Here is a 56,657-nt window from a genome sequence, read left to right on the forward strand (position 1 = left end):
GCTTAGTCGGACCCCAATAGCAGTGGCCTCCGGCGGGATCAACCGGAATTAAAATGGAGTACGATCGCCACCGGTCGTTACCAGGTATCACTTGGTTGCAGGCTTACATCCAACCTAAGTCTTTGACTTAGGTTATCATTCCATTGCATAATATTTGCCATGTATAGAGTATTGTATTGTTTTTAGGTTTAGAACGATAGGGATATAAATGTTGTAGAAGTATATATAAATATATAAAACACACATCTTTTAAAACTTCTGAAAATTCTTTTATAACTAAAATAATAATTTAAGGAATTTCTTTTTGGAATTTACCACCATATATTTTTAATTCCCAGTAAATAGGCCACAATATTACTTGATAGATGTATCACAGGTGTAATGATCAATATTGTAACTATCATGTCTAAGGTTAGAGGTGCAAAAGGATAGGCAAATAACATTGCAAATACAACGAAGTCAAGTTGATCGAGTAGAGGTGCAGGTTTTCCCCGCTCTATTCCTAACCTTCTCTTGATAAAACTACCTACCATGTCCCCAAAGAGGGCTCCCAAGGATAGGAAAAAACCAACATATATCCATTTAAAGAGGTTATAGTAGAACTCAGAAGTTCCTACTATATCCAGATTTAGAAGGATACTCTCAAAAGCAGCAGCGATACATCCACAAAGTAAACCAAAGAAAAATCCTCTATATGTAACTCCATCGCCTAGTAATCTTCTTCCATCTAAGAAGCACTTCCCTAAATCCACTGGGGCTCCTCCACCAAATACACAGGCGGCAGCATTTGCAACATAGGCTGGTAAAATATATATTAAAGAGTTAAAAAGTATTCGGACAGGATTCATAAGACCCCTCAATCTCCTATAAAATTTTTATATAGACCACTTTTTTAAGAGACTAAGTATATAGATACAACTCTAATCTCATAAGCGGGTTATTATATTGTTTTATTATTATTTTATTATTCATATTGGTTATTATAATTAAATTTTTTTATAACAATTATGCTATAATTCAACCAAGGATATAGGGAAACTATGGATCTGGATAGATACGATGTCGTTATTGTTGGAGGAGGGCCAATAGGTTGTATCACTGGAGAGAGTATAAAACATCATAAGGTGTTAATTGTTGAAGAGCATAGTGCGGTAGGAGTTCCTCTACAGTGTGGAGGACTTGTTAGTAAAAAGGGGGTGAAGGAGTTAGGATACCCAAAAGGCGTGGTAAACAAAGTTAAGGGGGCTTATATATTTTCAAAAAATAGAAGTATAAAAATTGAAGATAGGGACATTAGGGCTTATGTGTTTGAAAGGAAAATCATGGACAAAGATATAGCAAAGAGAGTATCTAAGAAGGTTGATTTCCTACTTAAAGCCTACGGTAGATTGGTTAAAACTCCCTACCATCAGAAGGAGAATAGATCGGAAAATATTCTCAATTTCAAAAATCAGATTAAGAAGAAAGGATACACCCTCTCTGTAAGTTTTATGGGGGATAACTACCGTCTAAATCCCAAGGTTATAGTTGGTGCAGATGGAGTAAGATCCAGTATTGGAAGATCTGCAGGAATACCTATGATTAGAGAGGTACTCTCTGGGGCCCAGCTTGAGATGGTTAATGTGAATGTTGACAGTGATTTTGTCTATATATTTTTAGATAAATCTTACTCTAAAGACTTCTTTGCATGGATAATTCCTATGGGAGAGGATAGAGTAAGGGTTGGCCTATGTGATACGTCAGATGGATACAACAAACTTATTAATCTTATAGAGAATCACCCTGTAGTCTCCCAGATGCTGAAGGGCGGCATTCCTGTAGAGTTCTCTGTAGGAGCCCTTCCTATAGGGTATGCAAAGGAGACAGTTAAAAATAATCTCCTCCTTGTTGGAGATGCTGCAGGACATGTGAAACCTTTAAGTGGAGGGGGACTATACTACGGAGCAAAATGCGCCAAGATCTGTGGAAATGTTATAGAAGAATACCTCAGGGAAGAGCATGATATTGGGTACTTGAAAAAATACCATAAACTCTGGAAAAGGGAAATATGGAGAGAGATTGATTTTGGACTCAAGTTTAGACGTATCTTAAAGAAGATGGACAACAACAAAATAGACAAGCTTCTAGAGTTCATCGAGAAGAACGAGCTTATAGACTATATTGTAGAAAAAGGAGATATGGACAATCCCTCCAAAGTACTAGAAGGAATATTTAAAAAATTTTTAGGAAATTGTATAAAAAGTTTATTAAATTAAATCTTAAAATTTAATAATTATTATTAAAATTAATAATTAAGAGAAAAGATAATGGAAAAGAACCTTTAAAAATGACCTCTATCTATCATGTATCCTACCTCTATTTTCGAAGACTATAAATTGCATACTCTTATGGAGAAGGTACCTTCCTATGTAAATTTAAGGAAAAAAATCAAGTGTAATGAGGATAAAAAATCAAGTGTGATTAAGTATATAATAGAAAGTGGAGAAAAAATATATGATGGTGTAGTCCCTGAAACTGTAGATGGTGCCAGGTTTAATTTAGAAGATGGATGGGTACTTATAAGGCCCTCTGGAACTGAACCCTATACAAGAATAAGGGTTGAAGGGAGGGATAATAATATAGCAAAGGGTCTTTTAGAAAGGGGCCTTAAATTAATTAAAGAGGCCCTAAAAACCTAAATTTTTAATTATATTTTTACTCTACTCTTTTATAGGATATGAATAACATAACTATAATAGATACAATTACTGCACCAATGGGTATGGGAGCCCTAATTGATAAACCTCCACCTGGAGTTACGAAAAAGTTAGTAGGTGGGGCATACTGTAAAGTCTGGCCTGCATATGGTGTATCGCCAGATATATTGTATATAATAGCTTCGGATCCATTAAATGGAATTATTCCGCTATAATATTCATTACCGCTATTTTTATAAGGCATTTGTACTTCCCAGGTAATGTTTCTATTTAAGTTTTGGAGTACAAAGGAGAGGTTGTGGTAATAACTACCACCTTGGTGGGCTCCACTAAAGTTTATTCCATCTTCTGATATATATATGTCCCAATATCCATCTGCATAGTTGTCATCATTATAATTATCATTCATTATTATTTTGATCTGGGATCCTACTGGTATCTCTGTAGTATATGGAAGAGAAGTTACGTTATAAGTGTTCCCTCCACTCTGTTCAAATATTGTATGTGTATTACCATCTGGATCTGTCCAGGATAATACTGCGGTAGGTGCTGGGTCTGTAGTTCCGTCATCATCATTTAATTTTATCACCTGTCTTATTATATCTCCGTTGTCCAACTGATAATCTATAACTGTATATATATAATCTGGACCATTATATGAATTATCTCCATCAAATGTATTCCCTAAGGGATCGTAGTAAGTACCGTTATACTCATATACTCCCAACCAGGCTTTCACAATCTTAGGCTCTTCTCCATATACTTGTAATGGCATTAGGATTATCGTTATTAACAATAATAATTTTAATAGATTGTTTCTCATATATTATCGCCTTTGTGGTGTTTATATTATATAACACATATATATGAAGGTTGTATCTTCTCCCTTATAAACCTTCCGAGAAATAAATATATTATAAAAATTATATAATAATTATTTTAATTAATTATAGGTAATAAAATATGAAAAATAAAACTAACATGGGAGATTACAATGTTGGGGATTAAATATCTCTAAAAACGAAAAATACTCAATACACAGGTACTGTTATGCCCTCCCTGTATATGGTATATTGGTTATTAAAATGAAAAATGGATACAACATAGGTATTTCAAAGGATAATATCCTATCCATAGAAAAAATAGAGATTGGAAAACCCCCGACCTACAAAAAAACCAAAGATAAATATTGAAAAAAGAGAAAAACCTAAAAAACATATCCATCCTATCCACTGGGGGCACTGTAGCCTCTAGAGTGGATTACAACACAGGAGCAGTTCATCCAGCATTTAAGGCAGTGGACCTGATATTGGTAGTGCCAGAATTACTTGAGATCGCAAATATATCTGGTAGGCCCCTAATGAATATATTAAGTGAAAATATATTGCCCAATCATTGAAAGATTATTACTAAGGAGATTAAGAAAGAAGTAGAGAACGGGGCCAATGGGATTGTTATTAACCCATGGTACAGATACCATGCACTACATAGCCAGTGCCCTGTCCTTTATGATAGATACAAACATACCCATTGTGCTTGTGGGAGCCCAGAGAAGTAGTGATAGACCCTCCTCAGATGCAGCATTAAATCTCATAATAATAATAATCAGGAATATTTTCTAATGGAAATTAGAACTAATAATAAAAATATCGAAAAATCTCCATTAATAGAGGTTCTATGCTATTAAAGAGAAGGAATTAACAAAGTTTATACTCTTCTCTCCCTGTATCTTAATAAATAAAGATTAACAGAAATCTAGTTATCTTTACCAATTCTTACAATTATGACTACTGTATCTTTATACTCTTCTTCCCCTTGGAAGGAATATTTAAAAAATTTTAATTTAATAATTATTATAAAATTAATAATAAGAGAAAAGATAATGGAAAAGAACTTAAAAATAAAGACCTCTATCTATCATGTTACCCCGGTAACTATGGTATAGTTTCTCCTTTGTATCTCAGTGTTTATTCGAGATATTTTCTGAGTAGTAAGGGGATTTGGCTCATAACTTTTTATTATAATGGTTTAGGAATAATGTTGATGAATACCCTACATTAAAATTAAAAATCCTATTATAAATATATCCAAGAGTAAAGTAATGGCACCATTTATCATAACTATTTTTGTCCCAAGTTTCGGTCCAAAGAGAGTTATATGTAAAGGTAAGGAGTGTTTTACGTATCGAGATGAGAAGGTTATTATATTTCCAATGGTAAGACCTATCAACACCTCCTTTGGATTTAGTATACCCTCTCTCAAAAATCCTCCAGCCATTACTACAGCTCCGTAAACATTTATTACTTCAGTTAAGGCCAGTAAACCAATATTCGGATTTAAATTGAATGTTTTAGTTACAGGCATAATTAAACTGTTCAAGTATTGAAAAACTCCTAATTTAGATAAAAGTATAACTAAAAACATGGTAGTATACATTACTAGTACTAATCTCTTCGAAAATTTCAATGTACTGTACAGGGAAGTCTTTATACTTTTCTTTTTATAACCTTCTACCACTATATCTTTCTCTATATTTCCATTCTTCGATAATCTCTTTAGATAGAACATTCCTAATACAGTCTTTATAAGTGCTACACCTAACCTAATGAGTAAGAACAACACTCCAGTTAAACCTAATATAGGTATTACAACAGGTAGGAAAAAAGTAAATGTATGGGATAGAAGAGAAGGAAAAGAGTTGGCAAGGGATGTTGCAATTACCTCTTCCTCACTTATTTTATTACTTTTTAAACCTTCTGCTAAAATGGAATATCCGACTGTAGGACTAAATAAACATGCTAGTATAGAAGAAAGAGCAAGAGAATTTATATTTAGATGTTTCGTAATAGGTAATATATTTTTTGAGATCTTCTCCAGGATACCTGAGTTAATTAGATAATTCATGATAAAGATTGTAGGGATAACTATAGATATCAATTTTAAAGTATAGATTAGGGATGTTTTAAATGATATGATTAAGATATCAATAGAAGGATGCATATAACCCCTCTTAATATTTTAAAACACTGTTAGAAATCGTTAAAACATTAAAGGAGTATCTAATCATTCTTTAACTTTCTCCACAACTAAGAACACCCCTTCAATTCCAACTATTCTAACCTTATCACCTTTTTTTAAAGGTTCCCTCCCTTTAATATGCCATTTTTCATTATCTATGGTAATCAGCCCCTGTCCATTCTTATCTAAGTCTACAGATAGAATTATCACTTTTCCTATGAATTTTTCGGGGCCTATCTTTATATCCTCCCCTACTTTATATACCAAACTCTGTAAAATAACAACTGTAACTATCCCTGCAACTAGGGCGAGGGGTAGTGCCAAAGATGGAGCATAGAGTAGCATTACACCGTATATAGTCAAGGATATTCCAACTGCTGGAAAATAAAGACCAGGTATAATAGATTCTAGGAGTATAAATGATAATCCCATCAAAATTAATAGGTACCCTATATTCAATATCATAACATCACCTTAACCTCTAAAACTTCCGCCCTTTCAGAGGAAAAATCATGATAACTCCAACGGTGTAATAATTTTCTCAATATTTTTACTACTATTTTTGTATGGTTTCCCTGCAAGACTTTTGTTCTTTAGGGTAGAGAGGAATCATAATTTTTCAAATCCTCGAAGGTATTTATATTTATAAATACCCTTTTACTTCTATCTATATCCTTTGAAGATACATATAGAGGGTTCAACCTCTGAATTAACTCCCTTATAGGGATTCCTTTATTTCTGACTGTTATCTCCTTTACTAACTTTTCTAGAGTATTCAAGGAAGATCTTTTATATAGAGAAAAAAGGGGCTCAATGTATCCATTCTCGTGTTTAGGTACTATACAGTTGTAGCCTTTAGATTCTGCAGTATCTATATACTTCAGTAGGTTCTCCAAGGATTCTCTATTTATAAAGGGAGTGTCACAGGGAAGTACAAGAATCCAATCTCCCTCAGTTATCCTCATGCCTGAGAGTATTCCTACTGTAGGCCCTCTGTTGTATATCACATCCCATGTTACAGTCTGTCTGTATTTCTTCAACAGATACACTATTTTATCAATGTGATCACTATCCAAATATCTAATATTTTTAAACACTAAAACAAAGGGGATCTTCATCTCCACAAGTACTCTGATAGTACTCTCTATTAGATAACTTTCTTTCCATCTCCTAAATGGTTTCTCACCACCTAATCTCTCTGCATTACCTCCCGAGAGTACAATCGCTGAAATCTTCATAATATCACAGTATATAAAAAAATATATATTAAACAAGAATTTTAATTTTATATATTAATTATAATAAAAATATTAAACAAACGGTGATACTGTGAAAACAAAAGTTATAGTCCTATCTGAAGATGCCAGGACATCTCCTTCAAGACTTTTTAGATTTTTGAATTCTCTGAATTACAATATCAGAGTAAAGGAGACATGTTTTGGAGCGTATATTGAAGGAGAAGATGAAGTTGTTGACGAAGTTGCCAAAATAGTCAGAAACTTAGAGAAAAATAAGATCTTCTGTAAGGATAGAGGGTATCCAATATGGGATAAGAGAGTATGTAGGGCCTACAGGGGTGGAGGTCCTAGGTTTGGATTTCACCAGTTGGAGGCTGAACAGAGGACCTTGGAGTTAATATCTAAGGGATTGGAGGAATTAGATAAGGGTAATTTAGAAGACGAAGAAATAGATAAGAAATATAAGGAGATTACTCATAGGTATAAGAAGTTAGATATTAAGAAATTTAAGGAGATATTAGAAACACAGATAGATTGATAGGAAAAATATTCTATCGTTGGAGGGCTCTGTCTTTTATTTCTGTCCATATTCTATTGTGAGGATGTCCTTTTAACTACGTATTTCTTATAATTCCTCACAAATTTTCTTATTTTCTCTAATTCAACCTCAGAGATATTTAATATTTCACATGTCCTTCTTGCGATATAAGATTTACCAAAGAACAGAGAAACTGCACTGCTAAAGTTACGAGGAGTCCTCCCAATTTTGGCACTGCCGAAATCTATAATATACACCTTAGAAGATTCATTTATTATGATATGCTTTCCCCCCTGTATCTCACCATGATCTATTCCATGGATGTCGAGATGAATACACTGTTTTAAAACCTCCTCTATAATTTTAATATATTCCTTTCTATCTATGTTTTCAGTGGAAACATAATTCTTCAAGTTGATCCCTTCGATATACTCCATTATAAGGTAATCCTTGGAAAAAGTATACAACTTAGGACCTATATTTAGAGTATTGACTTCTTTTAATATACAACCTTCTTCATAGATTGTGTTTTTAGCATCCACCCTTGGTACCTTTATGGCAACTTTTTTGTCGTTATACAAACCTTTAAATACCACACCTCTGTGTCCCTTACCAAGGATATCTAAGAGTATTATATTGTAGTTGTTCAACATATTCTCTAATCTCTTCCAATCTACCAATTTACCTATGATTTTATACTCCTTAAATCTATGTAAGTTATGACTCATAACCTTCCCTTGTGCAATATTATAAAATAATCACAATTATATTATAAATTTATTGTAAATTAAAAATCTATTATATCTAAACCAGTCATTTTTATTTTATACACTGAAGATACAAAACAACTTAATCCTTATGGACCCAGATGGAATATTCTTTTAATCTATAAAAAGAGCAGGACTCTATTAAACATTGAGGGATAACATGATAACAACAGTATTCAAAGATAAAAAAATCTACGAGAAATACAGAAAAACTGTGAATGAAATTGCTGAGAAGATAAAGAATCATCAGGGGTTGATAAGGATAATTACTCACTACGATACAGATGGACTGGCTTCAGGCACTATACTCATAAAGATGTTATACAGATTAAACAAGAACTTCCACCTCTCTATTGTGGAGCATCTAAATGAGAAGGTTATAAACAGAATATATAACAACGAGTACAACAACACCCTCTATATTTTCTGTGATATGGGTAGTGCCTACATCGACACAATTGCAGGGAAGGACATGAATGCCATCATCTTAGATCACCATCCTCCAAAGTTGAGATATACCAAAGTTGAAGAAGTGCATCAACTTAACCCTCACCTATTCAACCTCAATGGGGTACGGGAGGTATCTGCAAGTGGTGTCTGTTATCTAGTGGCGAGGGAATATGAGTTTTACGACCTAAGTATATTCGCCATTGTAGGTGCTATTGGAGACGTGCAACATGAACCTTTCATAGGTATGAACAAGTTTATAGTAAACGAGGCGAGGGAACACAGGTATCTAAGGAACATAGTAAAGGATATTATATACAATGCCTATGATCTCCCTATCTGGCAGTCTATATTGTATTCCACAAAACCCTATATTAAGGAGTTAAGTGATGAAGAGAGTGTAATGAACCTACTCAAGGAAGTAGATATAGATCCTAACAAAACCTACTTAGAAGAAGAGGAGAAGAATAGATTAGTTTCTGCTCTTAAGAGGTATGTAGATGAGTCCCAGATTGTTGTAGATAGGTACATTATAAACCATAAGATAGAAGATGCCTACTATCTATCGGAGATTCTTAACGCCTGTGGTAAGAAAGGCATGGGTTCTGTGGGCATAGGTGTCGCCTTAGAAGATGACGAGTGTATCAAGATAGGAAAAAAGATCTATATTAAGTACAAGAATGATATAATAGAACAACTTAAGAATATAGAACTTCATAAATTGAACAATATAGAGTATTTCTTTGGAAAGAAAGGTACTATTGGACATATGGCCTCTCTACTTGTAAGGGATAAACCAGTTATTGGTATCTACGAGGAGGAAGGGTACTATAAGATGTCTTCCAGGGGTAACAGGTTGTTGGTGGAGAAGGGATTAGACCTCTCAAAGGTTATGAGTATCGCTTCCCAATTTGGAGGTAGTGGTGGAGGTCATAACATAGCCTCTGGAGCGAGAATACCTAAGATATACCTCAACGCTTTCCTACAGAAGGTAGATGAGATCGTAGGGAATCAATTGAAGAGAAGGGAGAGAGAAATGGAGAACAGAGAAGAAGTAGATAATAAAGGTACTGATTAAAGAATATATGGAACTAATAACCTGTCGAAAATCGTAAATAAAATAAATAAAAATAATAATCGTAAATAAAATAACAAAAAGTAAATAAAGTATAATTTAAACTCTGGTTAATACCTAATATATCCTTCTATCCCTCTAGACTATATATTATATACTATGAAAAGTGAGATAAAATTTCCGTTAATCTCCTTTCTTAGAAGTTTTTACTCCTTTTCTGTTATTTCTCTTTATGTTTTTTATAAATATTATTATTTTTTTGATCATGAAAATTCTTATTATTTTATCGAGGTCTCCATAGTAGTTGTTGTTCGATATAATATTTTTGTTGCTATATTATAAAAAATAAAAACCTACAATTAGTTATCCATGATATAGAAGTTCCTACAACCTTTAGACATGAATTAAGAAGCTATAATCATTAAACATTTAGAGAATATTTCTAACAGTGATAAAATATAAAAGATTTCTATAAACAGTTAAATTTTTATCTTTTTAACTATCACTTTATGAGAAAAGAGTCTATAATTGTTTAAAAATCCCATCTCTTAAGCACATTGTAAATAGGACCACTCCTTGTTAAGGTACTCTTCATCAACACTATACTATCTACATAGAGAGTTCCTATATCTACATCTCTGTATTTCTTTATTCTCTCTTTAAGAATTTTTTTATCCTTAAGAAACTTCACCCTTCCTATGGTTATGTGTGGTACATACTCCCTCTCCTTTTTAAAGTTCAACCCTTGAAGCTTCATATCCACCTCTTCAAAAAGAGGCACGAGATTGGAGGCTCCCACCCAGATAACCCTTATATAGTTCTCATTGGGAAATACTCCCAAACCCCCTATATGACTCTCAACAGGTTCTATGGATAGATCCATATTCTTAATATCTTCAACAGTTTTTTCCTCGATTTCCCCAAGAAATTTAACTGTAATATGGAGGTTCTCCCTTTCGACTAATTTGATCCCCTCTATTTTGAAGTTACTCTTTAGATTCTCCAGTTCCTCAACTATCTCATCACTTAACTCAATTGCTAAAAAGCACCTCATATTTTCACTTCTTTAACAATATAGGAATATCATTTATTATAGGGTATTCTTCCTTACATCTTTTACATAGAAGTTTATATCTTCTATACTTTTCTTCCACAAGTTCCAACTCCCCTCTACAGGATGGACACTGAAGTATATCTAAGTATTCCCTTATCCACGTCATCTTCTCAACTCTTTTATAACGTTATCTACTATCTTTGGAGCGAGTCCTATATAGGTGGAATAATCAAACAGCTCCTCTAGCTCCTCTTCACGGAGATACTTCATAATCTCATCATCTTCTCTTAGAACTTCCTTAAGATGCCTACTTTCTTCGTAGGCTCTCATGGTACATCTTCTCACTACTTCATGGGCTCTCTGTCTTCCCATCCCCTTCTTAGCAAGGGTCATCATCACCCTCTCAGCCATTATAAGTCCCTTTGTCAATTCCAAGTTTCTCTTTACATTCTCCTTATTTACCCTCAATTTTCTAATACCCTTTATACTCAGATTTAATATATGGTCTAAGAGTACACAGGATTCAGAGAAGAGACACCTCTCTGCAGAGGAGTTTGTTAGATCCCTCTCCTCCCATAGGGGAATGTTGTCAAAACCTGCAAGGACATTTGCCTTGATTATCCTCGAGAGACCACAGATCTGTTCAAAAGTTATTGGATTTCTTTTATGAGGCATTGTAGAACTTCCAACCTGTTTCTTAGGATCGAACTCCTCCTCCAATTCTCCAATCTCTGTCCTCTGCATGTTTCTAACTGTTACCCCTATCTTATTTAGGGTCTGGGCAATAAGGGCAAGAGTGGCCAGAAATTCTCCATGTCTATCCCTCTGAATAACCTGGTTGGAGATAAGAACTGGGGTTAATCCTAAAATCTCCCCTACCTTCTTATGTACCTCCATACCTTTATCTCCAAGTGCTGCCATGGTACCTACAGCCCCAGTAACCATGGAGACACAGAGTCTCTTTTTACACTCTTTGAGTCTATCTATATGCCTCTGGATCTCAGAAGCCCAGAGGGCGAACCTCATACCGTAAGTTGTAGGGATGGCATGTTGTCCATGAGTTCTTCCAATACAGACGGTGTATTTATGCTCCTCTGCCTTCTTAAGTAGTTCTTCCTTTAACTCCTCCAACTTCCCAAGTAGAATATCTATGGTCTCCTTAAACTGTAAGGACTGGGCGGTATCTACTATGTCGTTGGATGTTACACCAAAGTGGACATACTCCCCAGCATTTCCTTCACATACCTCTGCAAGAGCTTTTACCATGGCCATAATATCATGTTTTATCTCCCTCTCGATCTCTTTAACCCTCTCTAACTTCACGTATTTTGTAGACGCCTTTCTACAGATCTCCATAGCAGCTTCTTTAGGTACAATACCAAGTTCTCCTTGAGCCTTTGCAATAGCACCTTCTACCTCAAGCATCTTCTGTAGTCTATTCTCTTCATCCCAGATTCTCTTCATCTCCTCTGAACCGTATCTATAGTCTATAGGATGCACTGCCATATTTAATACCCCTAAGCACCGTATTTTTCAGATTTATTTATAAGATCTAAGAGTATAGGCATAATATACTTACCTTTTATCCAGCATAGGCCTCCCTTGTAAGTGGAGAACTCGTCAAATCTATCTACATCGTCTGGCCTAACACTTTTACCCCATATTACTATAGGGACAGGATCTGCAGAGTGGTCTCTCACCTCTATTGGAGAACTGTGATCCCCAGTTACTACAATATAAACCTCCTCCCTATCTATGTTGTTCAGTATATACTCCAACATCCTATCTATATTTTCAAGTACCTTTACCTTCGTCTCGTAGTCTCCGTCATGGGAAGCCTCATCGGCACCTTTTACATTAACCATTATAAAGTCGTAATTTTTAATACTTTCTACAACAGCCCTGGCCTTACCCATGTAGTTTGTAGAAGGAGTGCCTGTAGCACCCTCTACAGGTATAAAGTCCAGCTCTACCATCTTCCCAATACCTTTTATCAGTCCAGTACCTGCAATACAGGCACCCCTTAACTTGTATCTCTCATAAAATGGTTCTATATAAGGTACCATCCCTCCTCCTCTAGGTAGGATGATATTTCCAGGAAGTAATCCTTTCTTCCTTCTATCTTCGTTTACTGGGTGATTATTCAATCTCTCGTAGGAGATTTTTATAAGTTTATTGAGGATATCTGCAGTCCTCTTTGCCTCCGGAGAACTATCTAAGGGCTTAACCTCAGATACCTTAACACCTACTTTATGAGGATCTCCATCTGATACCTTATCACTTAACCCCTCCCCCCTTAGAACAAGGGCTGCCCTATAACCTCCAGACTCCTTAAATATTACCTTAACTCCATCTATCTCCAACCCATCTATAACCTTTTCAAGTTCCTTAGTTTCTTTTATTCTCCCTGCTCTTCTATCCAAAACCTTGAAGTTCTCATCTACAGTGGCGAAGTTACACCTAAATGCAACATCCCCAGGCTTCACCTCTATACCTACACCTGCTGCCTCAAAGGGACCTCTACCAGTGTAATACTTATAAGGATCGTATCCAAGGAGTGCTAAGTGGGCAGTATCACTCCCAGGTCTTACTCCTATATCTACGGCATTCATTATCCCACAGATCCCCTCTTTAGCCATTCCATCTAATGTTGGAGTGTTCGCCTCCTTTAAAGGAGTATTTCCTTTAGAGTTAGGCCTATCTCCCAATCCATCTATAATAAAAAGTATTATCTTCACAGATATCACCAAAGGGTTGTGGATTACAGAACAAATAAAGTTTCACATTTTATTTTTTATAATCTCTTTTATTATTATTTTTATTATTATTGATTAATATATTAAAAGAGTAATTTAAAGGTGAACCATGTATTCTAGAGATACTGTTTATCTAAAATCCCACTTCCTATATGGTGAAGACTTCCAATACAGAAAAGGTGTTCTTGTAATTGAAGATGGTATAATAAAAGGATTTACAAGAGAATATATAAGAGATCCAATTTCTCATAAAGGTGTTGTGATACCTCCCCTTATAAACGCCCATACTCATATAGGAGATAATATTATAAAAGATGTAGGGATAAACAAAACCTTAGATGAACTTGTAAAACCTCCCGATGGACTGAAACATAGATTTTTAAATACCTGTAGTGATGAGGAGTTAATAGATGGGATGTTAGATGGGTTGGAAGAGCTTAAAAATAATGGTGTAACTTACTTCTGTGATTTTAGGGAAGGGGGGTTAAAGGGTGTGTATCTTCTAAAAAGGGCATACAATAAGTATAACAGAGAGTTTCCATACCCTATAATATTAGGGAGACCTACAACTTACAATAAAGAAGATCTAAAAAATGAGATAAGAAAGATTCTGAAGGTGGTAGATGGAATAGGGCTAAGTGGATGTAACGAGTATTCAGATGAAGACCTGAAGGTTATCAGAAAGTTAGACTACAAAATATTCTCCATCCATGCCAATGAACATAAAGGTTCTATAGAGTTCTCTAAAAGTACTTATGGAATGAGTGAGATAGAGAGGATAATAGATCTAAAACTCCATCCCACATTTATCGTACATGCTACCTATACAACTCCTTACGAGGCACAGCTTTTAAGAGAGTGTAACATAGCAGTTGTTGTATGTCCAAGAGCAAATGCCTCCTTTAACGTAGGGTTACCGGATATCAAAAACCTACTGAATAATGACGTACTTGTTGGATTGGGGACTGATAACTTTATGGCTAACTCTCCCTCTATACTTAAGGAGATGGATTTTATATACAAAATATACCATATAGATCCCAAAGAGATACTTAGATTCTCCACGATAAACAACTGTAAAATACTGGGACTTGAAGGGATTGGATTGATAGAGGAAGGTTATAAAGGGATATTTACCTTCATAAGGGACTGTCCTTCTATAAGATATTCAAAGAATATAGTTGCTTCTATAATAACGAGATGTGAAAAGGGAGATATCGTAATTTACGGGGGAAATAATGATAGGGGAGCTTATTAACTCCATAGAAAAGATAGAGGTACCTTCTGCAGATAGAAAATTCGGTATAACTAGGATACTGAAAAAATACGATGGAATTCCCGTGTATATAAAGGATGTAAATGGCTATGAGGTTATAGGAAACCTATGTAATAGGGAAACAATAGCTAAAAGTCTGGGAATTTCTGTAAAGGATCTTACGAGACATATGTTAAGTTGTATGGAGAGGGAAAAAGAGGGAAAATTAGTTATAAACAACAAGTTGAAGAAAGAGTATATAGAAGATGATCCTAGGGAGATAAACAACTATCCAATACCAATATACTACCCTAAGGATGGAGGGCCCTATATTACTTCAGGTGTTGTAATTGTAAAAGATAAAGATTATGGAGTTAATGCCTCTATACATAGGATACTTGTAAAGGAAGATCATTTAGTAATCAGGATGGTAGAACAGAGACATCTCCACTGTATATATACGAAAAATATCCAGGATGGAGAAGTAGACGTCGCCATAGTAATAGGAGTCCACCCTGCTGTACTTCTAGCCGCAGCTACTTCTGGAGATATCACATTCAACGAGTTGAGATACGCTTCTGTCTTAATGGGAGAACCCTTAGAACTTATAAAGTGTGATACTGTAGATCTAGAGGTACCTCCTGGAGAGTTTATCATCGAAGGTAAAATCACTAAGGAGATGGAAGAAGAAGGCCCCTTTGTTGATATCACTGGAACCTACGACAAGGTTAGAAAACAGCCAGTTATAAAGATAACATCCCTAAAGAGAAAAGAAAACCCTATATTTCACGCCCTCCTACCTGGAGGAATAGAGCACAAGGTACTTATGGGATTGCCCCAGGAACCTAGGATATTTAAAGGTGTAAGGAATGTAGTGCCAACTGTAAAGGATGTTGTATTAACAGAAGGAGGATGTTGCTGGCTACATGCTGTAATATCTATTGAAAAGAGAACGGAAGGAGATGGAAAGAATACAATACTTGCAGCCTTAGCTTCCCATCCGAGTTTAAAGCATGTAGTGGTTGTAGATGACGATATAGATATACACAACCCCAAGGATGTGGAATACGCTATAGCGACGAGAGTACAGGCTGATAGGGATGTGGTTATAATAAAAGGTGCTAAAGGATCTTCCCTAGATCCTTCAATAGATGAAGACAAAACAACTGCAAAGATGGGTATAGATGCCACTATAAGTTTAAGAAAAAATAGGGATGATTTTATTAGGGTAGAAATATCTAAAGATAGATTTTAAAAATTTGAAGATGCTAGAACTTAATGAATAAAGAGATTATCCAAGCCAAAGTGTAAGGAATTCTGTCTTCTTCGAAGATCATAATGAAGTCTATCTATCCCGTAAATTGCCTTATCCGGAGAAATGAAAATTGACATTAAATAAATAATTTGTTCATTACCATTATCATAATTTTAATTTACTTTGGATTAAAGATATTTATATCACATTCCCATCTACTAATAAATGTCTTCAAAGTTTCAACGGAGGAGGTATAGTATGAAAGAAGTGTTAGAAAAGATTCACAAATTTTTCAAGAAACATGAACATCTAAAGTTGATTCTTATTCTACTGCTTATAGGTCTTATAAGTTTCCAACTGAGGGCTCAACCTGCAGATATGGGATTTACTAATAGCGAGGTATTAAAAGAGGTGTTCTCCGATGAACATGGAAGGATGTATCTTGTAGGGTTGGATCCTTACTACTATCTGAGACTTACTGAGAACTACTACAACCATGGTTATCTCGGAGAAACGTTGAAGTATATAAATGGGAAGTGGGTACCTTACGACACCTGCCAGTATGCTCCTCCTGGTCATCCAATAACTATACCTGTACCTGCCATAACCTATGCAACTATCATAGTGTATGAAATATGGCATTCCATAGATCCAACAGTAACTCTAATGAACGCAGCCTTCTGGGTACCTCCTCTTCTAAGTACCCTCTTAGGTATACCTATCTTCTTCATAGTTAGGAGAGTTACCAGAAGTAATATTGGTGGGGTTGTAGGGGCATTAACTATAGTCTCCACCCCTACATTGCTCTATAAAACCTCTGCAGGTTTTGCTGATACTCCTATATTTGAGATATTGCCTATACTCTTCATAGTATGGTTTATTATGGAAGCTCTTCACAATCAGAAGAACTTGAAATTATCCCTAGTATATACACTCTTGGCAACACTTACAATGGTACTGGCCCCAAGGATGTGGAAAGGTTGGTGGTATGGATACTACATAGTTGGAGTCTTCTTAGTACTGTATGCAGTATATACTCTCCTTATAAGTATATATAAGGACAAAATATCCCTTCCACTTTTAGTAGATGATATAAAGAGACTTCTACCCATACTAAGTATTTTTATTCTTGGAAGTGCTCTTCTCATATCTCTACTTTATGGTGTAAATGTTTTCATGGGAGGTATCTTCTCACCATTTAAATTTATCAAAATAAAGGAAACTACCATGACCACAGGTTGGCCTAACGTATTTACCACAGTATCTGAACTTCAGACACCAACAATTAAAGAAATTGTAAATGGAGCATTAGGGGATTTTTTATTATTTATATTAGGTGTCTTGGGAATATTAGCATCCTTTATCTCCATGAGGTATGAAAAGGAAAATATTAAGATAGATCTGAAATACGCCCTCCTTCTTACAATATGGCTCGCTGCAACATATTATGCTGCTACAAAAGGAATAAGGTTTATCAGTTTAATGGCGCCTCCTCTCTCCATAGGGGTGGGTATATTCATTGGACAGTTGGTGAATATTATAAACAGAAGGACTGATGAATTGATAAATTGGATAATTTATCCAACAGTTGGAATATTCTTCTTCTATACCTTGTTTAAGACACTCCCCAAGATACCAAAGATTATACTCCCCACAACTTACGTTCCAATCGCCGCCTATGGATTTCTACTTGTCTTAGGAATACTTAGTATATACAAGATAACAGATATAGTAGTTTCTCATAATAACCGAATGAAAAAGATTGCTACTTTACTACTGGCACTGTCCTTAGTCTTACCTCCCTTAGCCAGTGCTGTTCCTTTCTATACTGCACCAACATTTAACAACGGTTGGAAGGAGGGATTAGATTGGATAAAGGAAGATACACCAAATAACACAGTAATTACTTGTTGGTGGGATAACGGACATATATACACCTGGGCTACAAGGAAGATGGTAACTTTCGACGGAGGAAGCCAGAACTCTCCGAGGGCCTATTGGGTAGGTAGAATCTTTGCAACATCCAACGAAAACCTATCAGTAGGTATAATAAGGATGCTCGCCACAAGTGGAGATAAAGCCTTTGAAAGGGGAGGTATCCTTATGAACTATACTCACAACAACGTATCTATGACAGTTAAAATACTCAATGAGATACTCCCGGTAAGTAGAAGTAAGGCCTATAAGATACTTACTGAGAAATATCATCTAAGTGACAAAGATGCCAGAACACTTCTAAACTACACCCATCCAGAAAATCCTAACCCAGATTATCTTATTACCTACAACAGGATGACTGATATAGCTTCTGTCTGGAGTATGTTTGGTTTCTGGAATTTCGATTTACCTCCAGAAACTCCTGTCTATAAGAGAGAAAAAGGATATTATGTAAGGTTACCTGGAGGAAATGGATTTTTAATTAATAACTCTTTCGTAATTGTAACACCTATTCAAAAGATAGTGATAAAAAACAACACACTATACAGTTATGATATAGCTTACGATATGGATAGAAATGCTATAGTAAGTAAAAATATAACAGAATTTCACAAAGTTATTGTGGAGTATGGAGATAAGTTGTATAGTAAAGTATTCAATAAAAATGGTGTCTATAGTTTAATTGTTAGAGTGAAATCTTTAGATAACAAAAGATATGTGATATACGCGTGGATATCAACAAGAAACCTGGAAGACAGTATATACACAAAACTTCACTTCTTAGATGGTGCTGGATTGAAACATATTAAACTGGTTAAGGCTACATGGGATCCTACAAATCCAGGAATACAGCCAGGATTCAAGATATACAGGGTAGATTACGGAAAAGAGTATTTAAATTAAGTTTGTTTTTCTTAATAATTTTTTTATAAAATCTCATTTATTTACGAAGATAATAATAAAAATAAATAAATATATGGTAAAAAATAAAAGTTTGAAGAGAGATACGATTTCAATCCATTAATCAAAGCTCTATTTATTAAAGTATAGTGAAGATAATCTCCTTCAAAGGGGTGTTAACAAGAATTTAATCTTGTATTTTTCAACATCCAGGGGTAACACTCAAAAAGAGATGATATAGGAGATCGCCTCCTTATATTATCTAATTATATCTTATGTATTACAAATATAATTAAAGTTTCAAATTTTACAAACTTATTAACTTATTAACTGTGATACTATGACTAGAAGAGATGAAGATAGAGGATTGGTCACAAGTGCAGGATTGATTAGATACATGGATACAGATATATCAAAGATAAAGATAACACCTGAGAAGGTGTTAGGGATTACAATCTCCATAATTATCTTAGAGATCATCCTAAACTACGGCACCTTTATTTAAAAAGTAAGGTGATAGAGAGATGAAATTTGGTGAGTACGGAGGACAGTACGTCCCAGAGGTACTTAAACCTCCTCTAAAAGAGTTGGAAAGGGCTTACAAAAAATACAAAGATGATCCTGAATTCAGGGAAGAACTTGACTACTATCTAAAGAACTACGCCGGTAGAGAGACGCCTCTCTATTTCGCCAAGAACCTCACAGAGAAGATAGGAGGAGCTAAGATATACCTGAAGAGGGAGGATCTACTACTTGGAGGTGCTCATAAGATAAACAACAGTATAGGACAGGCTCTCTTAGCAAAAAAGATGGGAAAGACGAGATTGATAGCAGAGACTGGTGCCGGAGAGCATGGACTATCTACTGCCATGGCTGGAGCACTTTTCAAGATGAAGACTAGGATATACATGGGTACTATAGATATGGAGAGACAGAGACTAAACGTGTATAAGATGAAACTCCATGGGGCAGAGGTTTATCCAGTAGACTCTGGCTCAAAGACTTTAAAGGATGCTATCAACGAGGCATTAAGAGACTGGGTGGAAACCTTCGAATATACTCATTATCTCATAGGTTCCGTTGTAGGACCTCATCCATATCCTACAATGGTTAGGGATTTTCAATCTGTAATAGGGAGAGAAGCTAAGAGACAGATCTTAGAAATGGAAGGAAGACTACCTGACTGTATTGTCGCCTGTGTTGGAGGAGGGAGTAACTCCATAGGTATCTTCCACGAGTTTATAGATTATAAAGAAGTTAAGCTAATTGGAGTTGAGGCTGCTGGAGAAGGACTAGATACAGATAAACATGCCGCTACCTTACTTAAGGGTAAGAAGGGTATACTCCATGGTATGTACTCCTACTTCCTTCAGGATGAAGACGGACAGATAAAGACCACCCACAGTATCTCTGCAGGGCTGGATTATCCTGGAGTAGGACCTGAACATGCCTATCTCAAGGATATAGGTAGAGTAGAATACGTAGGAATAACAGATAAGGAAGCTCTAAATGCCTTCTTGGAACTCTCAAAAACTGAGGGGATAATTCCTGCCCTTGAATCCTCTCATGCCATCGCCTACGCAATGAAAATAGCGAAGGATATGGATAAGGATGAGATTATTATAGTAAATCTATCAGGTAGGGGGGATAAAGATCTCGATACAGTTATGAAGTATGTAAAATTTAAATAGGGAGTGATTACATGGAAAAGAAGTTAGTTAGTTTTATAGTTGCAGGGGATCCAAACATAGGGGCAACACTAAGGTTTATGAAGGCCCTAAGTAAGTACTCGGATATAATAGAGTTAGGAATACCCTTTAGTGATCCCATGGCAGACGGAGAGACAATCCAGAAGGCAAATATTAGGGCGTTAAAGAGAGGAATGAAGGTTTCCAAGGTTTTTGACATTATAAAAGAGTTTAGGAAATACTCCGATACTCCTGTAGTTGTGATGACATATTATAACCCTGTATTTAACCTGGGAGTGGAGAACTTCGTAAGGAGGTTGAAGGAAGCTGGGGGTAATGGTTTAATAGTGGTAGATTTACCTGTTGAGGAGGCGGAAGATTATCTCTCCATATGTAGGAAGTACAATATTGGTACAGTATTTCTGGCAGCTCCAAATACTTCGGATGAGAGATTGAAGGAAATAGATAAGGCATGTACTATGTTTCTCTACTTAGTTTCACTCTACGGTACTACAGGAGTTAGGGAAGAAATCTCCACCTTGGCACTTAACTTTTTAAAGAAGGCTAAGGATATATGTAAAAATCCTGTCTATGTCGGATTTGGGGTATCAAAGAAGGAACATGCTAAGAGGTTTATTGAGGCTGGAGCAGATGGAGTTGTTGTAGGGAGTGCCTACGTAAGGATAATTGAGAAATATGGTGATTCCGAAGAAACTGTAAAAAAACTTGAGGAGAAGTGTAGAGAGTTGAAATGGGGGATTTTAGAGGGAAGTAGGGATAAATAATTTATAATAATAATTAAAAATAGTTAAGATAAATTTAATTGAGAGAGTTATTAAAAATATAAATTAAAAATATAAAAATAATAAAAAATATATAAAAATAAAAAAATATCAGCACTGGGGAATGGAGGGGATTTACATTAATCATTTTTTAGTTTTATATTTTTATTTTTATTTTATTTCTTTATACTTTGATATCCATTAAGAGCAGAATTCATCGTTTAAACTATTACATCGTTATCAAAGAGATATATTAAAGTAAGTAGATTAAGGGATGAAACTGTTATTTTTTATCGTTCTATTAAATTTATAATTTTCATTATATATTTTTATTATTTTTTGATTTTTGATAAGAACCAAGTTAAGATGGATGTATATTAATATAGATAATCTTATCTAACTCTTATGCTATAAAGATGGATAGAGATAAGATAATATATATCTAAAATCTTGACTGGAGATAACTATGAAACTCTACAGAAAAAAGTTCCACTACGTAGATCCTATAAAGTTATACAGCGTATTAAGGGAGGAGGGAGATTATCCATTTATATTAGAATCTAGGGACAAGCATCCATCGAAGGCGAGATATACCTACATCTCTGCAAATCCAGAGTTTATAGTAAAAATTAAAAGGGACACAAGGATAGACAATACCAGAGTATCCAAGGAGAGTAATCCCTTTAAAGGCCTAAAGGAAGTATATTTCAACGAAATAGGAGATAAGATACCTTCCAATATCGATGCAAATGAGAGATTTATAGGAGGTTTCTTAGGATATATAGCTTACGATGCTGTATATAATTACATAGGAGGAGATATCGAAGAAGCGTCAGTCTTTGGATACTACAGGCATCTCTATGTATACGACCATATACTAAATAGATACTACTACCTTACACTAGATCACTCAGAGGAAGATATAAAGAGAGCTGAAAAGATAGTTGATAGGGCAAAAAATACGAAAATTCCAGATGAATCAGGTAGTTCAGAGATCGTAAGTTGTGATGCAGAGAAGAAGGATTATATTGAGATGGTGAAGAGAGCTAAGGAGTATATATACGATGGAGATGCCTTTCAGATAGTTATATCCAGGGAGTATAAACTAAGGAGTGATCTGTCTCCCTTTAAGATATATAGGAATCTCAGGGAGATAAGTCCAAGTCCCTATATGTTTTTCTTGGAGTTTGAGAAGAAGGTTTTAGGAACTTCTCCAGAAACTATGGCTTCTGTAGAGAGAAATATACTAAGGATAAACCCTATTGCAGGAACTATAAACGTTGGAAGAACTGAGGAGGAGACAAAAAAGTTGGCAGAGAAACTCCTCCAAGATGAGAAGGAGAAGGCCGAACATATGATGCTGGTAGATCTAGCAAGGAATGACGTCAGGAAGGTTTCAAAGCCTGGATCTGTTAGATTGAAGAGGTTCTTTGAGGTGGTTAGATACAGCCATGTGCAACATATAGAGAGTGAAGTTGTTGGAGAGTTAAGAGAAGATATTACAATGTTTGATGCTGTAGAAGCATCCTTTCCAGCAGGTACCTTAACTGGAGCACCTAAGTATAGAGCTATGGAGATAATAGATACTTTAGAGAGATCTAGGAGAAAGGTGTATGGGGGGGCTGTAGGATACTTCTCACTGAACAACTACGGAGATACTGCAATTGCTATAAGGATGGCTGAAGTAGAGAGAAATAACCTTATAAGAGTGAGGGCTGGAGCGGGAATAGTGGCGGACTCCGTGCCAGAGAATGAATACATAGAAACTGAGAGAAAGATGGCAGCAATTATGAGCGCTCTGAATGTTAATAGACAACGGTGAAACTATGATACTTATCATAGATAACAAGGATTCCTTTGTATGGAATTTGGCGGAGTATGCCTCTATATACGACAGTGTAGAAGTGGTATCAAATACTATAACTGTAGAGGAGGTTAAGGAGATAGATCCCTCAGGTATTATAATATCCCCAGGCCCTGGAAGTCCAGAAAAAAAGAGGGATGTTGAGAACTGCCCAGATATTGTAAAAAGTGTAGATGTACCTATATTAGGTGTATGTTTAGGGCATCAGATTATCGCCTATACCTTTGGGGGAAAAGTAGGAAAGGTATCCCCTGTCCATGGCAAGGCATCCCTAATAAAACATGATGGGAAAGGTATATTTAAAGGTGTAAAGAATCCTCTTGTAGGAGGTAGATATCACTCCCTGGCAGTGCTCGAAGTACCTAAAGACTTTGAGATCAGTGCTACTACTGTAGGTGAAGAGAGAATAGTGATGGGCATAAGACACAAATATAAACCCATTGAAGGGGTGCAATTTCACCCTGAGAGTGTGCTTACAGAGTGGGAGAGTAAAGAAGGTTTAAAGATAGTTAAGAATTTTGTGGATATTGCTAAGGGGTGGAGAAAGAAGTAATAAACCTTATAGCATGGTTCAGGAATATAGTCTGGATTTTATTTTTATATGATGTTCTTTATTTTTAATTTTAATTATTTCTAATAATAATATTATTTTTTACTCTTCGATTATTATAATTCTAAAAAGAAGGGTAAAAGGATAAATCTACCATCACCTGTTATAAACCTTTAGGGTTAAAAGACGGCATGGATTTTTTTAAACCTTTTTTTATTCAAAAGTGCCTAATTCTAACGAATACCGTAAGATAGGTGTTTTATCCTTTTGTTTTAATAGCCAAAACATTAACTTTTTGAACTATAACAATAATTAAGAAAAATAATAAATAATTAAAAAAATAAAAAAACAACATAATAAGTAAAAAATAAACAATATGAGATAAAAAATCTTTAAAAAGATAGGTTAACATAAATTTCTTGCTTCTCTACAGGTTTATGGTAGCTCAAAGGGATACCAATTATATTTGCTCCTTTTCTTTTTATTCTTTGTTAGGTTTCTAATTGTTATTTTTAAGATTTAAATCACACATATATAAAATATAAAAATATAAAAACAGCAGGTGAATAAAATGGAGGACGAGAAAATAGAATCATCGAAAAATAATAAAAAAATGGAAGATGAAAAAAGAACAGAACATAAGAGAAAGAGATATTCTCTTGAAGATCTTATATCCTTAGCAGAAGAGATAAAAGATAAAGATCTAAGAGAGAAAGTTATAGAATTTCTGAAAAATCCCTTTCCAACACATAGAGATATTGAAAGTACAAATGTTCCCCTTGAGGACTCGCCTGCCAGTATTAGATGGCATCACAAGTATAAAGGAGGTTTAATTGAACACACCTTAGCTACAACAAAGATAGCGTTGAAGATAGCAGATGCGCTTGAGGAAGTATATAATCTAAACATTAACAAAGATGTGCTGATAGCAGGAGGACTACTTCATGACATTATGAAACCCTTTAATTATGTGGAAGATATTGAAGGTGAGAAGTACGATCACATTCCAAAGTTCCACTTAGATCATCTTACCCTAGTAGTTGCCGAACTTTACAAGAGGAATTTTCCTATAGAAGTTATAAAGGTGGTGGCTTCCCATCATGGAGAGTATGGTTCTATGAAACCAGATTCCATAGAAGGGTGGATCCTTCACTATGCAGATACAATAGACGCTTTTCTAAACGATATCGCTATTAAGATATGTCAGGCGAGGGCTAAGGATATAGGGATAAATGAGATTGAGATATACAACCTATTTACACCCTTGAAGATATACGAAATTAGAACTAGAGAAGGTAGAGAGAAATTAAGGGAAAAGTTAAGTGAAATATTCAATATAGAAGGTGAAAAAGAGTAGAATGATTAGTTCTATCAGAGAGAGAAGTAAAAAATAACAATAATAAAGTGATTTTTCTCTATACCAGGTATATACTAAGAGAGTGGTATTAAGTACAATCGGTTGGGATAGATAAAACTTATAGTCTTTTATATTTTATTAATTTTTATGATCTTACAATTAAAAGCTTCACTCTTTAGGATGGAGAAGAAGCCGGTTATTATTAAAACCTTTATATCTTACTAACCACAACTTCAAGAGCCCTCATAAAGGCATTCTTCTCAGGTATTACAACTGCAACTGGTACCCTTACAACCTTCTCAATACTGGAACTTACAATAGGTGCACATATTATAGCCTTGACACCTTCTCTCTCCGCCTGGATGGCAGCAACTATACAGTCCTCCAGGGAATTTGCAGGGTACTCCTTCAGTAGGTATTCCTTACCTTGAACTTTAAACACCTTAGTTTTTATATTATTTAGAGAAGGCCTGGCAGCAATAACTGCTATCTTGTCCATTTCCTCATCTTTCATTTCAAATTTTTTCACGGTATCAACTATTTTTTTAAGGGTGGATACTCTAAAATCTCCACCCTGTATTATCTTGTATAGGGTGCTGTATGGAATGTCTGATATTTTTGAGAACTCCTTCAGGGAAATGTTAAGTTCCAGTAATACTCTTTTAAATTCCTCTGGAAACCTGTCTGAATCTATGCTCAACAGAAGTCTCTCGTAGGCTCTCATCATCTCTCCCTTAACTCCCTTTCAAACTCCTCCGAGGCTTTAACCATAACTTTCAACTTATCATAGGCTACATCTATAGGTAGAAGCCTCATACCACAGTCTGGATCCACCATGAGGTATTCATTTAACCTCTTCAACAACTCTTCATTACTCTGTACCTCTGAAAATAAAGGATTGTTCCTTAGTATCTCCAGGGCCTCATTCAGTAGATCCTTAACAACCTCAATGGATTCTATCGACTTTACCTTGGTGTTTATACATCCAAAACCTATCTTTTTATTTGTTTCTTCTAATATATCTAAATTTTTTCTATTAGATGCAAACTCATGATCTAGAATATCTACGTTGAAAGTGTTTAACTCCTGGAAGATATCTGAGACATCTCCACATACATGTAGGGCTACAGGGATCTTGATGTTTTCACTTATCCTCTTAATCGCCCTCCTTGCAGTATTTAAATCGTAGAGACCTGTAGATAGTATGGGCTCATCTATCTGTATCATACATACGTAATCCTGGATAGACTCTACCTCCTTCTTCAGTGCATTTGCTAGATCGTATATTAAAGTTTCATCTCTATTGTCTGTGTAGTAATCTTCCACCCTTACAGATCCTGCAATGGTACAGGGGCCTGTTATTATTCCTTTGATTCCTTTCTTTTCATTGGAGTATTTATTTATTATCTTCCTAACGAACTTTATATCCTTTAAGGTAATAGGTTCGAGAAACTCAACTTTTCCCACAACTTTCTTACCCTCAAAACCGTAGAGACCATTTACAAATATTTCCACCATATCTCCCCTTACCTGCCCATCACTTACTATATCTATACCTGCGTTTAACTGGTCCCTAACTGCCCTCTCAATGGCATATTTGTACCTGTCATAGATACCAAAGATGTCTAATACCTTCTCCCATAGATTCTCAGGTTCTTTTGTAATCACTGGATAACTACCAACTACAGTTTTTATCATAACAACCACTAAATTAAACTGTACTAATGATACTAACTAAGGTAACATCATCTTACAACTTCTATATGTCCCACTAGCTAGAGATTTATCCTCCCAATATTCTAATAGATATTTTTATCTATATCCCGGAATGTTTAGAAAGATAGATACTTTCTTCTTTCAAAGATTTAATATTTGACTATGTATAATAATTAAATTTTTAAATTTAACTTTAACTAGAGAAGATTAGACTATCAACTACTTTTTACAATTTCTATAATTTTTATGTAATAAACAAGACTTTTTAAATTAACAATAACTTCAAAGGAATCTCAATAAAAATTAATAATAATAAATTTAAATTAGTAGTTAATAAGAAAATAATAATAAAAAAATAAAAAGAAGATTTAATATAAATCCTGCGTTATTTTCCAGTATACAGTATAGTTCATGAATAAAACTTATTTCATGTTTTTTCATTCTTTATTATTATTTTCTGGTTTTAAGAGAATTTTGTCTTTCTCAGTATTCTTTATTTTTGGTTTAACAGTTTTTTAAGATTTTATTATTTTATTATTAATTTTAATGTTTTATTAATTATTTTTTTATCGGAGATACTGGATAGTTATTGTTAGTTTAATTTGTTTATTACTTTTTAATAAACTTGGACATTGGAGAAAGGGATTCTCTGATTACTACACTATCAGCTTTTTACCAACGTGTCCATATATAAAATTATTCAATTTACTTAAGATTTTCGTAGCGTATAGACCTGTGCAGTGTAGGGGCATTATAAATTCAAAGTTGTGTATAGAGAAATAATCGTATATCATTTTTATATATTTCTTTGAAGCGTGCATTAGATGGAAACCTCCCACAACTCCCCTAACCTTCTTATTTATCTTCTTAGCGTATTCTATGACGTTGATTATTCCACTGTGGGCACATCCTGTAAATACTACATCTTCCACAATTATAAACATATCGTCATTTACGTAGTCTATTTTATGTGTCCCATCCTTTAACACCATATAAAATGGATCGTTCTCGTGGGGAAATAACCTTTCAACTTTTCCAGATACTATCATATCTCTTTCATAGCGAGGTTTATCATTTACAAGTATTAGATTCTCCCTTTTTAGACACTCTTTCAGTTCTTTATCTATCCCTATGTACCTTCCTTCTATATATCTATCTACAAAGGCTTCTGGATGAATATAGATAGGTATCTTAGGTCTACTTTCTCCTTTCTCTATAAAGTATTTCAAACCATCTGCATGGTCGTAATGACCATGACTTATAACTATACAGTCAAAGTTGTCGTCTTCTCCTATTAATTTCAAATTTCTCTTTAACGTACAGGGATCCTGACCCGTATCAAATAGTATTTTTTTATCTTCAGTTTTTATAATTACAGATAAACCATGTTGGGCAATATAGGGTTTACTGGCGATGTTGTCAATAAGAACTACGATTTCCATAAGAGCCACCTATTAAAATCTACGATTTAATTTATAATAATGAAAATTTATTGCTACTAAGTATGTAAATGGAAGCTGATATATCTATAATACCTGAAACTAAAATATTACATAAAACATCAATATAATAATCTGATATATGAATTACCTCTATACACACTTTTATACTTTGATACAAATGGGAATTATAATTATTAAACTCTCATCTTGGGGTAACTATGAAGATATTTGGAATAATAGATCTATCCACGTTAGACTATCCTAAAAAATGTTCTTCCGTTGTATTTATGAGTGGTTGCAATATGAAGTGTGGATACTGTCACAACTACACACAGATGAAGAAAAATACCTACAACATCTCCCCCTACAAGGTTTATAAAAGTATGGATTTAACCTTTTCAGAAGCCATAGTAGTAAGTGGAGGGGAACCTACGGTACAACCTCAGGCTCTCATGGAGTTTTGTAAGATAGTGAAGAGAGAAAGAAATCTTCCAATAAAATTGGATACCAATGGATCCAACGTAGATACTGTAAAGGAGTTGGTCCAGGAAGGACTTATAGATTATTTAGCTGTAGATGTTAAATGTGCCTTCGAAAAATACTGGGATATTGCTCAATATGACGGTAGTAAAATAGAGAGTAACGTAAAAAAACTTATAAAAATCTGTAAGAAAGAAGGTGTTTTCATTGAGTGTAGAACTACATATATACCAGAGAAAATAGATAGAGAAGATATCTACACTGTTGTTAGAACTGTGAAAGGTTGTGATCTCTATGCCCTACAGCAGTTTGACAGAGAGCACTCTTGGAAAGAGGAATACAGGAAGATGAGAGAACCTACCTTGGAAGAACTTGTAGAGTTGGGAAAGATAGCCAAGGAGTATGTTCCCAGTGTCGCTGTGAGATCTAAGGAAGGGATACTGTATCTTTAGTTTTAGTTTATGATAATTATTATTAAAATAAAAAGAATATAATAAAATAGTAAAAATAGTGGCGAAAAATGTTTAAAGAAAATAATGAAGGATCAACCCAGAAGATCTTCTAAATACTGTCGTCTAAGGGAGAGAAGATAGTGTGCCTTTTCGTTGGAATTCTGTACCTCTATCAGTGATGTAACCTATTGCTGTTAAGTTATATTATTATTTTTAATAAATATTTTAAATAAACTACTGGGATAATATGTTAAACTTTGGAACTGCAGGCATACCTTTAAATACAAAACCAAGGACTACTAAAAACGCCTTTTACCTCCTAAGGAAGATGAATTTAAATGCCATGGAATTAGAGTTTGTCCATGGAGTCAATATAAAAGAGAAAGGTGCTAAGGATCTGGTGGAACATTCAAAGAAGATTGTAGTAAGTGCCCATGCACCCTATTATATAAATCTAAATGCAAAAGAAGAAGAAAAGGTTATAAGAAGTATAAACCATATAATAAATACTGGGAAGATTATCAACATCTTTAACAAATACTCTGATGCTAATAGAAATATTATTTTTCATCCAGGATATTATCTTAAGATGGATAAAAAGGAAGTATATAAAATCATGGTGAAGAACATAGAAAAGATAATAAACTACCTGAAGGAGAACAGGATAAATGTGATGTTGAGACCAGAGACTACTGGAAAAATTACTCAGTTTGGGGACTTAGATGAAATACTCTCCCTCTCCCACGAACTTGGAATACTGCCCTGTATAGATTTTGCCCATATATATGCAAGGAGTATGGGAAAGATAAACGACTACAACGCGTTTTACAAGATACTGGAGAAGGTAGAAAATACCTTAGGAAAAAAGGGGATATACGATATGCATATTCATATATCAGGAATTGACTATGGAAAAGGAGGGGAGAAGAATCACCTCCCCCTTAAGGAGTCGAACTTTAATTACAGATCCCTTCTAAAGGCTCTGAAAGATTATGGTGTAAGGGGCACTGTCATCTGTGAGAGTCCAAAGTTGGAATACGATGCCCTTATCTTAAAGAGGGAGTATGAAGAGTTAGAATGATACAAAACTGTGCTTTTCATTTTTTATTACTAAGTATTTCTGTAATTATTCTCATTATGAAGAGGTTTTTTATTTTTAAAACTATCACTTTAAAGGGATGAAATTACTCCACAGTAACACTTTTAGCAAGCCCTCTTGGTTTATCAACATCCCTACCAAGTTCTACAGCCTTATAGTATGCCAACAACTGGCAAACTGGTGCATAGAGGAAAGGACTTACTTCCTCTAACACATCAGGTATCTCTATCAAGTGATCAACAACTTCTATTTCCATAGGGGATATGGCAACTACCTTACCACCTCTAGCCTTTATCTCCTCTATGTTTGATACTACAGATCTGAAGAGATCGCTACTGGAAGGTGGCACGAGAGCTACAGTATCCATGTTATCGTCTATAAGAGATATGGTGCCATGTTTCAGAAATCCACTACTCATGCCTTCAGCATGTAGATACGTGATTTCCTTGAACTTCAGAGCACCCTCCAAGGCATTTGGTAGATTTATGCCCTTGGAGATAAATAGATAGTTTTTAGCCTTTAAACTCTTTGATACCTTCTTTATAGCATCCCTGTTCTCCAATATCCCTTTGATATATTCAGGGATCTTCTCTAGCTCCTTCTCAAATATCCTCATATCTCTACTAATTATTTTACCGTACTCTATAAACAATCTATACAGTATCATAAGTTGAGATACGTAAGTTTTTGTTGCACATACTGCAATCTCAATACCTGCCCCCATCATAACTGTGATATCACTTATCCTTGTTGCTGTAGATCCGAGTATATTTACTATTGTAGCAGTTTTTGCCCCTTTACTTTTTGCATATCTTATAGCCCTTATGGTGTCATAAGTTTCTCCACTTTGAGTGATCCCTATAACTAAGGTATTTTCATCAACTATTCCCTTTACTAGGAACTCAGATGCATCACATGGGATTACTAACTTATTTAACTTTGAAAACCAGTATTCTCCAACCATTCCTGCATGGAGAGAAGTACCCATGGCAACGATATACACCCTATCGTAATCCCTTATACATCTTACCAACTCCTCGATCTCCTCCCTGGATATCCGTGCAGAGTTCTTTATAACTTCGGGCTCCTCCATAATCTCCTTAAGCATGAAGTGCTCATAACCTCCCTTCTCTGCAGTTTCTATATCCCACTCTATAGTAATCCTCTTCCTGTTGTTGCTAACATCTTTATCTTCTTCCAAGTTGTATATACCGCAGGATACTTTGTTCCCATCCTTTTTAAGAATAACCATATCTCCCTCCTCTAAGGGAATAATCTCCTTCGTCCACTTCAAAAAGGCAGATATATCACTACCTAAGAAACATTCTTCTTCCTTTACACCTAAAAGTAAAGGATTCTCATTCCTTACTCCAAGGAGTAAATCTGGGAAGTCCTTATTCAGTATAAGTATTGCATAGGTGCCCTCTAACCTCTTTATTGCCCTCTTTACAGCGTTAATGTAATCCTCCTGGAAGATTTGGGATTTATCTAACCTCTTCAGCTCTTCCTCAATTAGATGTGCTATAACTTCACTATCTGTCTGGGACTTGAATTTATGTCCTTTTTTAATCAATCCCTCTTTTAACTCTCTATAGTTTGAGATTATCCCATTATGAACCACTGCTAACTCTCCTTTACAGTCTGTATGAGGGTGGGCGTTCTCCCTTGTTATACTTCCATGAGTTGCCCATCTAGAGTGTCCAATACCTGCCTTTCCATCTACGTCGAGGAAATTCTCATTTTTAGAAACTTCATCTACCTTACCAACACCTTTTTTTATTATCAATTTATCTCCGTCAACAACTCCAATACCACAACTGTCATATCCTCTATATTCTAACCTCTTCAGTCCCTCCAGTAGGATCTCTGAGGCCTTTCTATCTCCCAGGTATCCTATTATTCCACACATATATTAACACCTTCAAGATTTACCATAAAAAATATATAATACAATATTATAGAATACTATTACAGTATGGGCCCGTAGTTTAGCCTGGATAGAATGCGGGGCTTCGGACCCCGTGGTCGAGGGTTCAAATCCCTCCGGGCTCGCCACTATTTTCTTTTTCCCAGGAGGAGATTATCTTTTTTAACACATTTTCCAAGTTCTTCAAATAGGTATTGTAATCCTCTTCTTCGTTAACGATCATATAATCAGCTAGGGATATCACATTACCGATGGTAAAACCTAACTCTCTCATATCTCTCTCAACAAAGGCCTCCCATTCCGAAGTATCATCTTCCCTTTTTCTCTTTTTCAGCCTCTTAAACCTCGTTTTAGGGGAGGAATGAATTGCGACAATAGTAAGAGGATAGTGTTTTCTAAAGTAATCTACCTCGTACATACTTCTTATACCTTCAATAATAACTATATCCTCATCTTTATACTTCTCTTCTATATACTTAAGACAGAAAACTGCTATAGCTTCCTTTCCATATTCTTTTCTTAACTCTACAGCGGTATTTCCAACATTTTCAGGTGTTAATTCCAAACCTCTTTTTAACGTTTCATGACGAACAATATCCCCCATAGAAACTACCGGAATGTTGAACTTAGGTGCCACCTCGAATATTGCACTCTTACCAGCTCCCGGCATCCCTGCAATACCTATCAACCTCTTCATATTTTCCCTATAACCTTATCTCTCTTATACAGTACTCAATACCCGAAGTATGGTATTGGAAGTGTTATTTATAGTATTTATGGAAGTATCTCTAATACTTAAAGATGTTTCAATCATATAATATCCTACTATCACTGCTGCAAGGACAACAGTTATCATTAGAATACTAAACTCTAAACTTATCTGTCCATTTTTGGAGAGTAACTTTTTCACTGACAACATAAATCACACCATTAAAATTTTATAAATATAATTATATGCGTAATAGTTAATATAGAATTTATAAAATTATATAAAAAAATTATATAAAATTACCTTTACAAAAAAGTTAAGAGGTTTAGAATGGAAGAGAACAGCACAATAATACTGGGATTAGATGAAGCTGGGAGGGGCCCTGTCTTAGGTCCTATGGTAATAGCACTTGTCAAAGCTAGAGAGAAGGATCTGGAGGAGTTTAACAAATGGGGCCTGAAAGATAGTAAAAAATTGAATAAAAACAAGAGAAATGAACTGTACAATTTAATAGTAAATAGGTACGAAGTTAAAACTATTGTTCTTGAAGCTAAAGATATAGATGAAATGATAAAGAGAAGTAATTTGGACAACATAGAAATTGGGATATTCTCAAAACTGATAAATAAAGTATTGAAAGAGGAGTATAAGATAGAAAACAGGGACGATATATGCACTTATTACGATAAGAAGTTTAAGATATACATAGATGCCTGTAGTAACAACGAGAAGGTATTTTTAAATAAGATAAAGTCTAAGTTGATATTCTATAACAGCAATATCGAAATAATTGCTGAACATAAGGCTGATAATAAGTATAAGATAGTTTCTGCCGCATCCATTGTAGCAAAGGTTACCAGGGATAGGATAATAGATAATTACAAGAAGATATACGGGGAGATTGGGAGTGGATATCCAAGTGACAGAGTTACTATAAACTATCTGAGAAACTATATCAAAGAGTATGGCGAACTACCAGAAATCGCCAGAAAATGCTGGAAGACTTCTCGAGAGATGTTGAGAAGTGTATTAAAAGATAGAGGGAGTTCTAAGGATAAAAGGTATGTCCAGAAAAGGTTGATATGAAGTTTTTTATATAATAGTATATTAAAATTTAGCGGAAAATAGATTAAAGAGATAAAATAGGATAAAATCACATAACCAAGGATAAAAGGTATGATACATCATCCAACGTATAAAGTATTTTTTCTAATTATTATATTATAATAAATTATAATTTATAAATTATAATCTCTAATTATTTTTGAACTCATTTATTGGCTATTAAATAACTCTTTTTTATCACAATTAAAAACTTCAACATGGTGAAAACCTTGAGAAAGAAACTTCTTGTAGATGAAAGGGGGAAAAAATATCTACTGAAAAAGGATGTTGAAAGGTTTGGTAATGATTTAGGTGTAGTTGATCTAAAAGGTATAAAAGAGGGAAGTGTATTAAAGTCTCATAAGGGCCACACTTTCTACCTCTTGGAGCCTACTATATACGACGTAGTTAAAAAGATGAAGAGAAGGGTAACTACGTTGTTGCCTAAGGATATAGGCATTATCCTTACTTACTGTGGGATAGCAGATGGAGAAACTGTCGTGGAAGCAGGTACTGGGTCTGGGGCTCTAACCATCTATCTTGCAAATGCAGTTGGAAAGAGAGGTAAAGTTATTACCTACGAGAAGAGGCCTGAATTTGCTAAGGTGGCAAGGGAGAATTTGGCATCTGTTGGATTGGTGAGAAGAGGGCAGAGGATAATAGGACTAGATGAAGACGATATCTTAGATAAAGAAAGAGAGGAAAATGAAGATGGATTGTACAACGTTGTTCAGAAGATTGGGGATGTTACCCAGGGTATAGAGGAGAGAGATATAGATGTTGTGGTGTTAGATCTTCCAGATCCCTGGAACGTTGTAGAACATGCAAAAAAGGCCCTGAATAAGGCTAAAGGTAGGATTGCAATATACGTTCCTTATATTGAACAGGCGAAAAAAAGCGTAGAGGCTTTAAAAAAACATGGGTTTATGGAGATAAGAACTGTTGAATGTTTAGTCAGAGATATAGAAATATCGGAGAAAGGTGCTAGACCTTCTCCCAGGATGATAGGGCATACTGGGTATATAGTAGTAGCGAGGGTAAAACCTGAGAATGATGATAGAGAATAATTCAGGAGTTATAACGTTTTATTAAAGTTAATTTAAAATAATTAGAGTAAAAAAATAGTAAAAAAAGATTAATTAGAATCTAATCACTGAACTATCATTCATACAAGTCGTTGTTTGGTATGTATTAACATTAAGATTGAAACAATTATTTGATAGAACAATTGGATATAAACCCAAGAATAGAGTTAAATGGTGCCGAGGGAGGGATTTGAACCCTCGACCTCTCGGTTTCCCAGGACCCAAGGAGAAACCTTGGGAATATCCGTATGAGCCGAGCGCTATAACCAGACTAAGCCACCTCGGCACATTTCCATACATCTTTTAAGTATCAACATCTTATATATATAATTTTCGGCGAAATGTTTATATATCACTATTTAGTATTAGATAATGCCTATTTTAAGCGGGGGTAGCCGAGCCTGGCCAAAGGCGCTAGGTTGAGGGCCTAGTCCCGTAGGGGTTCAGGGGTTCAAATCCCCTCCCCCGCACTTTTTATATACTCTTTTTAGATATATTGTTATCAAAGTAAAGATGAGGATGGAAGATACAAGAGTCCCGTAGGCACCTCCTATAATACCTATCTTTTTTACAAGTAGATAGTTCAAGATACCGTTTAATGCAATTCCAACTAGGAGGATATAGAGGGGTATCCTTCCATAACCTAAACCTTGAAGTGCCGAGGCACATACAGTATATGAACTCATAAAACCTGCTGAAATCGACAGTATCTTTAAAGAGATAACTGCCCTTTCATCCTCCACTCCAAAGAAGATTCTCAAAACTTTTTCTGGAAAGAGAAACATAATTAGAAGTACTGGAGTTATTAGGACCAAATTTATAAGAAGTGCTTTTTTTATACTCTTGAAATCTCGAGTCTTAGCAACCCTTGGTAGTAAAGGTATTCCCACTGCAGAGGCGAAGAGAAAAACCCCCCGGGAGATTAGAGAAGCGTATCCGTATATACCGTTATCTTGAGCTCCCAGGAGGGACATTATAACTATACTATCTAAGTCGTTCAGGAGACGGTAGGATGCAGTCCCTAAAGCTATAGGTATGGAGTAGAGAATCACCTCTTTAATTAAATCTCTTTTTTCTATAAGAGTATTAATAATATCCAACTTCTCCATACTCACATATCTCCTCAATAGTCTAAATCCAAAAAAACCCCCAAAGATATAGGAGAGGGATATAGAGAGTATAGCCCCTAAGACACCTAAGTAGATGGATAGTATCACTGCCAAAGGTATTTTAAACAGATACTCAACTATCCAGGTTTTTGAAAGATCTTTCATCTTCAGAAATCCCTGAAGTACTCCCCTACTCCAAGATATAAAGGAAGACGATATTACTGTAAAACCTACCACTAAGTAAATTGAGGTATCTATATTTTCATAACCTCCTCCTACGATATACCTGAGAAGGAAGATAGATAAGGCACCAAAGGTAGAAAGTATTATCATTATAAACAAGATAGAGAAGATCCAAGTGTGATCTCTTTCTGAATATTGGGAGATATACCTTGCCATAGATGGAGGTATTCCTGAACAGAAGAGTATGGTAATAGTATCCATTAGAGGCATTAATCCCTTCAAGATACCAAAACCTTCTGTCCCTAGGATAAGAGCAGTTACAAAGTAAAATAGATAAGCCATGCCCTTGGAGTAGATGTTGGAAAGTATCATATAGACACTGTCTCTAACGAGATGATCCTTTTTCAATCTTTTTAGGAGGTTTTTTATCATAATTTCCCGTAATAGTGTTGCTATTAATTAAAAATAAAGAAAAAATGAAAGACTTTTCTCTATATTTTTCATGTATATTCTTTAATGGAGCTGTGTTATAAGGAGTTTATTAGTTAATGAACTAAACTTTTTAAACTGACAACAACCATACAGTGTCTTCAAATGAAAAATATAATAAAAAGAATAATTAGAATAGAAAAATAAAAATTAATACTAAGATGAAAAATAAAATATGTTCTTATCCCTGAACTGAACTGTGTGCCGGGAAAATAATGCAGGATTTATATTAAACCTTCATCTCTTTTTTTATTTTTTTATCTTTATTTTTTTATTTTTATTATAATATTATTCCTCATAATTATACAATTATATGTCTAAAATCCCCATATTTTTTATTAATTATTACTCAAACTCTATAGTCGCAGGAGGTTTATCTGTAATATCGAATACAACCCTTGCAACATTCGGAACCTCTGAAGTAATCCTCTTACTTATCCTCTTTAGAAGACTGAAGGGGATTTCAGGGACACTTGCTGTCATAGCATCTAGGGACTCTATCATCCTAACTGCTACTATCCAGTTGTACTCCCTTATATCTCCCTTAACCCCTGTAGCCTTACTGTCAAGTACTACCGCAAAGTACTGCCAGAGTTTTCTATTCAATCCCTCCCTCTCCACTTCCTCCTCAACTATGGCGTTTGCCTCCCTACATATCTCCAATTTCTCTGGAGTAATTTCTCCTAATACTCTCACTGCTAGACCTGGACCTGGAAAGGGCTGTCTATATACTATTTTATCTGGGAGACCTAATTCCTTTGCAACTAATCGAACTTCATCTTTGTAGAGGTCTCTCAGTGGCTCTACAACCTCTAAAACCATACCACTTGGTAGGGCTATGTTGTGATGGGTTTTAATTTTTCCTTCACTCTCTATCCAATCTGGGGCTATGGTACCTTGGATTAGGACCTCCTCTCCGTTTTCTTTTGCAACTTCCTCAAATACTTCTATAAACAACTTGCCTATAATCTTTCTCTTCTTCTCCGGATCCTTTACGCCTTTCAAAGCATTTAAAAAGAGATCCTTTTTATCCACAATCTTGAGATTTAGTCCTAAACCTTCTTTGAATATCCTGTATATCTCCTCTGCCTCTCCCTTCCTCATAAGTCCTGTATCTACAAATACTGCCAAAAGTCTATCTCCTATAGCCTTGGCTGTAAGTACTGCCGCTACAGAACTATCTACTCCTCCACTGAGAGCTATTATAGCTCTCTTATCTCCTAGTTCTTTCTTTAACTTAGAGACAGTCTCTTCTATAAACCTCTTTGCATCAAACACCTGATCACCCAAGTTTGTTTTGAAGAATAGTTCTGACAAATCCATCGAAGAGTGGATGAGGTCTATTAGGTCTTGATTTAAACTCTGGATGTCCCTGGGTTGCTATGAAGAAGGGATGGTCTTTTAACTCTATAAACTCTGCTAGTTTTCCATCTGGAGATGTTCCAGAAATTGTTAAACCGTTTTTCTCAAGGATGTGATGGTACTCTGGATTCACCTCGTACCTATGTCTATGTCTCTCATAAACTATCTTACTCCCATATAAAGAATATGTTAAGGTATCTTCCCTCAACACTGCGGGGTAGGCACCAAGTCTCATAGTACCTCCTTTCTCCTTCAGATTAACCTGTTCAGGTAGGAGATCTACCACAGGATGAGGAGTGTCCTTGTCAAACTCTGTGGAATTCGCCCCCTCTAGATTACAGACGTTCCTGGAGTACTCTATCACTGCACACTGCATCCCTAAACATATGCCTAGGAAAGGTATCCTATTCTCCCTGGCGTATCTGATCGCATTTATCTTACCATTAATTCCTCTCTCTCCAAATCCACCTGGGACTAATATACCTCCTACCTCTCCATTCTCTCTATAGTTGTTAAGAATATTAATGTAATTTTTCGTCTCCAACTCTTCGGCATTTATCCATTTGATATTAACCCTTGTATCATTCTTCGCTCCTGCATGAACTAGAGCCTCTATTACACTCATATAGGCATCTTTTAGTTTAACGTACTTACCCACTATAGCAACTGTGATCTCGTGAAGTGGATTTATTATCCTATCTACCATAGCCCTCCACTTAGATAGATCAGGCTTAAAAACCCTGTTAATATCTTCACCGTACTTTTTACGATACACCTCTACCAGTTTAAGTTTCTTTACGATGAGATTACCTAAACCCTCCTTCTCAAGGTTTAAAGGTACCTCGTAGATAGTCTTAGCATCCCTTGCCTCAATTACAGCCTCTTTGTCCACATCACAGAAGAGTGCTAACTTCTCCCTGATCTTCTTCCCAATAGATACCTCAGTTCTACATATGAGTATATCAGGTTGGATACCTATACTCCTTAACTCCTTTACACTGTGTTGTGTAGGTTTTGTCTTTACCTCTCCAGAGGTTCGTAGGTAAGGTAGAAGGGATACGTGGATGTAGAGTACGTTATCTTTTCCAACATCCTTCTTAAACTGTCTTATCGCCTCTAAGAATGGTAAACTCTCTATATCTCCAACTGTACCTCCTATCTCCACTATGGTAATATCGTAGCCTTCTCCTAGCTTCTTTATTCTACTCTTTATCTCATCTGTAATATGAGGTATCACTTGGACAGTTTTTCCTAAGTAGTCCCCCCTCCTCTCCTTCTCCAAGACAGTTTTATACACCTTTCCAGCGGTTATGTTGTTATCGGCCTTTAGAGATATATCTATAAACCTCTCGTAGTTTCCAATATCTAAGTCAGTCTCTCCTCCATCATCTGTAACAAAAACTTCTCCATGCTCATATGGAGACATGGTACCTGCATCTATCTGGAGGTAAGGATCTATCTTAACCATATTAACGTTGAAATTACGAGCCTTGAGAAGTCTCCCTATGGAAGATGCAGTGATACCTTTACCTAAGGAGGAAACCACCCCTCCTGTAATAAATATATACTTCATCTAGGAACCTCCAGATATTTGTTAAAAATTGAATAATAATAAATTTAATAAAAATTTAATTAACAAAATAAAAATTAAAAATAGAATAAAAAAAATATTAAAAGTCGATACTTCTTAGGAGACATTAGGGCTTTCCTGGAGTATCTTCTGAAGTGTCTGTTGTAATTCATTCAATCTCTCCTGCATTTTTTTCTCCTGTTTTTCTAAGGTTTTTACCCTTAACTCCAAGGTTTCCAACCTTTCCTTTAACTCCTTTTCAACATCTTTCTTATTCCTCTTTACAAAGATACCACCACACATCTTATAAACTTCTTCTGATGGAGATTTCTCCATTTCCTCTAAAGCCTTTTTTATATCCTTTATTTGAGATTCTATCTGCTGTCTTTGTAAGATTACTATCTGTAACTGCTGCTGTAGTTGTTGAAATTGTAAAACCTGGTTCTGGACATTTGCTGGTAACTCCATAAAATTCACCTTTTTATTTTTATTATTTATATTATTATATCTTGATTATTATCTTGTCAATTTATATATACTTTCCGCAACCTTTATCCATCTTATATAGGAGTAGATAGATGCTTTCAATATACCGAGATCCTTAGCGTAGGTTTTCACCTTCAATGTATTTCCCTTAATAACCATATCACTCCTGGACTTTATCTGTGTATCTAAATGTTCCAATAGAATACTTCTATATACTACCTCCGCCTCCTCCTTAGAGTCAAATTCTATCTCTAGAGAAAAACAGAGATCTCCCATAATATCCCATTTAAGTGGGAGTTTCAATATCTAAAACCCTTAGATCCTTTACAACTATAAGAGGTCCTATTTTTTTATCTCCTTTATAAAATTGAATGTAAAAGAGAGGTCCATTACCTCTTCGATTCTCTTCAAAGCACATCCTGAAGGAGGAATCCTCAGAGATGATACCAAAATCCTTAAAGAAGTTGTAGAAGAGATCTTTATATGCTACAGTATTCCCATAAAATTCCATCTTTATTTTTCCTTCATCGTTTTTAACCTTTCTCCTACATACTTCCCTCTGAAGTTTCACAGATATGAAGAAGAGTATCAACTTCTTATCATTCATATCGTAAAGTTTCAACTTCCCTGGATTTCCTCTGTACTCGTCTATTTTAATTATCTTTGGATGTTTATTGAATATATCTTTTAGTGGAGTTTTACCCCTTGTTAGAGGTTTCCCCGCCAATACCCTCGCCAGATCCTTTACAAAACTCCTAGTCCGTCGGGAGGGCTTCCTAGAGGTAATTATAATTACTCCCATCTCTATCACATTTATCTCGCAATAACCTTTTTGACAACCTTGGGCCTAACCTTTACAAGGATCTTGTTACTACAGTGAGGACATTTGGCCTTTAGATTTAACTCACTTGATGGGATAACCTTACCACAGTTCAGGCATTTGTACTCTGCCATAGTTCCACCGTAAAAAAGAAAAAATAAAATTAGATCTCTCTACTTTTCTTCTCTATAACCCTTCTAATAGCCTTGGTTACAATTTTACCTGCACCAGTTTCTGGGGTATAAGCTCCTCCTGCTATTTTAGCACCACATTTCTTACATACCCATATTGAAGTACTTACTCTTCTTAACTTTTGGAATCCACAGACTGGACATTTATAACTCTTTTTTTGTTTTATCTCTACGTCTCTTACTCTTACTCTGATTTTTCTACCGTATCTTGGTCCAAATCTCCCTGCTGGTCCTACCTTCTTTGTATGACTGAACCTTGCCATATCTCCCACCTTCTATCTTTTACAACTTTCTTAAAAGTTTGGTTTGGACGTTACCCTTTGTAAGTTTGTTTAAATGGGAGTAGAACTCTCCCTCTATCCCACTAGGTATCTCTATTATAAATATGAGGGAGCCGTCCTCCTGCCATTCTTCCTCTTTTACAGTCCCATACTCACGGAGAGAGTAGTATACGGAAGAGGTATATTCAGGAGGGACCTTAACTGCAATTTCCCTCCTCTCAAACTTTATAGGTATTATCTTCTTAAGTTCTTTCATAATAAGGGGGACTTGCTCTTCTGCAGATTTGTAGATGTCTATATTTACCTTCGCCTCCTCTAAGGCTTTCTCAATTCTCTTTGGAGGATGAGGAGTACCTGTTTGTGGATTTATAGCATTTCTAGCAATTATGGAGATTATCTGTTTCTTCTTTTTCTCCTTCATCTCTTTTCTCTGTTGTGCAGTAAGTTGGACAGTACCCTTAGTTATTATCTTCTTAGCAATTTCATATATATCTGTAGTTCCAAAAACTTTTTTTAGAAGTTCCTCTGAGACTTTCTCTCCCTTATTGGCATCCCTGTAAACAGTCTCAGAGGCAAGTATCTCAGACATGTCTACAGGCTGACCTTCCTTTAATTTAGCTGCCAAGTATGGATCTACCAGTATTTCAAACTTCTCTCCATGGGATTGAAACCGTGCAATTACCGCCTTTTCCAACGATACCATACTATCCCCTTTTAATTTATATACCTTTCGATTAACAGTATTAACAATAAGAATGAAAAAATAGAAAATATAGAAAATATAGTATCTAAAAACTCATCTATTTCTCCTTACTGTCCCCCTCTTCTTTATCCTCCTTACTACTCTTCTCCTTCTCCTCTTCTTCTTCAGCCTTAATAAGTTCTTTAGCCTTCCTTACAAGTTCTTCAATCTTTTCATAGTCTATCTTCTCCATAATCTTAGTGTCTGTCCTAATTATTGCCATATCCACATTTTTTGGATTTAACTCTTCCTTGGAAACCTTATAGAGAGTATATATAGCCAACTCCATAGCCTCATCTAACAACATATCTTCTCTATATTTCTCCTCCAAGATATCCATTGCTAAAGACCTGCCTGCACCTATTGCCGAGGCCTTGTACTCTATTAAGGCTCCACTGGGATCTGTTTCAAACAATCTGGAACTATGTCTATCTATACCTGCAATTAGTAGGGATACTCCAAAAGGCCTAACACCTCCATGCTGTGTATAGGCCTGCTTAATATCACTGATTCTCTTTGCAAGGGCTTCAACTGTTATAGGTTCATCGTAGGTTAGCCTGTTTATCTGGGCCTCTAATCTAGCCCTGTCTATCAATACTCTGGCATCTGCCACAAGTCCAGAAGTTGCAGCCATTATATGATCGTCAATTTGGAATATCTTCTCTACAGAACATATCTCTATTAACTTACTTGTAACCTTTCTATCCACTGCCAATATCACTCCTTCTTTACACCTGATACCAATAGCTGTAGTACCCCGTCTAACAGCCTCTCTTGCATACTCTACTTGATACAGCCTACCCTCTGGACTGAATACCGTTATTGCCCTATCGTATCCTGCTGCTGGAACTAGTTGCATCCTTTTCCCTCCAGATGATCTGTATTAATTTAAAAATTATAACGATTAGTTATTTATTTTTATTCTTTTCCATGATGAATATATTACCTCCACTTAGAATTTTAATCTCTTCTTCACTTAGTTTTTCTTCTTTAACACCATCACCAATTATAGCACTATGACCTAGGGGATCTTCTATAATGAGAGTGATATTTTCTTTTCCTCTCTTAACATCTTCAATTTTTTTCAGAATTTCCTCCCCCTTTCTCTTTTCTTCCCCATCTACCCATTTTAAAAGCATCTTTAAAGAATCCTCAAGACGATTTAAAACTCCTTCTACATTAGATATATAGCCCTCAGATGCCGGTCCAGGTCTAACTTCGAACCCCCATTCAGGTATCTTTATATAGCCAGTGGAACTTCTAACAACCCTCTTATTCAGATCCTCTTCCCCACACACTCTTAGGATGTATCTTTTAGGTTCTTTAACTTCAAGAGGAATGATATCACTTTTTCTATACTTACACTTATCACATATCATAGTTGTCTCCATTACCTTACCAAAGTAAGGAATATCTAACTGGTTACTAAATATTTTGAAGGTATTTTTTCCTCCACATATGGGACAATCTATGACGTTAACTGGTTTGATATTTTCCATTTCTATCACACTTCTTAAAAATCTATAAAAGATACTTAATGATATAATAAAATAGTGATATAATATTATTGATATAATAATTATTAATGTTATTATTCTTGATAGGTCGAGTTGTCAGAAAATAACGATTCCTTTTAATCTAATCTTAACTACTAAGGTATATAAGTTTCTATCGTTTGAATTTTTTTATCCTGTTCCCCTACTGTTAAAAAAATTCAGGAAGTAAAATAATATAATATAGAATTCCTTCTCTCTTTTTCACATAGTTTTAAGACCACCTATTTCTATTATTTTGATTATTTTATTAATATAAATATAATAACTATTGTTGTTCCAGTTGAACAAAACCTGATTTAATGTTATGATTAGTGTTATTTAAAATTACTAATGACTACAAATTGTACCTTTAATATCAAAAATTATATATATCTTTCTGATAGAATAATATTATTCCTATGCGATATTTTTTAAGGGGAAAAGATGTATAAAAAACTAGATGTGATAGAACATGCTATTCTTCTAAATCCTAAATATATAAGGATATTCCGCAATAAGTTGAAAATAACCCAGTCTAAATTAGCAAAGGAAAGTGGAGTTAGTCAGTCTCACTTGAGTATGTTAGAAAAGGGGAAGAGAAAGGCTACTAAATCTCATGCCGCTGCAATAACCTTAGGACTTCTAAAATGTAGCGATATCTGGGATAAAAAAGATCCTATAGATTACCTATTAGATGTTCTTTCCTTGACAAAGTTAGAATCTACAGTTGTGAAGTTTGTGAAGGAAATAACAGAGGGAGACAGTATATATAAGAGATACATTGAGGGCTATCCTGTTTATATTGTGGATAGAGATAGCTTTACAGACTATCTGAAGAAAAACATTAATGTAATCTCTATAAAGGATGTGAAGTTTTTCAGAGGTAGGATGGTAGTAGAAGGGCTATATTCTGACAACCAGGAGGTAACTATATCTTTAGACTGCTCAGATATAAGGAGATTGGAAGGTAAGATATCTAAAACCATCGGGAAAAAGATAATAATCCAGATATTCCCAAAGGATGAGATACCACCTATATACTCCCTTAAAAAGGATGGAATGGTTATAAACTGTTGGTAGGTGATGAAGTTGATATTTTATTATATTCTCTCTCTTGCGATATCCTTAGTTGTTGGATTTATTATAAAGTTACCTTTAAAGGTGGATACTAACTCCTTCAAGGGAAATCTATTCTTTCCTACTGTATTTGTTACCTTGGGATTAATAGCTGTTGTTGATCTTTTATTTAGTTTAAACGTAGTTTTTAGTACCATAGTTGGAATATTATCCCCCTTCTTTTCTAAGTACGTCGATGTTATATTTCCAGGTGTAAGTTATGGAAATTAGTTGGGTTGAGTTGTTAAAACTGTTGATAACTACGGGAGTATGTTGGATAAACTTTGTAGTGATAGATACTTACTTTGGACTACCCAAGAAGCCTGGAGTATCGGGGGCAGAGGTAATTGGAAAAACTTTGGAGAAGTTAGGGGGAAATATAAACGGAGGGTACTTTATGGGAAATATCGTATGTTCTCCAGATGCCTCTGCAGGTACCTTGATGGCAAGTATATTTTACTATCTAATGGGGTTTAAAGGAGGTCTTATTGCGGCACTTCTCATATTCTTGGGTAATAGGTTGTGTAACGATCCTGGTTATGCAGGTACCGTTGGGGCCTTTAGTGCAACGGTAATTATACATCTCTTCAGTGGTTTTATCGAGCCTAAGTACTTTCTCGGAGGAATGGTGATAGCAATATTTACGATTCAGGGACTCTACCATGTTGGGGCTTCTAAGGTTTTAGGATACATTGGAAAGAAATTGGGGATGATATAGATGGATATTGTAATGTTGTTGATAGGTGCTATATCATTTGTAGTTGGGTTTAGAGTATTCTTAACGAAGAATAAAGTGCAAAAACTACTCTATATGTGCTGTTTAAATTTCGCCATTGCTGCACTTATTGCACTTTATGTTAAAAGTCCAATGGGTGGGGTTGTAGCAGCAGTCTATTTCCTAGGATCTACTCTATCCAGTAATGCCATAGCCCATACTCTTGGGAAGATCCAAAGAATTGAAGGTGAAGGATAATGGTGATAATGTGGAATTACTTCCCTTAGTGTCGATCTTCTGCGTTGTTATGGGATGTATCGGTGTTATCCTAAATACAGATTACTTAGATAAGATAATCATGTTGGAGTTTTTGACAGGTGGTTTAATCGGTCTTATAGTATCCTTTTACTACTTGGATGTAGCAACCCTAACTTCTATAATGGAGCCTGTAAGCACTATAATACTCCTGTTGGGATCTCTTAAGTACATCTACATTAAGAGATCCAAGAAGAAATACAGTTCAAAACTGCCAATACTTGTAAAGTAGGGATAGAATGGATGTGGTGGTGCCAACCCTTTATCTAGGATACTTTCTACTTATATTAGGAACCCTAGGTGTTATAATAGGCCCAAAAACTGAGGATCCCCTTGTTAGATTCTTAAATGTGGAGGTACCTACAGTAGGTGTAATGTTGATATTTCTAGCGTATAATCTAACTTTGGCACTTATGACATACATCACCATAAACGTCCTAATTACCTTAGTGTTTATAAGAACTATAATTAAAAGGGAAGAGTTGGAGGCATAATTATGGATATTGGAAAGGTGTGGAATTATATCTCACGTCCAGAAGTTGTGCCTAGGTTATTTGCACTATTTCTCTGTTTGATAATGATTGTTGAGTTTTTCATACCTACAACTTATAACGAGAATCAGCTGTATCCAAAGTGTCCTCCTCAGAGCCAGATATTTAAATCACCTCTTGCACCTTATGACAGGGGAGGAGAACCTCTCAAGAAACCCGCAGATATTAAAACCCAGTATCCTCAATTTGAACCTATAAAGGGAAAAATAACTGCCTATCTTACCCCTCCTGCTATATGGATCTCTAAGATGACTCCCTACTTTGGAACAACCATAGTATCAACTCCAGGAGGAATACTGGACGAGATACTCTACTATACGAGGGGGCTGGATACTGTACTGGAGTCCTTAACACTCCTAATATCTTTCATAATCTTCAGTTGGGTGTACCTCCATAGAGAGAAGGTGGAATAATGGATATTGTCCAAAGTATGTTTAATCATTCCGTCTTTGCAGGTTTTGTTGTAGGGATGCTCTCCCTTATTGCAATAAGTTATCAGAGATCTGATATACATACACTTATTTTAACCGATGTTGTAGAATGTGCTATGTTGGTTATTATTGCTGCTGTTGGAACCGATCTTGCCGAGGCCCTTATTCTACCTGGGTTAGTTGTAGGACTGGCGGAATTTTTAGTAGTCTCTGAGATTCTGATACAGAAAAGTAAATTGAGGGAGAAGAAAAAGGATAAAAAGATATCAAAGTTATTTGAAGAGTTCTTAGCTGTGAAAGAACCTGAAATAGTTGGGAAAATAGAGCACCCGAAGATGGAAGTACTTTACAGTGCTCCAAGGTTTATAGGTATTATACTGGTTATCTACGGAGCATTTTTAACAGGTTTTACAGGAGGGGCTGTAATGTCTGTTGGTTTACTGTTCTACCTCCTCTCTCAGGGAATGATTGATAAGAAAATATCTTCAGAGAACATAAGAAATTTTTGGGAGGCTATTTCAGGATTTTCAGGGGTTATGTGGGCATTCTGGATACTCTTTGGATTTATAGGTTTTTACCTCTTCCCGCATCACTATGTAACTTTCCTTCTGATAGCAGGAGGTGCCTTGGCACTTAAGGTAGGTTCTAAACTTGGATTAATAGGAGATCTGAAGTTCTAGGTGGTGATATGCCCTTTAATATTATCTCTATATCGGGGGATTTTTATGGGTATATTCCCTTTGGAGACATAGTATTCTACATTACAGAGTTCTCTGCGATATTCTTCATAGTTGTCATGTTCTTTACCTTAGTTGTCTACTTTACAAAACCTGAGAAACAGTTGGAGTCACAAATAGGGAGTTTTGATAAACTCAACTATGTCTCCCTTGAGGAGCTGAAGGTAAGGAGGCTGATGGCTATTATCTGTGGCATCTGCACTGCATTTGCCATGCTTACGGGAGATCTGTTTAACTATGCGCTCTTCCTCGCAGTAATAGGTATAGCTAACATAGGTATCGTCTCGGCAGTTAAAAAGGAGTGGGTACTAAATGCAGCTTACCACTACGGTATAATAGCTATGATATCATCCCTCCCCCTCTTCGGAGGAGCTGCCCTAATACTGGCTAAAACTGGCACCCTCTCAATATTGGAGTTGGCAAAAGGACATTACGATCTACTATTCCAGAAAATTCTCTATGCAGTAGGTATGGTTGGAGAGACAGGAGTTGCTCCCTTTTACGCCGCAAAGGCTGAAATGTTCAGGGCTCCTGGAGCACCATATATCCTGATGATACATCTATCTTCCCTACTTATAGTAATAAAGACTGCAGAAATACTACTAACCATTTAAAGGGGATCTTATGACACCTGAAAGAAAAAGCGGAATACTGTCTCTTATAGTTGGAATCTTAGGGTTTCTCTATATTATACTCTATCCAAGAAATGTACTGATTGTTTACTTAGGTACTGCTCTATTTACTCCCTTCATCCTCTACGGTGTAGGAATAACGTTTATTCCAAAAACTAGGAGGAAAAAGGAAGGACTCCTTCCATTTAGGGGGTGGTAATTATGGAGTTGTACAATATAAAGTATGTAATAGATGCACTTGCCTACAGTTTATACGCCTTCTTAGTGGGAGGTCTACTGTTGGGACTACATAGAAAGATAGTAGCCAGGATCCAGGGAAGACCAGGTCCTCCTATTATCCAGTATATTCTCCACACCTTTAAATTCTACTTTAAGGAGATAACGTTTCCTATAACCGCAGGAAATCCCCTATATATATTTGTAGCACTAATGAGTATTACGGTATGGATATCTACACTCTACCTTGGAGTTGTATTTAACTCTTCTTTACTAATACTTATGGGTCTATACATCCTCCAGAAGATAGTGGAGCATGGTTGTGGTCTCAGTAGTGGATCCCCGTATGGGAAGTTGGGAGGTGTAAGAAGTGTATTCTCCGCCGCTGCAGAAGTGCCACTCTTTGCAGTAATAGGTACTATATATCTCCTAACCAAATCTCTGATAATAGGAGATATTATAAGATATCAAGAAGTACATGGACCCATAATCTTCCAACTACCCTTTGCAGCATTTGCCTTCTTTGTACTTCTTCTTTCAAAAGCTCCCAATAGCCCCTTTGCCATAGTGAAGGATAAGAGTATAGTAAGTGGATACATTACAGAACATTTCGGTATCTTAGAATCTCTGATAATGATAGCCGATGGAATAGCGTGGTTTGTTCTCCTCTGGATATTTATAGGAGTATTTATCGGTCCTTTATTAATATCCAACCCGCTGTTAACATTACTTGGAATGGTAGCTTTAACTTTTATAGTATCTCTCATCTGTGCCTTAACTCCTCTCTTAACACCAAATCACTCAGTTATGATTCAGATACTTATAAGTGCTCTTGCTATTGTGGATCTACTACGTAGGGCTATTATGGGATAGTTGGGTGAAATTGTGATAGAGGTAAGGTATATAGACTATTTACTGATCTCCGTCTTTGTTCTCCTGATGATGGCAGTATCTGTAACTCTTGTACAAATCAACGTACTTCACCTTGTAATACTTATAATAGGGATACTTTTTACAGTGCTTCTACTTAGATATAAATACAAATCCTTGGGGAAGTTGATGGAAACCTTGGAGTTGTTATTTATGATGTTGGTACTCGTAGGCATAATTTACTTGGGATACAGGATGTACAGTATCCATTCTACAGGGATATTTTAGGGTGATACTCTTATGGAGGAAGTACCATATAACCTACTCTGGTGTGTACTTTCCTTAACTTTCGGGGGGTTTATAGGGTTATCTTACAGTTATAATCAGTATGTAAAACCCTACGTAGAGAAGAGTATAGATAAGCTAGCATTAGTTTGTGCTGTACTTGGAGGTATACTGTTCTCAACACCTCTACCTTACAGTGCAAACTATCCCATTTCTTCATTCCTTCTAGGTATTCCCTTTGGTATGAGGCCAGGTTATGGTAGAGTTGAGTTAATTATTGGCGTATCTATTGCAGTCTTAGGTTATCTAATTAGAGGTTCAATAGGTTAGAGAGTATGGAGTTGGATATGGAGATGATAGATAAGGTACAGTGTAAAGGTACCTTGGAACAGAAGTACAACATAATAAAAAATAGATACATTATGGAGGAAGTTATTGTACCTATTGCTAAGGCATTGGGATTATCCTTAGATGAAGTTATAGAGTTGTTTGTGAGGGAGTACGACGGTGCTGCACTCTATGAAACCCATGCATTTGCAGAGCAGGCGAGGATGGCATGTTTGGGGAGGAAGGTGGATATAGATCTAGGATTATGTTGGATATGTGACTTTTATGGGTTGATATCAAAGAGAGAGGGAGATCTAATAAGAAAAAAAGTAGTCGAAGATGTATTGGTAAATAACATCCCGTATAAGGAAGCTTTGAAGAGGGGAAGAGAACTACTTGTAAAACTACTAAAAAGTAATAAGGAGATAGAATGATTAAAGAGTTTTTCAGAAAGAGATCTATACATGTATGTGTGGTGAATACGGGGGGATGTAACGGATGTGATATAGAGTTAGTGTCTTTATTATCTTCAAGGTACGATATTGAACAGTATGGTATATACATCCACAATAACCCAAGAGAGGCGGATGTATTAATAGTAACTGGACCTGTTACTCTCCCCTGGAAGAATAGATTAAAAGAGCTGTACGAAAAAACTCCAGAGCCTAAGATAGTTATAGCTGTCGGAGCCTGTGCTCTAAGTTGTGGTATATTCAAAGAGGGACATGTATGTGGCCCAGTGAGTAAAATCATTCCAGTTGATGGAGTAATACCAGGATGCCCCCCAAGACCTTCCCAGATAATAGAAACTATATTGAAGGTAGTTCCAATTTCTGTAGCGGAGAGGGAAAGGGTAATTAAAGAAGTAGATACTTCTCAGCAATCTTAGTTAAGAATCAGTTAGGAGTATAATTATTATGTTAATAATTATTATAATTAATAATTATTATAATTGGGATATTATGAATGTAATACCTGTAGGACCTATAAATCCTATTTTCAAAGAACCTATACGTATAAAACTCATCGTAGAGGGGGAAATAGTAATTGGAGCTGAAATTGAAATGGGTTATGTGCATCGAGGGATTGAGAGGATAATGGAGGGGAAACACTATCTAAAGGGAATTCATCTCGCTGAGAGAGTATGTGGTATATGTTCGTATATCCATACCCAGACATTTGTGGAATGTATAGAGAAAGTGTCCAATATAGAGGTACCAGATAAGGCTAAATATCTCAGGATTATCGCTACAGAACTTGAGAGGATTCACAGCCACCTCATTGCTGTTGCAGTTTATGGGATGGCTATTGAGCATGAGACTTTCGGTATCTGGTGTTTGAATATAAGGGAGAAGGTGATGGATCTACTGGAGACTATCGCTGGAAATAGGATAAATATGGGTTTTAACGTCGTTGGTGGGGTTAGACAGGACATAACCAGGGAGATATTGGAGAGTATCTACAACACATTAGATACCTTGGAAGAAGATGTGGAAGATATATTGGAGATCTTCAGGAAGGGGCCCTTAATAAGTTTAAGAAGTAAAGGGATAGGAGTCATCGGTTATAAGGAAGTAATGAAAACCAGGGCTGTTGGACCTGTGGCACGAGCTTCTGCACTACCTGAGAGTGATTGGAGACTGAGACATCCTACATATAAAGAGTTAGGTTTTAAACCTGTATGGGCTGAAGAAGGAGACAACTACGCCAGGACATTAGTTAGATTGAAGGAGATACTTACAAGTATAGAGTTGTTAAGGAGAGCTCTTGAATTCTACGAGGAAAGTACTGGGATGGTGAGAAAGAAGGTAGATATAAAGGGAGGATCTGGAGAGTGGAGAAACGAAGCTCACAGAGGAGAAGTTACCTACAAGATATCTATAACAGATGGAGGAATTATAAAGAGAATACTAATTAGGACACCTACAGTGATGAACCTTTCAGCGTACAAGTATATGTTAAAAACCTGTCCTACAGTTTCAGATGCCGTTGCAACTTACATCTCTATAGATCCCTGTATTTCTTGTACAGAGAGAAGTATATACTTAGTAGATAGGAGAACGGGAGACGTAAAACCGTACTCCAAATAGGATGTGAAAGTATGGCGTCCTCACTGTGGTATCTCTATGTACTTACAAAGAAGAAGTTTATTAAAAGGTTTCTCCAGGCAAAGACGGAGAAGAAATACATCTTACCTCCAAAGAGGTTTAGGAAGATTCCTCCCACTGTAGAGTATCCTGAAAGATGTATTAGTTGTGGAGCCTGTGAAAGTTCCTGTCCATCCTTTGCCATAAAGATGATATTCTTCCAGGATCACAATAAGAAACTGCCTAAGATAGATGTTGGTGCCTGTATAGGTTGTGGAAACTGTGTAGAATCCTGTCCATCTAAGGTGCTGGAGATTGGAAACTTGAAGGAAGAAACCTTAAGTCTTCCCTGGAATGTTCCTAAGTACAAGAATTACATAATAGACGAGGAGTTATGTGTGAACTGTGGTTCTTGTAGAACGGTATGTCCAGTGCATGCTATAGATTACGATAAAAACACCCATAAAATAGATACTAACAAATGTATCGGATGTGAGAGGTGTGTAGAGGCATGTCCTGTAGTAGATGCTATTAGGATCTACGACGAGAAAGTGTTGAAGGAGAAGTTCGATCTATGTTTTAGGATAAAATTTAGCAGGGTATTGAAGGAGGAAGAAAGGAGTGAGGTAATCTCTGAGACCCCAAGGATTGTAAAAAGTTTATGTATAAACTGTGAAAACTGTGTAGATGTGTGTCTAGGGAGTATAAACTTGGAGAATTACAAGGTTGTCAGTTGCGTCAAGTGTGGTAGTTGTATAGAGGTTTGTCCTACAGGTGCAATGAGAATAGGAGAAGTTTCAAGAGTGCCCAAGATAAGGGATAAATGCTACATTATAGAGGAAGATAAATGTATAGGTTGTAGGATATGCTACAGGGCATGTAATGTAAATGCAATAGATATCTGTTGTGACACAAGGTTACCTTATATAAACCCAGAGAAGTGTGTAAGATGTGGAGTATGCTACAAGGAGTGTCCAGTTGAAGCTATATCCCTGACTGACATGGAGAACTCCCTGAAACTCTACAGGGTTAGGAAGGCACGGGATAATTTTGAGGCCATGGTTATCAAAGACTTAGATGAAATCTCCAAAAAGTATGCTCAGTTGAAAGGTGATCTGTTGGAGTTCTCCCAGAAGGAGGTTGAAAAAACCCTTAGTAAGATAGTTAATGAAAAAATAATAAAACAGGATGATTCCGATGCTACTAGAGATGATACCTGTTAAAGATATTATCCGTAAGTATTTTGAGGAGGACTCTGTAGAGATAAGTTTAGAGAATAAGGTGATGAGAAAGAGTATAGTAATAGATCCCAAGAAATGTATATCTTGTGGTATCTGTGTAGAAGTCTGTCCCTTAAAGGTTATCAGGCCCAAAACTCCACATCCAAAAATAGATGTTAAGAGGTGTGTCTTCTGTGACCACTGTGTGGAAGCCTGTCCAGTCGGTGCTGTAGAGATAATATACCTTGTTGGAAAGGTTATAAATAACTATCTTCTGATATACAGAGTAAGTAGGAATAAAAAACTTGTGTATAATCCCAAGAGATGTATAATGTGTCTAGTGTGTAAGAAAAACTGCCCCTTTGGAGTTATTGATGTAGGGGATGGGGAGATTAAGTTCGATATGAATAAGTGCACACTCTGTGGCCACTGTGGGTATCTATGCCCCTGTGACGCTATAGGGTTTGAAGGGGAGTAGGTTTTTTGTTATATTATTTTTAACAATAAAAATAATAAATATTATAATAATGTAAGTATTTATAACTAGATAAGTGGAAATAAGGGTTTTAAGGGGGTTGAACTGTAAGATCTTAAAAAATAGAAAAAATTATTATTAAACTAAAAAAATTAAGTATGAAACTTTGATAAGTGTTTGAAGATGGACCGGAAGACGGAGATTTATTGTCAGTTAAGATAACTTTTTTATAAGTTTAAGGGGTCCCTATGAATACTAAAGAAAATATCGAAGAAAGATTCCATACTTTTTTAGATATACTTAGTAAAAATTTAAAGGATATTCCTGCAGTTGAAAGAATATCTATGGAGAATGAAGATATAGAAGAAAAGGCCTTTAAGGTGCTTCTCTCCACTATACTTAGTGCTAGGACAAAGGATGAGATCACATTGGAAGTCTCGAAAAGATTGTTCAAAAGGGTAAAAACCCTTCAGGATCTAGTAGATATAGAGGAAGAAGAGTTAGAGAAACTTATATATCCAGTAGGCTTCTACAGGACTAAGGCAAGATATCTAAAGAAATTAGGGAAGATATTAATAGAAGAATTTCAAGGTAAAGTTCCAAGTAGGTTGGAGGATCTTATAAAACTACCTGGTGTTGGGAGAAAGACTGGAAACTTAGTAATCACCTTGGCATACAACGATTATGGTATATGTGTAGACACCCATGTCCATAGGATATGCAACAGATGGGAGTATATAGATACTGAGACACCTGAAGATAGTGAGATGGAGTTGAGGAAGAAACTTCCAAAGAAATACTGGAAGATCATAAACATGCTACTTGTAAACTATGGCAAAAAGGTATGCTCTCCAATTCCAAAGTGTCATCTATGTATCGAAGAGATAAAGGAATTATGTCCCTACTACCATAAGATACAACGTATAGAGAAGGTACTAAAAAAATACAAGTTTAGAAGAGTTTCAAAAAACAACATCCCGGACAAAAAGGGTACTTACATCTTAAAGATAATGTTAAAGGAGTCTAGGAATATTAAATATGGAAAAAATACAAAAAAGTTTAAAAAGGGTTATTATTTCTACGTGGGATCTGCTATGGGGGAGAAGAATAACCTGCGGAGAAGGATAGAAAGACATCTAAGAGAAGATAAGAAACTCCACTGGCATATAGATTATCTACTACAGTACGGCACGATAAAGGAAGTATATATCTCAGAGGAAGGTATAGAGTGTGAAGTGTCTAAGGAGTTAAGTTTCCTTGAGAGTGTGGAAGGCTTTGGATCTTCAGATTGTGGTTGCAGAAGTCATCTTTTCTATCTGAAGATTTAAGTTCAGTTAAATAAAATCCTGTGCTCATTGGAAATTTTATAAAAATGGATAAAACCCGTTCCCATCAAGACAGTGGTTAAAGAACTATAAAATTTGAAGATATCAGAGAGATCATCCTTCTCAGTATTCTGGACAAATAATATATCCTATAGAAAATAAAAATACTGTCTCCTGGGCTAAACTGGACAGTGGAGAAACAGATGAGATTTCTTTTTTTCTTTTTTCCTATTTTTTATTATTTTTATTTTATTATTCTTTTTATTATTTTAATAGGGACAAGGTTTATCATTTAGATCTTCAAGATCTTCTTAGCCCACCTGTGTGCCCAACACTGAATACAGACTCCAACTGGTAGAGATGCAGTGTGACATCCCATATACTCTATAAATACATCTAACGCCGTAATACTCCCTCCAAGTCCCATGGTTCCAATACCTAACTTATTGATATCTTCCAAGAGTTCCCTCTCCAACTTTGCAATATTTTTATTGGAGTGTCTCCCTCCTATTCTCCTTAAAAGCGCTTTCTTTGCAAGTTTTAGGGCTATATCTCCAGTACCTCCTACACCTACACCTAATATTATAGGTGGGCAGGGTTTTCCCCCAGCATTAACTACCGTTTCCAATACAAATTTTTTTATACCTTCTATACCTTCTGCAGGAGTTAACATCTTAAGGGCACTCATATTTTCACTACCGGCCCCCTTGGGAAGCACCTTTATCTCTATTTCTCTATCTAACTTATCATCTACTTCTATATCCACCAAGGGAAATCCCAGTCCAATGTTTGTTTTAAGGTTCTCCCTTGTAAAGGGATTTACCACGTTAGGTCGTAAAGGGATCTCCTCAGTTGCTCTAATTACACCTTCCTTTATTCCATTTAAAATATGGATGATCTCAGAAGAAGATATGTTCTTTCCCACCTTTAGAAATACAAGAGGAACCCCCGTATCCTGACAGAGGGGAATAGAATTATTCTTAGCAACCTCTATATTCTTCAGAATAGCTTTTAAGATACTCTTTGAGATCTCATTCTCCTCTCTCTCCATGGCAGATATGAGGGCTTTCTCCACATCTTCAGGCACAGTAGTGGCCGTTTCTCTGAAGAGTTTCACCACCACATCTGGTATATCTTCTATACCTTCGCTTTTCACAGTACCACCTAAAATCAATAGAGATCTCTGAGGAATGCTATAATATCCTTCTCTGTTATTATACCTACTAAGTTATCCCTGTCCTCCACAACTGGAAGAGCCCCTATACTACCTTTGATCATAATCTCTGCAGTACTCTTAAGAGAGTCGTCCTTACACACTCTCAATGGGTCTTTGGTCATTACTTCCTCCACTCTCACATTTGTTATCTCTTTAACATTTCCTGTAATCATATGGTT

65 protein-coding genes, 3 tRNA genes and 1 pseudogene (1 of these 69 running past the window's edge) are annotated in these 56,657 nt (G+C 35.7%); 39 read left to right on the forward strand and 30 right to left on the reverse strand.

The genetic code is table 11. From position 1 onward, the window contains the following. Positions 1-311 precede the first annotated feature (311 nt). A complete protein-coding gene (locus MHHB_RS06005; RefSeq protein WP_131007775.1) occupies positions 312-848 on the reverse strand; it encodes a CDP-2,3-bis-(O-geranylgeranyl)-sn-glycerol synthase in 537 nt (178 codons plus the stop codon). Between the two features lie 192 nt (positions 849-1,040). Between MHHB_RS06005 and MHHB_RS06010 the strand changes: the two genes are divergently transcribed. After that, entirely contained in the window at positions 1,041-2,255 is a 1,215-nt protein-coding gene (locus MHHB_RS06010) for a geranylgeranyl reductase family protein (protein WP_131007776.1), read from the forward strand. 87 nt (positions 2,256-2,342) lie between these two features. After that, on the forward strand, positions 2,343-2,678 hold the full coding sequence (locus tag MHHB_RS06015; RefSeq protein WP_131007777.1) for a phosphohexomutase domain-containing protein: 336 nt from the start codon (positions 2,343-2,345) through the stop codon (positions 2,676-2,678). Positions 2,679-2,694: 16 nt separating this feature from the next. Here the strand turns inward: MHHB_RS06015 and MHHB_RS06020 are convergent, their stop codons facing one another. Beyond that, complete coding sequence (locus tag MHHB_RS06020; protein ID WP_229701939.1) at positions 2,695-3,471, reverse strand: hypothetical protein; 777 nt, start codon at positions 3,469-3,471, stop codon at positions 2,695-2,697. A gap of 275 nt (positions 3,472-3,746) precedes the next feature. On the opposite strand from MHHB_RS06020, the pseudogene MHHB_RS06615 reads away from it, so the two are divergent. Beyond that, a pseudogene (locus tag MHHB_RS06615) lies at positions 3,747-4,291 on the forward strand (asparaginase domain-containing protein); the annotation flags it as partial. A 457-nt stretch (positions 4,292-4,748) separates the two neighbouring features. On the opposite strand, the gene MHHB_RS06030 reads toward MHHB_RS06615, so the two are convergent. From MHHB_RS06030 to MHHB_RS06040, 3 genes are all read right to left on the reverse strand, one after another. After that, on the reverse strand, positions 4,749-5,696 hold the full coding sequence (locus MHHB_RS06030; RefSeq protein WP_131007779.1) for a nucleoside recognition domain-containing protein: 948 nt from the start codon (positions 5,694-5,696) through the stop codon (positions 4,749-4,751). Between the two features lie 63 nt (positions 5,697-5,759). Then, positions 5,760-6,179: an NfeD family protein gene (locus tag MHHB_RS06035; protein ID WP_131007780.1), complete on the reverse strand. Its 420-nt coding sequence runs from the start codon at positions 6,177-6,179 to the stop codon at positions 5,760-5,762. 128 nt (positions 6,180-6,307) lie between these two features. Next, on the reverse strand, positions 6,308-6,952 hold the full coding sequence (locus MHHB_RS06040; protein ID WP_131007781.1) for a molybdenum cofactor guanylyltransferase: 645 nt from the start codon (positions 6,950-6,952) through the stop codon (positions 6,308-6,310). Between the two features lie 91 nt (positions 6,953-7,043). Here MHHB_RS06040 and MHHB_RS06045 point away from each other — a divergent pair, with 91 nt between their 5' ends. After that, entirely contained in the window at positions 7,044-7,490 is a 447-nt protein-coding gene (locus MHHB_RS06045) for a methanogenesis marker 6 protein (RefSeq protein ID WP_131007782.1), read from the forward strand. A 53-nt stretch (positions 7,491-7,543) separates the two neighbouring features. On the opposite strand, the gene MHHB_RS06050 is transcribed toward MHHB_RS06045, so the two are convergent. Then, the gene (locus MHHB_RS06050) at positions 7,544-8,218 is read right to left on the reverse strand and encodes a protein kinase domain-containing protein (RefSeq protein ID WP_131007783.1); all 675 of its coding nucleotides are present in this window, start codon (positions 8,216-8,218) and stop codon (positions 7,544-7,546) included. Positions 8,219-8,417: 199 nt separating this feature from the next. On the opposite strand from MHHB_RS06050, the gene MHHB_RS06055 reads away from it, so the two are divergent. After that, the gene (locus MHHB_RS06055; RefSeq protein WP_131007784.1) at positions 8,418-9,782 is read left to right on the forward strand and encodes a DHH family phosphoesterase; all 1,365 of its coding nucleotides are present in this window, start codon (positions 8,418-8,420) and stop codon (positions 9,780-9,782) included. A gap of 529 nt (positions 9,783-10,311) precedes the next feature. Here MHHB_RS06055 and thpR read toward each other — a convergent pair. From thpR to MHHB_RS06075, 4 genes are read right to left on the reverse strand one after another with little or no spacing between them, the layout of a single operon-like run. Further along, entirely contained in the window at positions 10,312-10,833 is a 522-nt protein-coding gene (gene thpR, locus MHHB_RS06060) for an RNA 2',3'-cyclic phosphodiesterase (protein WP_131007785.1), read from the reverse strand. A 4-nt stretch (positions 10,834-10,837) separates the two neighbouring features. Continuing rightward, the gene (locus MHHB_RS06065) at positions 10,838-10,999 is read right to left on the reverse strand and encodes a Trm112 family protein (protein WP_131007786.1); all 162 of its coding nucleotides are present in this window, start codon (positions 10,997-10,999) and stop codon (positions 10,838-10,840) included. Continuing rightward, positions 10,996-12,339: an adenylosuccinate lyase gene (purB, locus tag MHHB_RS06070; RefSeq protein ID WP_131007787.1), complete on the reverse strand. Its 1,344-nt coding sequence runs from the start codon at positions 12,337-12,339 to the stop codon at positions 10,996-10,998. Before purB ends, MHHB_RS06065 begins: the two co-directional genes overlap by 4 nt. A gap of 11 nt (positions 12,340-12,350) precedes the next feature. After that, a complete protein-coding gene (locus MHHB_RS06075; protein WP_131007788.1) occupies positions 12,351-13,571 on the reverse strand; it encodes a 2,3-bisphosphoglycerate-independent phosphoglycerate mutase in 1,221 nt (406 codons plus the stop codon). Positions 13,572-13,698: 127 nt separating this feature from the next. Between MHHB_RS06075 and MHHB_RS06080 the strand changes: the two genes are divergently transcribed. The 9 genes from MHHB_RS06080 to MHHB_RS06120 all read left to right on the forward strand — a co-directional run bounded on the left by MHHB_RS06080 (position 13,699) and on the right by MHHB_RS06120 (position 25,178). After that, positions 13,699-14,847, forward strand: coding sequence for an amidohydrolase family protein (locus tag MHHB_RS06080; RefSeq protein WP_131007789.1), 1,149 nt, complete (start codon positions 13,699-13,701; stop codon positions 14,845-14,847). Further along, a complete protein-coding gene (locus MHHB_RS06085; RefSeq protein WP_131007790.1) occupies positions 14,828-16,099 on the forward strand; it encodes a UbiD family decarboxylase in 1,272 nt (423 codons plus the stop codon). Before MHHB_RS06080 ends, MHHB_RS06085 begins: the two co-directional genes overlap by 20 nt. A 258-nt stretch (positions 16,100-16,357) precedes the next feature. Next, positions 16,358-18,940 carry an STT3 domain-containing protein gene (locus MHHB_RS06090; RefSeq protein ID WP_131007791.1) on the forward strand — a complete coding sequence of 861 codons (2,583 nt, stop codon included), beginning with the start codon at positions 16,358-16,360 and terminating at the stop codon, positions 18,938-18,940. A 337-nt stretch (positions 18,941-19,277) separates the two neighbouring features. Next, positions 19,278-19,442, forward strand: coding sequence for a preprotein translocase subunit Sec61beta (locus MHHB_RS06095; RefSeq protein ID WP_131007792.1), 165 nt, complete (start codon positions 19,278-19,280; stop codon positions 19,440-19,442). 19 nt (positions 19,443-19,461) lie between these two features. Beyond that, positions 19,462-20,628, forward strand: a complete 1,167-nt coding sequence (gene trpB / locus MHHB_RS06100; RefSeq protein ID WP_131007793.1) for a tryptophan synthase subunit beta — start codon at positions 19,462-19,464, stop codon at positions 20,626-20,628. An 11-nt stretch (positions 20,629-20,639) separates the two neighbouring features. Then, positions 20,640-21,410, forward strand: coding sequence for a tryptophan synthase subunit alpha (gene trpA / locus MHHB_RS06105; protein WP_131007794.1), 771 nt, complete (start codon positions 20,640-20,642; stop codon positions 21,408-21,410). Positions 21,411-21,873: 463 nt separating this feature from the next. Further along, positions 21,874-23,229, forward strand: a complete 1,356-nt coding sequence (locus MHHB_RS06110; RefSeq protein WP_131007795.1) for an anthranilate synthase component I — start codon at positions 21,874-21,876, stop codon at positions 23,227-23,229. A gap of 4 nt (positions 23,230-23,233) precedes the next feature. Next, positions 23,234-23,824: an aminodeoxychorismate/anthranilate synthase component II gene (locus MHHB_RS06115; RefSeq protein ID WP_131007796.1), complete on the forward strand. Its 591-nt coding sequence runs from the start codon at positions 23,234-23,236 to the stop codon at positions 23,822-23,824. Between the two features lie 610 nt (positions 23,825-24,434). Further along, complete coding sequence (locus MHHB_RS06120; RefSeq protein WP_131007850.1) at positions 24,435-25,178, forward strand: HDIG domain-containing metalloprotein; 744 nt, start codon at positions 24,435-24,437, stop codon at positions 25,176-25,178. A 211-nt stretch (positions 25,179-25,389) separates the two neighbouring features. Here the strand turns inward: MHHB_RS06120 and MHHB_RS06125 are convergent, their stop codons facing one another. The 3 genes from MHHB_RS06125 to MHHB_RS06135 all read right to left on the reverse strand — a co-directional run bounded on the left by MHHB_RS06125 (position 25,390) and on the right by MHHB_RS06135 (position 28,336). Continuing rightward, positions 25,390-25,902: a helix-turn-helix domain-containing protein gene (locus MHHB_RS06125; protein WP_131007797.1), complete on the reverse strand. Its 513-nt coding sequence runs from the start codon at positions 25,900-25,902 to the stop codon at positions 25,390-25,392. After that, positions 25,902-26,876 carry a methionine synthase gene (locus MHHB_RS06130; RefSeq protein ID WP_131007798.1) on the reverse strand — a complete coding sequence of 325 codons (975 nt, stop codon included), beginning with the start codon at positions 26,874-26,876 and terminating at the stop codon, positions 25,902-25,904. The genes MHHB_RS06125 and MHHB_RS06130 overlap by 1 nt, the downstream gene beginning before the upstream one ends. 674 nt (positions 26,877-27,550) lie before the next feature. Then, positions 27,551-28,336, reverse strand: coding sequence for an MBL fold metallo-hydrolase (locus tag MHHB_RS06135; RefSeq protein WP_131007799.1), 786 nt, complete (start codon positions 28,334-28,336; stop codon positions 27,551-27,553). A gap of 218 nt (positions 28,337-28,554) precedes the next feature. Between MHHB_RS06135 and MHHB_RS06140 the strand changes: the two genes are divergently transcribed. Next, positions 28,555-29,268, forward strand: coding sequence for an anaerobic ribonucleoside-triphosphate reductase activating protein (locus MHHB_RS06140; protein WP_131007800.1), 714 nt, complete (start codon positions 28,555-28,557; stop codon positions 29,266-29,268). A 247-nt stretch (positions 29,269-29,515) separates the two neighbouring features. After that, positions 29,516-30,349, forward strand: a complete 834-nt coding sequence (locus MHHB_RS06145; protein WP_131007801.1) for a TIM barrel protein — start codon at positions 29,516-29,518, stop codon at positions 30,347-30,349. A gap of 103 nt (positions 30,350-30,452) precedes the next feature. On the opposite strand, the gene glmS is transcribed toward MHHB_RS06145, so the two are convergent. Continuing rightward, positions 30,453-32,276 (reverse strand): glutamine--fructose-6-phosphate transaminase (isomerizing), encoded by a 1,824-nt coding sequence (gene glmS, locus MHHB_RS06150; RefSeq protein WP_131007802.1) that lies wholly within the window; start codon positions 32,274-32,276, stop codon positions 30,453-30,455. 68 nt (positions 32,277-32,344) lie between these two features. Between glmS and MHHB_RS06155 the strand changes: the two genes are divergently transcribed. Further along, a tRNA-Arg gene (locus MHHB_RS06155) sits at positions 32,345-32,422 on the forward strand. Here MHHB_RS06155 and MHHB_RS06160 read toward each other — a convergent pair. Beyond that, entirely contained in the window at positions 32,401-32,991 is a 591-nt protein-coding gene (locus MHHB_RS06160) for an AAA family ATPase (RefSeq protein WP_131007803.1), read from the reverse strand. The genes MHHB_RS06155 and MHHB_RS06160 overlap by 22 nt on opposite strands. A 24-nt stretch (positions 32,992-33,015) precedes the next feature. Next, positions 33,016-33,213 carry a class III signal peptide-containing protein gene (locus MHHB_RS06165; protein ID WP_131007804.1) on the reverse strand — a complete coding sequence of 66 codons (198 nt, stop codon included), beginning with the start codon at positions 33,211-33,213 and terminating at the stop codon, positions 33,016-33,018. 120 nt (positions 33,214-33,333) lie between these two features. On the opposite strand from MHHB_RS06165, the gene rnhB reads away from it, so the two are divergent. Further along, positions 33,334-34,089, forward strand: coding sequence for a ribonuclease HII (gene rnhB / locus MHHB_RS06170; RefSeq protein ID WP_131007805.1), 756 nt, complete (start codon positions 33,334-33,336; stop codon positions 34,087-34,089). 236 nt (positions 34,090-34,325) lie between these two features. Beyond that, the gene (locus MHHB_RS06175; RefSeq protein ID WP_131007806.1) at positions 34,326-35,174 is read left to right on the forward strand and encodes a tRNA (adenine-N1)-methyltransferase; all 849 of its coding nucleotides are present in this window, start codon (positions 34,326-34,328) and stop codon (positions 35,172-35,174) included. 190 nt (positions 35,175-35,364) lie between these two features. Here the strand turns inward: MHHB_RS06175 and MHHB_RS06180 are convergent. Next, positions 35,365-35,478: transfer RNA gene (locus MHHB_RS06180), tRNA-Met, on the reverse strand. A 99-nt stretch (positions 35,479-35,577) separates the two neighbouring features. On the opposite strand from MHHB_RS06180, the gene MHHB_RS06185 reads away from it, so the two are divergent. Further along, a tRNA-Leu gene (locus MHHB_RS06185) sits at positions 35,578-35,662 on the forward strand. Here the strand turns inward: MHHB_RS06185 and MHHB_RS06190 are convergent. From MHHB_RS06190 to MHHB_RS06240, 11 genes are all read right to left on the reverse strand, one after another. Further along, positions 35,636-36,916, reverse strand: coding sequence for a flippase (locus MHHB_RS06190; protein ID WP_131007807.1), 1,281 nt, complete (start codon positions 36,914-36,916; stop codon positions 35,636-35,638). The two genes, MHHB_RS06185 and MHHB_RS06190, sit on opposite strands and share 27 nt — an antisense overlap. A 402-nt stretch (positions 36,917-37,318) precedes the next feature. Further along, positions 37,319-38,251: a glutamine-hydrolyzing GMP synthase gene (gene guaA / locus MHHB_RS06195; protein ID WP_131007808.1), complete on the reverse strand. Its 933-nt coding sequence runs from the start codon at positions 38,249-38,251 to the stop codon at positions 37,319-37,321. Positions 38,252-38,255: 4 nt separating this feature from the next. Next, the gene (gene pyrG, locus MHHB_RS06200; protein ID WP_131007809.1) at positions 38,256-39,908 is read right to left on the reverse strand and encodes a glutamine hydrolyzing CTP synthase; all 1,653 of its coding nucleotides are present in this window, start codon (positions 39,906-39,908) and stop codon (positions 38,256-38,258) included. A 114-nt stretch (positions 39,909-40,022) separates the two neighbouring features. After that, entirely contained in the window at positions 40,023-40,373 is a 351-nt protein-coding gene (locus MHHB_RS06205; RefSeq protein WP_131007810.1) for a prefoldin subunit beta, read from the reverse strand. Between the two features lie 48 nt (positions 40,374-40,421). Next, positions 40,422-40,667, reverse strand: coding sequence for a KEOPS complex subunit Pcc1 (locus tag MHHB_RS06210; RefSeq protein ID WP_131007811.1), 246 nt, complete (start codon positions 40,665-40,667; stop codon positions 40,422-40,424). Positions 40,668-40,677: 10 nt separating this feature from the next. Further along, positions 40,678-41,193, reverse strand: coding sequence for a Brix domain-containing protein (locus tag MHHB_RS06215; RefSeq protein WP_131007812.1), 516 nt, complete (start codon positions 41,191-41,193; stop codon positions 40,678-40,680). A gap of 11 nt (positions 41,194-41,204) precedes the next feature. Next, the gene (locus MHHB_RS06220) at positions 41,205-41,345 is read right to left on the reverse strand and encodes a DNA-directed RNA polymerase subunit P (RefSeq protein WP_131007813.1); all 141 of its coding nucleotides are present in this window, start codon (positions 41,343-41,345) and stop codon (positions 41,205-41,207) included. Positions 41,346-41,374: 29 nt separating this feature from the next. Beyond that, a complete protein-coding gene (gene rpl37A / locus MHHB_RS06225; protein WP_131007814.1) occupies positions 41,375-41,665 on the reverse strand; it encodes a 50S ribosomal protein L37Ae in 291 nt (96 codons plus the stop codon). Between the two features lie 19 nt (positions 41,666-41,684). Then, complete coding sequence (locus tag MHHB_RS06230) at positions 41,685-42,386, reverse strand: ribosome assembly factor SBDS (RefSeq protein ID WP_131007815.1); 702 nt, start codon at positions 42,384-42,386, stop codon at positions 41,685-41,687. Positions 42,387-42,483: 97 nt separating this feature from the next. Beyond that, entirely contained in the window at positions 42,484-43,284 is an 801-nt protein-coding gene (gene psmA / locus MHHB_RS06235) for an archaeal proteasome endopeptidase complex subunit alpha (protein ID WP_131007816.1), read from the reverse strand. A gap of 49 nt (positions 43,285-43,333) precedes the next feature. After that, positions 43,334-43,924, reverse strand: a complete 591-nt coding sequence (locus MHHB_RS06240) for a ZPR1 zinc finger domain-containing protein (protein WP_131007817.1) — start codon at positions 43,922-43,924, stop codon at positions 43,334-43,336. Between the two features lie 480 nt (positions 43,925-44,404). On the opposite strand from MHHB_RS06240, the gene MHHB_RS06245 reads away from it, so the two are divergent. The 19 genes from MHHB_RS06245 (at position 44,405) to MHHB_RS06335 (ending at position 55,265) form a co-directional block, all read left to right on the forward strand. Next, a complete protein-coding gene (locus tag MHHB_RS06245; protein ID WP_131007818.1) occupies positions 44,405-45,040 on the forward strand; it encodes a helix-turn-helix domain-containing protein in 636 nt (211 codons plus the stop codon). Between the two features lie 3 nt (positions 45,041-45,043). Then, the gene (gene ehaA, locus MHHB_RS06250; protein ID WP_153801566.1) at positions 45,044-45,307 is read left to right on the forward strand and encodes an energy-converting NiFe hydrogenase A subunit EhaA; all 264 of its coding nucleotides are present in this window, start codon (positions 45,044-45,046) and stop codon (positions 45,305-45,307) included. Further along, the gene (locus tag MHHB_RS06255; protein ID WP_131007820.1) at positions 45,297-45,794 is read left to right on the forward strand and encodes a hypothetical protein; all 498 of its coding nucleotides are present in this window, start codon (positions 45,297-45,299) and stop codon (positions 45,792-45,794) included. The genes ehaA and MHHB_RS06255 overlap by 11 nt, the downstream gene beginning before the upstream one ends. After that, complete coding sequence (locus tag MHHB_RS06260) at positions 45,795-46,049, forward strand: DUF2109 domain-containing protein (RefSeq protein WP_131007821.1); 255 nt, start codon at positions 45,795-45,797, stop codon at positions 46,047-46,049. Positions 46,050-46,059: 10 nt separating this feature from the next. After that, entirely contained in the window at positions 46,060-46,338 is a 279-nt protein-coding gene (locus tag MHHB_RS06265) for a DUF2108 domain-containing protein (protein ID WP_131007822.1), read from the forward strand. A gap of 7 nt (positions 46,339-46,345) precedes the next feature. Next, positions 46,346-46,600: a DUF2107 family protein gene (locus tag MHHB_RS06270; protein WP_131007823.1), complete on the forward strand. Its 255-nt coding sequence runs from the start codon at positions 46,346-46,348 to the stop codon at positions 46,598-46,600. A 2-nt stretch (positions 46,601-46,602) separates the two neighbouring features. Beyond that, positions 46,603-47,070: an EhaF family protein gene (locus MHHB_RS06275; RefSeq protein WP_394342776.1), complete on the forward strand. Its 468-nt coding sequence runs from the start codon at positions 46,603-46,605 to the stop codon at positions 47,068-47,070. Then, the gene (locus MHHB_RS06280) at positions 47,070-47,768 is read left to right on the forward strand and encodes an EhaG family protein (protein ID WP_131007825.1); all 699 of its coding nucleotides are present in this window, start codon (positions 47,070-47,072) and stop codon (positions 47,766-47,768) included. Before MHHB_RS06275 ends, MHHB_RS06280 begins: the two co-directional genes overlap by 1 nt. An 8-nt stretch (positions 47,769-47,776) precedes the next feature. Next, positions 47,777-48,439 (forward strand): proton-conducting transporter transmembrane domain-containing protein, encoded by a 663-nt coding sequence (locus tag MHHB_RS06285; protein WP_131007826.1) that lies wholly within the window; start codon positions 47,777-47,779, stop codon positions 48,437-48,439. Between the two features lie 10 nt (positions 48,440-48,449). Beyond that, on the forward strand, positions 48,450-48,656 hold the full coding sequence (locus MHHB_RS06290) for a hypothetical protein (RefSeq protein WP_131007827.1): 207 nt from the start codon (positions 48,450-48,452) through the stop codon (positions 48,654-48,656). A gap of 2 nt (positions 48,657-48,658) precedes the next feature. Beyond that, the gene (locus tag MHHB_RS06295) at positions 48,659-49,546 is read left to right on the forward strand and encodes a respiratory chain complex I subunit 1 family protein (RefSeq protein WP_131007828.1); all 888 of its coding nucleotides are present in this window, start codon (positions 48,659-48,661) and stop codon (positions 49,544-49,546) included. A 12-nt stretch (positions 49,547-49,558) separates the two neighbouring features. After that, positions 49,559-49,831 carry a hypothetical protein gene (locus tag MHHB_RS06300; protein ID WP_131007829.1) on the forward strand — a complete coding sequence of 91 codons (273 nt, stop codon included), beginning with the start codon at positions 49,559-49,561 and terminating at the stop codon, positions 49,829-49,831. Positions 49,832-49,843: 12 nt separating this feature from the next. Beyond that, positions 49,844-50,158, forward strand: coding sequence for a DUF2104 domain-containing protein (locus MHHB_RS06305; RefSeq protein ID WP_131007830.1), 315 nt, complete (start codon positions 49,844-49,846; stop codon positions 50,156-50,158). A gap of 5 nt (positions 50,159-50,163) precedes the next feature. Further along, positions 50,164-50,589 (forward strand): DUF1959 domain-containing protein, encoded by a 426-nt coding sequence (locus MHHB_RS06310; RefSeq protein WP_229701941.1) that lies wholly within the window; start codon positions 50,164-50,166, stop codon positions 50,587-50,589. Further along, complete coding sequence (locus tag MHHB_RS06315; RefSeq protein WP_131007831.1) at positions 50,586-51,044, forward strand: NADH-quinone oxidoreductase subunit B family protein; 459 nt, start codon at positions 50,586-50,588, stop codon at positions 51,042-51,044. Before MHHB_RS06310 ends, MHHB_RS06315 begins: the two co-directional genes overlap by 4 nt. A 73-nt stretch (positions 51,045-51,117) precedes the next feature. Then, positions 51,118-52,245: a hydrogenase large subunit gene (locus MHHB_RS06320; RefSeq protein ID WP_131007832.1), complete on the forward strand. Its 1,128-nt coding sequence runs from the start codon at positions 51,118-51,120 to the stop codon at positions 52,243-52,245. An 11-nt stretch (positions 52,246-52,256) separates the two neighbouring features. Then, positions 52,257-53,465 (forward strand): 4Fe-4S binding protein, encoded by a 1,209-nt coding sequence (locus MHHB_RS06325; protein WP_131007833.1) that lies wholly within the window; start codon positions 52,257-52,259, stop codon positions 53,463-53,465. Continuing rightward, the gene (locus MHHB_RS06330) at positions 53,440-53,940 is read left to right on the forward strand and encodes a 4Fe-4S binding protein (protein ID WP_192893836.1); all 501 of its coding nucleotides are present in this window, start codon (positions 53,440-53,442) and stop codon (positions 53,938-53,940) included. The genes MHHB_RS06325 and MHHB_RS06330 overlap by 26 nt, the downstream gene beginning before the upstream one ends. 245 nt (positions 53,941-54,185) lie before the next feature. After that, positions 54,186-55,265, forward strand: coding sequence for a DUF123 domain-containing protein (locus MHHB_RS06335; protein ID WP_192893837.1), 1,080 nt, complete (start codon positions 54,186-54,188; stop codon positions 55,263-55,265). Positions 55,266-55,554: 289 nt separating this feature from the next. Here the strand turns inward: MHHB_RS06335 and MHHB_RS06340 are convergent, their stop codons facing one another. Together MHHB_RS06340 and MHHB_RS06345 are read right to left on the reverse strand one after the other, a co-directional pair. Beyond that, positions 55,555-56,418, reverse strand: coding sequence for a fumarate hydratase (locus MHHB_RS06340; RefSeq protein WP_229701942.1), 864 nt, complete (start codon positions 56,416-56,418; stop codon positions 55,555-55,557). A 14-nt stretch (positions 56,419-56,432) separates the two neighbouring features. Then, on the reverse strand, positions 56,433-56,657 hold the end of the coding sequence (locus tag MHHB_RS06345; protein ID WP_131007835.1) for a CBS domain-containing protein. It continues 621 nt past the right edge of the window; 225 of the gene's 846 nt are visible here — the last part of the coding sequence; the start codon falls outside the window, past its right edge; its stop codon occupies positions 56,433-56,435.

It is taken from the genome of Methanofervidicoccus abyssi, from assembly GCF_004310395.1.
In the GTDB taxonomy this organism is placed as follows: domain Archaea; phylum AGJL01; class Methanococci; order Methanococcales; family Methanococcaceae; genus Methanofervidicoccus; species Methanofervidicoccus abyssi.

What these genes read in the sequence shown, in the direction of transcription:
- MHHB_RS06005 (WP_131007775.1), bottom strand. Translation starts at nt 848, where the DNA reads ATGAATCCTGTCCGAATACTTTTTAACTCTTTAATATATATTTTACCA.
- MHHB_RS06010 (WP_131007776.1), top strand. Translation starts at nt 1,041, where the DNA reads ATGGATCTGGATAGATACGATGTCGTTATTGTTGGAGGAGGGCCAATA.
- MHHB_RS06015 (WP_131007777.1), top strand. Translation starts at nt 2,343, where the DNA reads ATGTATCCTACCTCTATTTTCGAAGACTATAAATTGCATACTCTTATG.
- MHHB_RS06020 (WP_229701939.1), bottom strand. Translation starts at nt 3,471, where the DNA reads ATGCCATTACAAGTATATGGAGAAGAGCCTAAGATTGTGAAAGCCTGG.
- MHHB_RS06030 (WP_131007779.1), bottom strand. Translation starts at nt 5,696, where the DNA reads ATGCATCCTTCTATTGATATCTTAATCATATCATTTAAAACATCCCTA.
- MHHB_RS06035 (WP_131007780.1), bottom strand. Translation starts at nt 6,179, where the DNA reads ATGATATTGAATATAGGGTACCTATTAATTTTGATGGGATTATCATTT.
- MHHB_RS06040 (WP_131007781.1), bottom strand. Translation starts at nt 6,952, where the DNA reads ATGAAGATTTCAGCGATTGTACTCTCGGGAGGTAATGCAGAGAGATTA.
- MHHB_RS06050 (WP_131007783.1), bottom strand. Translation starts at nt 8,218, where the DNA reads ATGAGTCATAACTTACATAGATTTAAGGAGTATAAAATCATAGGTAAA.
- MHHB_RS06055 (WP_131007784.1), top strand. Translation starts at nt 8,418, where the DNA reads ATGATAACAACAGTATTCAAAGATAAAAAAATCTACGAGAAATACAGA.
- thpR (WP_131007785.1), bottom strand. Translation starts at nt 10,833, where the DNA reads ATGAGGTGCTTTTTAGCAATTGAGTTAAGTGATGAGATAGTTGAGGAA.
- MHHB_RS06065 (WP_131007786.1), bottom strand. Translation starts at nt 10,999, where the DNA reads ATGACGTGGATAAGGGAATACTTAGATATACTTCAGTGTCCATCCTGT.
- purB (WP_131007787.1), bottom strand. Translation starts at nt 12,339, where the DNA reads ATGGCAGTGCATCCTATAGACTATAGATACGGTTCAGAGGAGATGAAG.
- MHHB_RS06080 (WP_131007789.1), top strand. Translation starts at nt 13,699, where the DNA reads ATGTATTCTAGAGATACTGTTTATCTAAAATCCCACTTCCTATATGGT.
- MHHB_RS06085 (WP_131007790.1), top strand. Translation starts at nt 14,828, where the DNA reads ATGATAGGGGAGCTTATTAACTCCATAGAAAAGATAGAGGTACCTTCT.
- MHHB_RS06090 (WP_131007791.1), top strand. Translation starts at nt 16,358, where the DNA reads ATGAAAGAAGTGTTAGAAAAGATTCACAAATTTTTCAAGAAACATGAA.
- MHHB_RS06095 (WP_131007792.1), top strand. Translation starts at nt 19,278, where the DNA reads ATGACTAGAAGAGATGAAGATAGAGGATTGGTCACAAGTGCAGGATTG.
- trpB (WP_131007793.1), top strand. Translation starts at nt 19,462, where the DNA reads ATGAAATTTGGTGAGTACGGAGGACAGTACGTCCCAGAGGTACTTAAA.
- trpA (WP_131007794.1), top strand. Translation starts at nt 20,640, where the DNA reads ATGGAAAAGAAGTTAGTTAGTTTTATAGTTGCAGGGGATCCAAACATA.
- MHHB_RS06110 (WP_131007795.1), top strand. Translation starts at nt 21,874, where the DNA reads ATGAAACTCTACAGAAAAAAGTTCCACTACGTAGATCCTATAAAGTTA.
- MHHB_RS06115 (WP_131007796.1), top strand. Translation starts at nt 23,234, where the DNA reads ATGATACTTATCATAGATAACAAGGATTCCTTTGTATGGAATTTGGCG.
- MHHB_RS06120 (WP_131007850.1), top strand. Translation starts at nt 24,435, where the DNA reads ATGGAAGATGAAAAAAGAACAGAACATAAGAGAAAGAGATATTCTCTT.
- MHHB_RS06125 (WP_131007797.1), bottom strand. Translation starts at nt 25,902, where the DNA reads ATGAGAGCCTACGAGAGACTTCTGTTGAGCATAGATTCAGACAGGTTT.
- MHHB_RS06130 (WP_131007798.1), bottom strand. Translation starts at nt 26,876, where the DNA reads ATGATAAAAACTGTAGTTGGTAGTTATCCAGTGATTACAAAAGAACCT.
- MHHB_RS06135 (WP_131007799.1), bottom strand. Translation starts at nt 28,336, where the DNA reads ATGGAAATCGTAGTTCTTATTGACAACATCGCCAGTAAACCCTATATT.
- MHHB_RS06140 (WP_131007800.1), top strand. Translation starts at nt 28,555, where the DNA reads ATGAAGATATTTGGAATAATAGATCTATCCACGTTAGACTATCCTAAA.
- MHHB_RS06145 (WP_131007801.1), top strand. Translation starts at nt 29,516, where the DNA reads ATGTTAAACTTTGGAACTGCAGGCATACCTTTAAATACAAAACCAAGG.
- glmS (WP_131007802.1), bottom strand. Translation starts at nt 32,276, where the DNA reads ATGTGTGGAATAATAGGATACCTGGGAGATAGAAAGGCCTCAGAGATC.
- MHHB_RS06160 (WP_131007803.1), bottom strand. Translation starts at nt 32,991, where the DNA reads ATGAAGAGGTTGATAGGTATTGCAGGGATGCCGGGAGCTGGTAAGAGT.
- MHHB_RS06165 (WP_131007804.1), bottom strand. Translation starts at nt 33,213, where the DNA reads ATGTTGTCAGTGAAAAAGTTACTCTCCAAAAATGGACAGATAAGTTTA.
- rnhB (WP_131007805.1), top strand. Translation starts at nt 33,334, where the DNA reads ATGGAAGAGAACAGCACAATAATACTGGGATTAGATGAAGCTGGGAGG.
- MHHB_RS06175 (WP_131007806.1), top strand. Translation starts at nt 34,326, where the DNA reads ATGGTGAAAACCTTGAGAAAGAAACTTCTTGTAGATGAAAGGGGGAAA.
- MHHB_RS06190 (WP_131007807.1), bottom strand. Translation starts at nt 36,916, where the DNA reads ATGATAAAAAACCTCCTAAAAAGATTGAAAAAGGATCATCTCGTTAGA.
- pyrG (WP_131007809.1), bottom strand. Translation starts at nt 39,908, where the DNA reads ATGAAGTATATATTTATTACAGGAGGGGTGGTTTCCTCCTTAGGTAAA.
- MHHB_RS06205 (WP_131007810.1), bottom strand. Translation starts at nt 40,373, where the DNA reads ATGGAGTTACCAGCAAATGTCCAGAACCAGGTTTTACAATTTCAACAA.
- MHHB_RS06210 (WP_131007811.1), bottom strand. Translation starts at nt 40,667, where the DNA reads ATGGGAGATCTCTGTTTTTCTCTAGAGATAGAATTTGACTCTAAGGAG.
- MHHB_RS06215 (WP_131007812.1), bottom strand. Translation starts at nt 41,193, where the DNA reads ATGGGAGTAATTATAATTACCTCTAGGAAGCCCTCCCGACGGACTAGG.
- MHHB_RS06220 (WP_131007813.1), bottom strand. Translation starts at nt 41,345, where the DNA reads ATGGCAGAGTACAAATGCCTGAACTGTGGTAAGGTTATCCCATCAAGT.
- rpl37A (WP_131007814.1), bottom strand. Translation starts at nt 41,665, where the DNA reads ATGGCAAGGTTCAGTCATACAAAGAAGGTAGGACCAGCAGGGAGATTT.
- MHHB_RS06230 (WP_131007815.1), bottom strand. Translation starts at nt 42,386, where the DNA reads ATGGTATCGTTGGAAAAGGCGGTAATTGCACGGTTTCAATCCCATGGA.
- psmA (WP_131007816.1), bottom strand. Translation starts at nt 43,284, where the DNA reads ATGCAACTAGTTCCAGCAGCAGGATACGATAGGGCAATAACGGTATTC.
- MHHB_RS06240 (WP_131007817.1), bottom strand. Translation starts at nt 43,924, where the DNA reads ATGGAAAATATCAAACCAGTTAACGTCATAGATTGTCCCATATGTGGA.
- MHHB_RS06245 (WP_131007818.1), top strand. Translation starts at nt 44,405, where the DNA reads ATGTATAAAAAACTAGATGTGATAGAACATGCTATTCTTCTAAATCCT.
- ehaA (WP_153801566.1), top strand. Translation starts at nt 45,044, where the DNA reads ATGAAGTTGATATTTTATTATATTCTCTCTCTTGCGATATCCTTAGTT.
- MHHB_RS06255 (WP_131007820.1), top strand. Translation starts at nt 45,297, where the DNA reads ATGGAAATTAGTTGGGTTGAGTTGTTAAAACTGTTGATAACTACGGGA.
- MHHB_RS06260 (WP_131007821.1), top strand. Translation starts at nt 45,795, where the DNA reads ATGGATATTGTAATGTTGTTGATAGGTGCTATATCATTTGTAGTTGGG.
- MHHB_RS06270 (WP_131007823.1), top strand. Translation starts at nt 46,346, where the DNA reads ATGGATGTGGTGGTGCCAACCCTTTATCTAGGATACTTTCTACTTATA.
- MHHB_RS06275 (WP_394342776.1), top strand. Translation starts at nt 46,603, where the DNA reads ATGGATATTGGAAAGGTGTGGAATTATATCTCACGTCCAGAAGTTGTG.
- MHHB_RS06280 (WP_131007825.1), top strand. Translation starts at nt 47,070, where the DNA reads ATGGATATTGTCCAAAGTATGTTTAATCATTCCGTCTTTGCAGGTTTT.
- MHHB_RS06285 (WP_131007826.1), top strand. Translation starts at nt 47,777, where the DNA reads ATGCCCTTTAATATTATCTCTATATCGGGGGATTTTTATGGGTATATT.
- MHHB_RS06290 (WP_131007827.1), top strand. Translation starts at nt 48,450, where the DNA reads ATGACACCTGAAAGAAAAAGCGGAATACTGTCTCTTATAGTTGGAATC.
- MHHB_RS06295 (WP_131007828.1), top strand. Translation starts at nt 48,659, where the DNA reads ATGGAGTTGTACAATATAAAGTATGTAATAGATGCACTTGCCTACAGT.
- MHHB_RS06305 (WP_131007830.1), top strand. Translation starts at nt 49,844, where the DNA reads ATGGAGGAAGTACCATATAACCTACTCTGGTGTGTACTTTCCTTAACT.
- MHHB_RS06310 (WP_229701941.1), top strand. Translation starts at nt 50,164, where the DNA reads ATGGAGTTGGATATGGAGATGATAGATAAGGTACAGTGTAAAGGTACC.
- MHHB_RS06315 (WP_131007831.1), top strand. Translation starts at nt 50,586, where the DNA reads ATGATTAAAGAGTTTTTCAGAAAGAGATCTATACATGTATGTGTGGTG.
- MHHB_RS06320 (WP_131007832.1), top strand. Translation starts at nt 51,118, where the DNA reads ATGAATGTAATACCTGTAGGACCTATAAATCCTATTTTCAAAGAACCT.
- MHHB_RS06325 (WP_131007833.1), top strand. Translation starts at nt 52,257, where the DNA reads ATGGCGTCCTCACTGTGGTATCTCTATGTACTTACAAAGAAGAAGTTT.
- MHHB_RS06330 (WP_192893836.1), top strand. Translation starts at nt 53,440, where the DNA reads ATGCTACTAGAGATGATACCTGTTAAAGATATTATCCGTAAGTATTTT.
- MHHB_RS06335 (WP_192893837.1), top strand. Translation starts at nt 54,186, where the DNA reads ATGAATACTAAAGAAAATATCGAAGAAAGATTCCATACTTTTTTAGAT.